We start from the raw sequence: 54927 nt of genomic DNA on the forward strand, positions 1-54927 counted from the left end.
CGGGTGCCATTGCGACGAGTGCAAGCAGTTCTACACCACCCCGCAGCCCACCCAGGCGCAGGCCGGGGCAATCACACCCCCACCAATTGAGTGCAACACCGAAGAGTTGAAAAAGGCGTATGCATTCGGCTGGTGGAGTGCGCTGGAGAAGCAGCGCGAGACAGCGCAGGCCGGGGCGGTGCCGCTGGATGAGGCCCGCCGCCTGTTTGATGCCGGGTGGAAGGCCGCAGCCCTGTTCTGTGACCGTGAAGACGTTGTGGCAGACGGGATCACCGGATTCGGTGCATGCCCGCAGTTTGAGGCTGCGTTCGCCGCCGCCAACGGCATCAAAGGAGGCCAGCATGGCTAGCCGCCGCGCCCGAGAGCGCCAAGAAGCCAGCGACGCCAAGCACTACCTCGAGCGCTGGCAGGAACAGCGCGACGAGGACGAAGAAGAGCTACCGGAGCGGGACGACGAGCCAGAGCCGGTACACACATTGCAATGAGCCCCGCTAAGGGGCTTTTCTTTTTGGAGGTCAGGATGACCGAAGGCGAATTGCTTGAGCCGAAGGAGATTCGGAAGCTCGCGGGCGCCAGCAAAACCGACGAGCAAGAGGCCTTCTTGAAACAGGAGGGCATCCCCCACAGGCGTCTCGGCAGGCGTATCCTGTTGTCTCGCGCGCACGTTCGCGCCTGGCTGGCTGGGCAGGTGTTCACGCCATCCCGCGGCGTCAATTTGGGAGCAGTGAGATGACAGGCCAATACCCACGACTTCGCGCAAGGACGCGCCGACGCAAGAATGGCAAGGTCGTGGTGTACTACTTTTACGACGCCACCGCGGAGGGCGGCGGAGAGGTTCCGCTTGGCACGGACTACACCCAAGCCATTGCCAGATGGCAAGAAATCACCGACCGCGGCACCGCGGCGCCAACCATCACCGGGACTCTGGAAGAAGCGTTCGCGCGCTGGGAAACAGAGGTTCTGCCCGGGTACTCCAGTGCTGAGACAAAGCGCGGGTACACCAAGAGCCTGCGCATGATGCGCCCAGCGTTCGGAGAGGCAACCTGGGATCAGGTGGACATGCCGACGATCAAGGCCTACCTGAAGAAGCGCACCGCCAAAACCCAAGGCAATCGGGAAATGGCCCTGCTGTCCGTCATCTGGAACTGGGCTCGCGGCGAGGGCCTTGTGTCACAACCGTGGCCCGCGGCAGGGATGGAGCGTAGCCGCTGGAAGAACAAGGAGAAGGCGCGCCGCGTCAAGGTTCACGATGCGGTGTACTCAGCCATCTATGCGGAGGCCTCGCAACACATCAAGGACTGCATGGATTTGGGGTCTGTCACTGGAATGCGGTTGACCGACTGCATTTCAGTGTTGATGCCGCGGGGGCACATTCTGGAGCTAGAGGCCAGCAAGACTGGCAAAGAAGCGGAGTGGGACTTGAACCTGTCCGCGGTGTTGCCTGGACTGGTCGAGCGCAGGAAAGCTCTAGGAGCACCCCACCTGATGCTCCTATCCACCCCAAACGGGCGCCCCGTCACCCAGGCAGCATTGCGCTACGGCTGGGACACTGCCAGGGCCATTGCGGCACAGAAGGCAGATGAGCGGGGCGACAAGGAATTAGCCGCGGCAATCCGCGGTTTGTACTTGAGGGACATGCGCAAACGTGCAGCGCAAAAGGCTGGCAGCTTGGAGGACGCCGCGGAGCTTTTGCAGCACTCGGACAAGCGCACCACCGAGCGGCACTATGGGGGCGTGCGAAAGCTCAAACCCGCGGGCTAAAAAGCGTTCCGGTTTTGCGCGTCTCTACTGTGTAGAATCCCGCGGAGAAACCCGGAACACATTGCCTGCCAAGCCGCATGAATCCTAGATTCTTCGCGGGACTCAAAATCCCCCGCCGCAAGGCGTGCCGGTTCGATTCCGGCCCCGGGCACCACAGTCAACAAGGCCGGTAGCTTCCACGAGCTATCGGCCTTTTTGCTGGGCCAGCCGCTGTGGCGGCGGCATGTGATTTCTGCACACCTCCACACCCAGCCACCGCCATGACCGCCCAGGATCTGATCGCGCACGCCACCGTGCTGGCCTACCGGCTGGCGGGTTATGCCCTGCAGAACATGGCCGAGGATGCAGCCCTGCTGGCGATGATGTTCTGCTGACCTTCGCGTCGCGGCAGCGGCCTCTGCGCTTCGCCCCACCCTCGCGCTGCACCTCAGCGCGCAGCCAGCAACAGGAAGTCCTGCTCATAACCCTTGAGCGATTGCGCCGCACGCAGCCGATGCGCAGGCGTCATGGCGTTGTGCAGGCGCGCAAACCCCTCGCAGCCCTCGGCCACCAGCGCTTGTGCGTAGCGCTGGTAGGCGCCGTCCGGTGACGTCACCACGCGGTCCAGAAAGCCGAGCATCAGCGTGCGGGCCTGGGCGGTGTTGCCACGGTCGGCCTGGATGCTGCGCAGCACCTGCACCAGGTCTTTTTGCCGGCGCACGCGCTCGGCGTAGGTGCGCTGCGGGTCAAAAGCCGACTGGGCGATAAAGGCGCGCAGCACGGCCTTCTGGGGTTCGTCCAGCGCGCCATAAAAGGTTTCGAGCCGCGACGAGAGGTCCTTGAAGCGGCGCTCGCGCATCTTGTCGAGCGATGGGTCCAGCCATTCGGATTTCCAGTCAGCGTTGCTGTCGGCCTGCCTGCGCTCTAGATTGCGGATCTGCGCCTCGGTCAGCTGCGAGGCCAGCCACACCACCTTGGGCTCGGCCTGGGCTAGCACCTTGTCCAGCTGTGTACGTGCCTCGTCATAGATGCGGCAGGCCTGCTCGGGGGTGATGGTCGCGGGCAACTGCTGCTGCACCTTTTGCAACAGCTCGGCATGCTGGGGCAGCATGGTGTCGCGGTGCCAGCGGTGCAGGTCGCCCAGGTCGCCCCGCACGCGCTCCGTCTGCGCGTCCGACAGGTCAAGGTAACGGTTCAGTTGCCAGTACGCCAGGTGGGGCACCTGGTTGTACGCCAGCCGCACCGTGCTGCAGCCCGCCAGCAACGCACCGGCCAGGGCCAGGGCGGCAATGCACAGGGTGGTGCGCAGACGGGACAAAGCGGGCACAGCGGCTCCAGACAAAGGGAATTGCACAGGATAGGCCCAACGCTGCACACGGCAGGCACAGGGCCCAGATACCCCAGCCCGCGCACCAGGATTTAGCCAAAGGCTCCCAACCCGCACGGAGGTCCCACGCCACACCGCGCGACGGATGCGCACAAGGGGCCGGCTGACGCGCGGGCTCAGTTGTCCTGTCGCCGGATCAACTGGCGGCCACTGGCGGTGATGGCCAACTCACCCCCCGTCCCCTTGGTGATGAAGCCCCATTCGAGCAGTCGCCCCGACACATGGTCCTTGAGCGCGTGGGGCAGCGTGATGACTTCGCCCATCTCCAGTTGCTTGAGGGTCTCGATCTCGTCCACGGTGGGGTCGAAATGCGGAGCGTGGTAAGTGGTCATGGTGGTCGCTCTCCAACAAGGTTGCTGAATGAAAGACAGACTTCCGCGCAACCAGATTAGTTCACCGCCCAGGTGGACGCAAGCGCATCAACCCGCCACCGGGGCGCCCGCCGCCTCGGCCATCTGCTGCAGCCAGCGCGCAAACGTGGCCAGCACCGGCGGCTGTGCCTGCGTGGGGCTGATGAGGTAGTACGCCCGCTCGCCGCGCAGCGGGCGGTTGCAGGCCACCACCAGCTCGCCGCTGGCGAGTTCGGCCTCGATGAGCAGCGGCGGGATCAGCGCCACGCCCATGCCATGCGTGGCGGCCACAGCCAGCATGGAGAACAGCTCGTAGCGCGGGCCATCCAGCGCGTGCGGTGCCTCCACCCCCATGGCATCGAACCACTGGCGCCAGCCGTACGGGCGTGTGCTTTGCTGCAGCAGCGGCAGCTCGGCCAGAGCCTCGGCGGCCACGGGCTGGTGGGCGCGGCCCCGGCCCCGGGGCGCGGCCGATTCGAGCAGGCGCGGGCTGCACACGGGCACCACGTCTTCGTGCATCAGCAGCTGCGCCTGCACGCCAGGCCAGTTGGCGACCTGCTCGGGCGTGCCGGCATACAAGGCGGCATCGAAGGTGGTGTCGGCAAACAAGAAGGGCCGCGTCTGTGTGTCGATGTGCACCACGATATCGGGATGCGCCTGCGCCAGGTGCGGCAGGCGGGGGATGAGCCACCGCGTGGCAAAGGTGGGCACTGCCGCCAGCGTGAGGGTGCCGCCCTCGCCCTGGTGGGCCATCACGTCCAGCGTATCGCGCTCCAGCCCCTGCAGCCAGCGCGCCACCTGGCGGCCATAGTGCGCGCCCGCAAGCGTCAGCACCACGCCGTGGCGCGTGCGGCGAAACAGTGCCACGCCCAAAAACTCTTCCAGCGCCTGGATCTGGCGCGAGACGGCGCTTTGGGTGAGCGACAACTCCTGCGCGGCGCGGGTGTAGCTCTCGTGGCGGGCGGCCACTTCAAAACAGGCCAGGGCCTGGGTCGATGGAATGTTGCGGCGCATGATGAAGAGGAATTTTTAAGTGACCAGCCACGCCTTGGCTTAGCTGGCCGCCAGTATTCCATACATTCCATAAACGCATGTCTGGATGAAAAGAACTCGCTTGCGGGCCACCACCCCAAGGCCTACGATGCGCTCCAGATTCGTTTTTTCTTCCCCCTCTTTCCGACCTGGAGACACACATGGCCCACGCCGCTTTTCAATGGGATGACCCTTTCCTCCTGAGCCAGCAACTGACCGACGACGAGCGCGCGATCCGCGACGCCGCCGCCGCGTATTGCCAGGACAAGCTGGCGCCCCGCGTGCTCGATGCCTTCCGCCACGAAAAGATGGACGTGAGCATCTTCCGCGAGATGGGCGAAGTGGGCCTCTTGGGCCCCACCATCCCCGAGCAATACGGTGGCCCCGGCCTGAGCTATGTGGCCTACGGCCTGATCGCCCGCGAGGTGGAGCGTGTGGACTCGGGCTACCGCTCGATGGCCAGCGTGCAGTCGTCGCTGGTGATGGTGCCCATTTATGAATTCGGCAGCGAAGCCCAGCGCCAGAAGTACCTGCCCAAGCTCGCCAGCGGCGAGTGGATTGGCTGCTTTGGCCTGACCGAGCCCGACCACGGCTCCGACCCCGGCAGCATGGCCACGCGCGCCTACAAGGTCGATGGTGGCTACAAGCTCAAGGGCAGCAAGATGTGGATCACCAACAGCCCCGTGGCCGATGTGTTCGTGGTCTGGGCCAAGGAAGTGTCCGAAGGCGGCGCTGTGGGCCCCATCCGCGGCTTCGTGCTGGAAAAGGGCATGAAGGGCCTGACGGCCCCCGCCATCCACGGCAAGGTGGGCCTGCGCGCATCGATCACCGGCGAGATCGTGATGGACGATGTGTTCGTGCCCGAAGAAAACGCCTTCCCTGAAGTGCAGGGCTTGAAGGGCCCGTTCACCTGCCTGAACAGCGCGCGCTACGGCATCGCCTGGGGTGCGCTAGGTGCCGCCGAGTTCTGCTGGCACACCGCCCGCCAGTACACGCTGGACCGCAAGCAGTTCGGCCGCCCCCTGGCCGCCAACCAGCTCATCCAGAAGAAGCTGGCCGACATGCAGACCGAGATCGCCATCGGCCTGCAGGCCTGCCTGCAGTTTGGCCGCATGAAGGACGCGGGCACGGCCAGCGTGGAAGGCACCTCCATCATCAAACGCAACAGCTGCGGCAAGGCGCTGGACATTGCCCGCCTGGCGCGCGACATGATGGGCGGCAACGGCATCAGCGACGAGTTCGGCGTGGCCCGCCACCTGGTGAACCTGGAAGTGGTGAACACGTACGAAGGCACGCACGATGTGCACGCCCTCATCCTGGGCCGCGCACAGACGGGCATCGCCGCGTTCGCCAACTGATCGGCCTGCGCCCCGAGAACCCGCAAAAACACCGCCTTTGCGGTGTTTTTGCCTTGTAGCGCTAGTCCATCATGCGCTGACAGCTATTAATTTCATAGTAAACACCCCATGACCACCTCTTCTACCGCCCCAGGCGCCCTCGCAGGCATCAAGGTGCTCGACCTCTCCCGCGTGCTGGCCGGGCCGTGGTGCACGCAGATCCTGGCCGACCTGGGTGCGGATGTGGTGAAGGTGGAGCGCCCCGGCGTGGGCGACGACACGCGCCAGTGGGGCCCGCCCTTCTTGAAGGACGCGGACGGCAACGACACCAACCAGGCCAGCTACTACACCGCCTGCAACCGCAACAAGCGCTCGGTCACCATCGACATGGCCTCGCCCGAGGGGCAGGCGCTCATCAAGCAGATGGCGCTGGAGGCGGACATCGTGGTGGAGAACTTCAAGGTCGGCGGCCTCAAGCAGTACGGCCTGGACCATGAGAGCCTGCGCGCGCTCAACCCGCGCCTCATTTACTGCTCCGTCACCGGCTTTGGGCAAGACGGCCCGTATGCGGAACGCGCGGGCTACGACCTGATGGTGCAGGCCATGACGGGCTTGATGAGCATCACCGGCCAGGCCGACAACCAGCCCGGCGGCGGCCCCATGCGTGTGGGCGTGGCCGTCATCGACCTGTTCACCGGCCTGTACGCCAGCAACGCCATCCTGGCCGCGCTGCATGTGCGCGACAACGCCACCAATGGCACCGGCCAGGGCCAGCACATCGACATGGCCCTACTCGACGTGGGCATGGCCGTGCTGGCCAACCAGGCCTCGGGCTTTCTGGCCACGGGCAAGGCGCCCGGCCGCATGGGCAACAGCCACCCCAGCCTGGCGCCCTACCAGGACTTCCCCACGCAGGACGGCAACATGCTGCTGGCCATTGGCAACGACGGGCAGTTCCAGCGCTTTTGTGCAGCGGCCAACCAGCCGCAATGGGCCACGGACCCTCGCTTTGCCACCAACACGCTGCGCGTGCAAAACCGTGCCGCACTGATCCCCGCCATGGAGGCCGTGACCCGCACGCGCACCACGGCCGACTGGATCACGCTGCTGGAAGACAAGGCTGTGCCCTGCGGCCCCATCAACACCATCGCCCAGGCGTTTGACGACGCCCAGGTGCAGGCCCGTGGCCTGGCCGTGACGCTGCCGCGCTGGAAAGCTGGCGAGGCCGCCACCGACAAGGTGCAGCAGATCACCGGTGTGGCCAGCCCGCTGCGCCTGTCGGCCACGCCGCCCGTGCTGCGCAATGCGCCACCGGCACTGGGGCAGCACACCGACGAGGTGCTGCGCGAGATGGGCCTGGATGCGGCGCGCATTGCAGCGCTGCGGGCCAGCGGGGTTGTGTAATCGGCCCCTCGCGGCATCGGTCTGCGCGATGCCCTGACCACTGCACGGCCTTGCCCTCACCGGCAAGGCCGTTTTGTTTGGGCTGGCTGCATTCAATAAGTCACTGGCCCTATTCCGCGCACGCCTGCCCCACGGCAAAAAAGGCATGTACAAATATTTACATCCGTCTCCATAATCTCGAAGACACCCTGCCTGCTGCCCTGCCCCCTGCGCGCCGCTGAACCGGGATGGAGGGCCACTGGCCCCACTGCGACGTTTCTGGACCCTCAAGGAGTTCCTCATGAAGCTCAGCCTCAAGCTCCCCCTGGCCTTCACCGTGTCGCTGCTCTTGCTATTTGCAGCGGCCCTGTTTGGCATCAGCCGTCTGAATCAGGCGCTCGACACCTACCAGACCACCGTGGCCCAGAGCTTTGAGCACGAGCGCATGGCAGCGGGCATGCTCAACAACTTCAAGGTGCAGGTGCAGGAGTGGAAAAACGTGCTGCTGCGCGGCAAGGACCCGGCCCAGCTCACGCGCTACTGGGCCGCGTTTGAAAAGCAGGAACAGGCCATCAAGGACGAGGCGCAAAAGCTGGTGGCCGCCCTGCCCCCGGGCGAAGGCCGCGAACGCGTGTTGCAGTTTGCTCAGGCCCACGAACGCATGGGCACCGCCTACCGCAAGGGGTTGGAAGCCTTCAAGGCCGCCGACCACGACCCGCAGGCGGGTGACAAGGCCGTGGCCGGCATGGACCGCGAGCCCTCGCAACTGCTGGACCAGGCGGGCGACCTGATCGCAAAGGCCAGCAGCGCCGTGGCCGAACGTGCCGCCGCCACCGCACAGCGCGCCACCACCATCAGCCTGGTGGTGATGCTGGTGGTGTGCGCGCTGGGCATTGCCGGCGCCATTGCCTTCAGCCGCACGGTGGTGAACCCGCTGGACAACGCGGTGCGCGTGTCGCAGGCCGTGGCCAGCGGCGACCTGACGGTGGCGCGGCATGTGCAGGGCAAGGACGAGATCGCCCTGCTGCTGAACGCGCTGCACGACATGCAGAACAGCGTGTCGCAGGTGGTGAGCAACGTGCGCAACAACGCCGACAGCGTGGCCGCTGCCAGCACCGAGATCGCGCTGGGCAACAACGACCTGAGCGCGCGCACCGAACAGCAGGCCAGCGCGCTGGAGGAAACATCGGCATCGATGGAAGAGCTGAGTTCCACCGTGCAGGCCAATGCCGAAAACGCCCGCACCGCCAACCAGCTGGCCGTGAGCGCCAGCACCGTGGCCGTGCAAGGCGGCGACGTGGTGGCCGAGGTGGTGACCACCATGAAGGGCATCAACGACAGCAGCAAGAAGATCGCCGACATCATCTCGGTCATCGATGGCATCGCGTTCCAGACCAACATCCTCGCGCTGAACGCGGCCGTGGAGGCCGCCCGTGCAGGCGAACAGGGACGCGGCTTTGCCGTGGTGGCCAGCGAGGTACGGAGCCTCGCCCAGCGCAGCGCCGACGCCGCCAAGGAGATCAAGACCCTGATCCACGCCAGCGTGGAGCGTGTGGAGCTGGGTACCACGCTGGTGGACAAGGCCGGCGCGACGATGAACGAGGTGGTGAGCGCCATCCGCCGCGTGACCGACATCGTGGGCGAGATCAGCTCCGCCAGCAGCGAGCAAAGTGCGGGCGTGGCCCAGGTGGGCGAAGCGGTGATGCAGATGGACCAGGCCACGCAGCAGAACGCAGCGCTGGTCGAACAGAGCGCAGCGGCTGCCGACAGCCTGAAGGTGCAGGCGCAGCAGCTGGTGCAGGCGGTGGCAGTGTTCCGGCTGGCGGATGCGCAGACGAGCCCATCCCCAGCCTCCCGCATGCCCGCTGCGGGCCAACGCCAGCCGCGGTTGGCCGCAAGCTGACGTGGCGCGGCCATTTCAAACCCAATCAGCCTGAAGCGCTAGTGCATCATGCGCCAGTAGCTACATAAACAGTAGCAACTGGCGCCTTCTCAGGCTTCGGCCAGCGCAGGCGTTGCCTGCTGCACGGTGGCCAGCGTGGGCGAGGCCAGCTTGCGCAGGTAGGCCATGGTCTGCAGGCAGGCCTGGGCCACCTCGGTGCCCTTCTTCACGAAATGCTCGCGGAAGAAGCGCACATGGTCCTCATGGTCGTGGAAGTCGCGCGGCGTGAGCACGGCCGACATCACCGGCACCTCGGTGTCGAGCTGCACGCGCATCAGGCCGTCGATGACGGCGGTGGTGACGAACTCGTGGCGGTAGATGCCGCCGTTGACCACCAGCGCGCAGGCCACGATGGCGTCGTAGCGCCCGCTGCGCGCGAGCTTGCGGGCGAGCAGCGGAATCTCGAACGCACCGGGCACATCGAACAGCGCCACCTGCGCGGGCGGCAGGCCGTGGCGGTCGAACTCGGCCAGGGCCGCGTCGCGCGCCTGGTGCACGATGTCCTGGTGCCAGCTGGCACTGATGATGGCCACGCGGGCGCCACGGTGGGCGGCGACGGGGGCCAGGGGAGAGACGGAAGAAGTAGCAGAAGACTGATTCATGGGTTCCTCAAAACAGGTCGTACCAGAATCAGGGCGCGCGCGAGCACGGCACCTGCACAGGGCGGCGCAGGCCTCAGGCGCTGACCAGCGGGCAAAAAGCACGCAAGCAAACGCCAAAGGCCCAGCCACCCATGGCGGGTGCTGTGGGTTTCGCGATCTCTTTCATCCGGACTGTGACCGTCGGCTCTGGTTTCGCACCAGATCTGCTGACCCTGCAGGCCTGTTCCGAAGAACGGCTCCGCAGGCGCTCGCGGGCTCTTGCCAGCCTTTCAGCCCACAAATACCGCCGGTGGGGAATTCCGCCCCGCCCTGAGAACGCTGTCGGCCCCGAAGGTCATTCGGGGCCGACGGGCGAGATTTTAGGCGGCTGGGTGGCGCAATGCCGTCGCGCAGGCGATTGCCTGCACTGGCAGTGGCGGTTTCAGTGGCTGGGGGCTGTATTGAATGCCGAAGTCTGCTCAGCGCACGCGCTGAAACCCGCCTTCGGCCCAGGCCGCTGCGCTGGCGGGCGTGAGCTTGAAAGTGGGCGGCGCAGACGCACGGGCCAGTTCCTCACCCAGCTCGTCCTGCGCGCTCAGCGTGGCTGTGGCGCCTTCTTCATCGGGCACGATGGCCAGCGCCACGCGCAGGCGCTGGCCGTCGGCGGTGGTGATGTGCAGGCTCTTGTTCAGCTGCGCGTGCAGTTGCTGCTCATGGCGGCGCACCACCTCGCTCGCGGTCTTGACCAGGGTGTGAAAAGCCGACACATCCAGCGGCTTGGGGTTTTTCTTGTCGCGGCCCATGGTCCAGGGGCCCACCAGCGCGGGCTCGGCCTCGCCCCGCAACGTCATCGACACCGCCCAGCCGTCGTCGTCTTCGTTCTTGATGACCTGCGCCGTCCAGCGCCCATCGCTCCAGCAGCGGGGTTCCTGGATGGTGTCGGGCGTATCGGGTGCGTCGGTCATGGAGAAAAAGGCCTGGGTTGCGGGAAGGGGCGCAGAGCATAACGGCAGGGCTTGGTGGCCCAGATCTTCAATAACCGTTGGTTATCGAAAAAGGCCGTGCATAGCGCGGACCTTGTCACTCTGCCGAAGGGTCCAGCGCCACGCCCGCCGCCTCGCGCAGCACATCGATAAAGGCCTGTGCCGAAGGGGTGGGCGGCTCGCCCAGCCGGGTGATGAGGCCGTAGCTAGGCATGCGGTCGGGCAGCTCGACGGGGATGCGCGAGAGCAGGCCCCGGTCCACATATTTCTGGATCAGCGCGGCGGGCTGCAGCGACATCATGTGGGTGGTGTTCATCAGCTCCAGAGCAAACAAAAAGGACGGCGTCTCCACCACCCCCGCCGTCAGCGCCAGGCCCGCGCCGCCGAACAGGTCGTCCGACACCTTGCGCACCGCCGTGGAGGCGGGGTACAGAATCCACGGCCAGTGGGCCAGCTCGGTCAGCGACAGGTCGGTGGCGCCGCGCAGCGGGTGGTGCTGTCCGCCCACCACATGCAGCGGCTCGGCGGACAGGTGCTCGTAGTGGAACTGGCTGCGCTGGTCCTCGGTGGTGAAGCGGCCAATCATCAGGTCGATCTTGCGTTCGGCCAGCCAGGCGATGAGCTGGTCGCTGCTCTGCTCCAGGATCTTGATGACCAAGAGGGGCCGCAGGCGCTGGATTTCCACCACTGACGCCACCAGCACATGCGCGGCCGAGCCGGTGATGGCGCCCACCGTCACATGGCCGTGGCCGCCCTGCTTGAGGGCATTGAATTCATCGACAAACTTGCGCTGCACATCCAGCGCGGCGCTGGCGTAGCGCAGCGTAAAAAGCCCCAGCTCGTTGGGCCGCATGCCGCGCGAGAGGCGATCGAACAAACGCGCCTCCAGGATCTCCTCGATGTCCATCAGGATCTTGGTGGCCGCCGGCTGCGTGACATGCATCTGCTCGGCCGTCAGCCGCAGGTTGCGGGTGCGGCCCAGGATGTCCAGAAACTGCAGATGCCGAAAGCGCAGGCGCGCGCAGGCCTGCGCCAAAGACAAGGGTTTACCCGGAAATTCGTCTGGACTCATAAGCGTTTGGAATGGATTGTCGCAAAACATTCAGTAGACCCAGAGGTTCGCGAAACCTAACCTTCGCCTTGCGTTCATCACGGCTTGCCAAAAAGCTGAAAACGCCGACGGCCTCGCCAGCGGGGTCCCCGCCATTCCAACGGAGACAAGACACCATGCAATTCACTTCCCTCGCCAAATCCTTGGCACTCGGCGCCACGCTGCTGGCCGCCCTCTCCGCACCCGTCGCCGCACAAGTCAAGGAACACACCTTCAAGGTCGGCATCGGCCTGAGCGACGACCACCCGCAGGCCCAGGCCGTGCGCCACTTTGCCGAGCGCCTGCAGGCCAAGAGCGGCGGCAAGATGAACGCCAAGCTGTTTGCCAGCGGTGCCCTGGGCAATGACGTGAGCATGACCTCGGCCCTGCGCGGCGGCACGCTGGAGATGACGATTCCCGATTCGTCCACGCTGATGTCGCTGATCAAGCCCTTTGGCGTGCTGAACCTGCCGCTCACCTTCAACAACGAGGCAGAAGCCGATGCGGTGCTGGACGGCCCCTTCGGCCAGAAACTGCTGGCCATGCTGCCCGACAAGGGCCTGATCGGCCTGGGCTTCTGGGAAAACGGCTTCCGCCATGTGACCAACTCGCGCCGACCCATCAACACGGCCGACGACTTGGCAGGCCTGAAGCTGCGCGTGATCCAGAGCCCCTTGTTCCTGGACACCTTCAATGCCCTGGGCACCAACGCCACGCCCATGCCGTTCACCGAGCTGTACACCGCCATGGAACAAAAGGCCGTGGACGGCCAGGAGAACCCGCCCGCCACCATCCTGGCCAGCAAGTTCTATGAAGTGCAAAAGCACCTGGTGCTGTCGCGCCACATGTACAGCGCCTGGGTACTGCTCATTTCCAAGAAGACCTGGGACGGCCTCTCGGCCGACGAGAAGAAGATCGTGCAGGAAGCCGCGCGCGAAGCCACGGTGTTCGAGCGCAAGACCATCCGCGCCTTCAGCGAAACCGCCCTGGGCGAGCTGAAGAAGGCCGGCATGCAGATCACCGAGCTGCCCGCCGCCGAGCAGGCCAAGCTGCGCACCAAGCTGCAGCCCGTGCTGGCCAAGTACGGCAAGGAGTTTGGCGAAGAGACCACCAGCGAGCTGATGGGCGAACTGGCCAAGGCGCGGGGCGGCAAGTAACTTGCACGCTTCCCGGGGCGCAGCGTCCGGCTGCGCCCAGCCCCTCTTTTGCGACGCCCCGACCCCATGACAAAAACACCCCGCCGCCCCTTCCGCTCCCGCGAATGGTTTGCCGCGCCCGAGCGCTCGGACATGACCGCGCTGTACCTGGAGCGGTTCATGAACTACGGGCTCACGCCCGAAGAACTGCGCTCGGGCCGGCCCATCATCGGCATTGCGCAGACGGGCAGCGACCTGTCGCCCTGCAACCGCATCCACCTGGATCTGGCGCGCCGCGTGCGCGACGGCATCCGTGATGCGGGCGGCATTCCGATGGAGTTCCCCGTCCACCCCATCTTTGAGAACTGCCGCCGCCCCACGGCCGCGCTGGACCGCAACCTGGCCTACCTGGGCCTGGTGGAGATCCTGTACGGCTACCCCATCGACGCGGTGGTGCTGACCACGGGCTGCGACAAAACCACGCCGGCGGGCATCATGGCGGCATCCACGGTGGACATTCCCGCCATCGTGCTCTCGGGTGGGCCGATGCTGGACGGCTGGCATGAAGGCCAACTCGTGGGCTCCGGCACCGTGATCTGGCGCAGCCGCCGCCAGCTGGCTGCGGGCGAGATCGACGAAGAAGAATTCTTGCAGCGCGCCTGCAATAGCGCGCCCTCGGCCGGGCACTGCAACACCATGGGCACGGCATCAACCATGAACGCCGTGGCCGAGGCGCTGGGCCTGTCGCTGCCGGGCTGCGCGGCCATTCCAGCGCCCTACCGCGAGCGCGGCCAGATGGCGTACGAAACCGGGCGGCGCATCGTGGAGATGGCGTACGAAGACCTGCGCCCCTCGCGCATCCTGACGCGCGAGAGTTTCTTGAACGCGCTGTCGGTGGTGAGCGTGGCGGGCGGCAGCAGCAACGCGCAGGTGCACATCATGGCCATGGCGCGGCACGCGGGCGTGCAGCTCGATGCACAAGACTGGACCGACCACGCCTACGACCTGCCGCTCCTGCTGAACATGCAGCCTGCAGGCCAGTTTTTGGGCGAGCGCTTCTTCCGCGCCGGTGGCGTGCCCGCGCTGATGTGGGAGCTGCAGCAGGCGGGCAAATTGCATGCCGATTGCGCCAGCGTGACGGGCAAGACGGTGGGCGAAAACCTGCAAGGCCGCGAAACCCATGACCGCGAGGTGATCCGCCCGTTCAGCAACCCGCTGATGCACAAGGCGGGGTTCATGGTGCTCAGCGGCAACCTGTTCGACTTCGGGATCATGAAGACCTCGGTCATCTCCGAGGCCTTCCGCCAGCGCTACCTGACCCGCCCGGGGCAGGAGGGCATCTTCGAAGCCCGCGCCGTGGTGTTCGAGGGCGCAGACGACTACCACGCGCGCATCAACGATCCGGCGCTCGATATCGACGAAGGCTGCATCCTGGTCATGCGCGGCGCGGGCCCCATCGGCTGGCCCGGCTCGGCCGAAGTGGTGAACATGCAGCCGCCCGATGCACTGATCAAGCGCGGCATCAACACGCTGCCCACGCTGGGCGACGGACGCCAGTCGGGCACGGCAGACAGCCCGTCCATCCTCAACGCATCGCCCGAAAGCGCCGTGGGCGGGGGGCTGAGTTGGCTGCAAAGCGGCGACACGATCCGCATCGACCTGAACACCGGCCGCTGCGATGCGCTGGTCGCCCCCGAGGAAATCGAGCGCCGAAAGCGTGACCTGCCCACCCCACCCGTGCCCGCGAGCCAGTCGCCGTGGGAGGCGCTGTACCGCGAGAAAACGGGGCAGCTGGCCGATGGCGCCACGCTGGACTTTGCGCTGGGTTTTCAGCGCATTGCCGAAAAAACGCCACGCCACAACCACTGACAACGAACGGGCGGGCCACCGGTACCCACCCAGACTTTTTCGAAGGACTCTCCATGAACAACATGACGGCAGCAGCAGTTGCCGAACGGGCCCGTGCGCCCCACGCCGCATTGCAAGTGCTCCCCGACGACGGCCTGCAAGGCACGCTGGTCGGCCGTGTGTGGGCGCCCAGTGGTGCCGTTCCCGGCCCGGCCGTGGTGGCACTGCGACCCGAAGGTGTGTTTGACCTCAGCGCGCACTACCCCACCATGAGCACGCTGCTGGACACCCTGGCACCGGCAGAGGCTGCGCGCTTCGCCACGGGCCAGTACCTGTGCAGCGTGGACCACCTGCTGGGCAACAGCCAACCCGGCGCGCGCGATGCCACACGTCCCTGGCTGCTGGCCCCGTGCGACCTGCAGGTGGTGAAAGCTGCGGGCGTGACCTTTGCCGCCAGCCTCATCGAGCGCGTGATTGAAGAGCAGGCGCGCGGCGACGCCACCCGCGCGCAGGGCCTGCGCAGCCAGGTCATCGGCCTCATCGGCCAGAACCTGGCCGACATCCGCCCCGGCTCGCCCGAGGCCATGCGCCTAAAGGCGTTGCTGCAGGACAAAGGCCTGTGGTCGCAGTACCTGGAGGTGGGCATCGGCCCCGACGCCGAGGTGTTCACCAAGGCACCGGTGCTGGCCTCGGTGGGCTGCGGCGACGACATCGGCATCCGCTCCGATTCGGCCTGGAACAACCCCGAGCCCGAGGTGGTGCTGGCCGTGAACAGCCGGGGCCAGATCGTGGGCGCCACGCTGGGCAACGACGTGAACCTGCGCGACATCGAGGGCCGCAGCGCACTGCTGCTGGGCAAGGCCAAGGACAACAACGCATCGTGCGCGCTGGGCCCGTTCATCCGTCTGTTCGACGCCAGCTTCGGGCTGGAACAGGTGCGCAATGAGACGGTGCACCTGCGCGTGGCGGGCGCGGACGGCTTTGAGCTGCGCGGCATCAACACCATGGCCAGCATCAGCCGCGACCCCAGCGACCTGGTGGCGCAGGCCCTGGCCGCGCACCAGTACCCGGATGGATTCATGCTGTTTCTGGGCACGCTGTTCGCGCCCATTGAAGACCGCGACCAGCCGGGTGGCGGCTTCACCCACCACCTGGGCGACCTGGTGTCCATCCAGAGCGCGTGGCTGGGCGGCCTGCACAACCGCGTGGCACACAGCGAGGCCGCGCCGCCCTGGCGCTTTGGTCTGCGCGCCTTCATGGCCAACCTGGCGCAGCGCGGGCTGCTGCACGGCACCGCCCTCTGACTGAAAAAGATAACAGGAGACACCCATGCTCAATGCCTTCATCGACCGCTGCTGCCGTGCCATCAACCTGCTCATCGCCCTGGCGCTGGCCGTGATGGTGGCCATGGTGTTCGGCAACGTGGTGCTGCGCTATGCGTTCAACTCCGGCATTGCTATCAGCGAGGAGGTCTCGCGCTGGCTGTTTGTGTGGATCACCTTCCTGGGCGCCATCGTGGCGGTGCGCGAGCGGGGCCACCTGGGTACCGACTTTCTGCTGGCGCGCCTGCCACCGCTGGGCCAGCGCATTTGCTTGGGCCTGAGCTACGCGCTGATGATCTGGTGCACCTGGCTGCTGTTCAGCGGCGCACTGGCGCAGGCACGTATCAACTGGGATGTGGATGCGCCGGTCACCGGTGCATCCATGGCCATCTTCTATGCGTCCGGCGTGGTGTTTGCCGTGGCGGCGGGCCTGCTGCTGGCGCTGAACCTGTGGCGCATTGTGTCGGGGCAGATGCCGGACAGCGAACTGGTGCAGATCTCCGAGTCCGAAGAACTGGCCGCCGTGGGCAGCCAGCTGCCACACGCAGCCCCCGCGCCCACGGCCTCACGCCAGTGAGTCCCACACCGCAATGACCTGGAGCGCTCTTCCATGACCGTTTTTATCTTCCTCGGCTCCCTGCTGGCCGCCATGGCCATCGGCGTGCCGATTGCCTACGCGCTGCTGGTGTCCGGCGTCGCCCTCATGTGGCACCTGGACCTGTTTGACGCACAGATCCTGGCGCAGAACGTGATCAATGGCGCAGACAGCTTTCCGCTGCTGGCCGTGCCGTTCTTCATGCTGGCGGGCGAAATCATGAACGTGGGCGGGCTGTCGCAGCGCATCGTCAAGCTCGCGCTCACACTGGTGGGGCACAAGCGCGGGGGGCTGGGCTTTGTGGCCATCCTCGCGGCCTGCATGCTGGCGGCGCTGTCGGGCTCGGCCGTGGCCGACACGGCAGCGCTGGCGGCCCTGCTGCTGCCCATGATGGTGAAGGCGGGGCACGACAAGGCGCGCGCGGGCGGGCTGATTGCCTCGGCCGGCATCATCGCGCCGGTCATTCCGCCCTCCATCGGCTTTGTGGTGTTTGGCGTGGCGGCCAATGTGTCGATCAGCAAGCTGTTTTTGGCAGGTATCGTGCCGGGGTTGCTGATGGGGCTGGCGATTGCGGTCACCTGGTACTGGGTCTCGCAGCGTGAAAACGTCACTCCACCACCCAAGGTCTCCACGGCCGAGAAGCTGCAGGCGCTCAAGGAATCGACCTGGGCGCTGTTCCTGCCCGTCATCGTGATTGTGGGCTTGAAGATGGGCGTGTTCACGCCCACCGAGGCGGCGGCGGTGGCTGCGGTTTACGCCCTGTTCGTAGCCACTCTGGTCTACCGCGAGCTGCACTGGCGCCAGCTGACCGAGGTGTTCATCAGCGCGGCAAAGACCACGGCCGTGATCATGTTCCTGGTGGCCGCCGCCATGGTCAGCGCCTGGCTTATCACCGTGGCCGACATCCCGCGCCAGCTGGTGGGCCTGCTCAAGCCGCTGATGGAGCACCCCACGCTGCTGCTCATCGCCATCATGGTGCTGGTGATGGCCGTGGGCACCGCCATGGACATGACGCCCACCATCCTCATCCTCACGCCCGTGCTGATGCCGGTGGTGAAGGCCGCAGGCATCGACCCGGTCTACTTTGGCGTGCTGTTCATCATCAACAACGCCATCGGACTCATCACCCCGCCCGTGGGCACGGTGCTGAACGTGGTGGCGGGCGTGGGCAAGATGCGCATGGACGACGTGACGCGGGGCGTCATCCCGTTCATGGTGGCGCAGTTTGCGGTGATGTTCTTGATGGTGCTGTTTCCATCGCTCGTGCTGGTGCCGATGCGGTGGTTTACGGGGTGAACCTGGGGGTTTGAAGCAAAAAATGCCGCAAGCGCTATTGGATATTGCGCTTGCAGCTATCAAATCAGGAGTTAATCACTCCTAAACGCTGTTCAGTTCGCCACTGTGAACCGCTTTTGCACATGGCGCGGCGTTTCCAGTTCGTCCACCATCGCCACGGCCAGGTCGGCCACGCTGATGCTGCCGGGCTGGTCGCCGTTCATCAGCGGGGCCTCGTCGCCCAGTCGGTACTGGCCGCTGCGCTCGCCGGGCTGCAGCAGGATGGGGGGCGAGAGGAAGGTCCAGTCCAGCGTGTTTTCGGTGCGGATCCAGTTCAGCGCCTCGCGGGCGGCCAGGGCACCCTGCTTCCATTCCGCGGGGAACTGGGGCGTGTCCACCAGCTGTACGCCGGGCGCCACAAACAGGCTGCCTGCGCCGCCCACCACCAGCAGTCGGCGCACACCGGCGGCCTTGGTGCCGTCGATGATGGCGCGCGTGCCCTTGAGGAACTGGTCGTGAATGTCTGGCACCGTCCAGCCAGGGTTGTAGGCGCTGACCACGGCGTCGTGGCCAGCGACCGCCTTGGCCACCTGGGCAGCGTCCTGCGCGTCGGCGGCGACCACGGTCAGGCCTTCGCGGGGGGTGAGCTTGCCAGGGTTGCGGGCCAGCACGGTCACGCGGTGACCACGTTGCAGCAGTTCGTTCAGCACGGCCGAGCCGACAAAGCCGGTGGCACCAATCAGGGCGATGTTCATACGGTGTCTTTGGGGTCAAAGTTGCGATGTAGTGAGAATAGGAGCTTGTCAAAGCAGGCGGTAGAGGGCTAAAACAGCCTTCTTTTTGAAGCTCTACTTCACAATCAACTCCCTACCACTCTCGTTGACCCATGATGGAAGACCTCAAACGCATGGCCGTGTTTGCCGCTGTGGTGCAACACGGCTCGATGAGCGGCGCCGCGCGCGCCCTGGGCATGAGCACCTCGGCGGTGAGCCAGCAGGTGCGCAAGCTCGAAAGCGATGGCGGCGTGACGCTGCTGCACCGCTCCACACGCAAGCTGGCGCTCACCGAGGCGGGCCAGCGGTACCACGCGCGCTGCGCTGCCATGTGGGCGGCGGCGGAGCAGGCGCGGGCCGAGCTGGCGGCCTCGCGCGATGCGCCGAGCGGCGAGTTGCGGATGTCGGCCACCGTAGGTTTTGCGCGGCACATTGCGCCCGCCCTGGGAGAACTGCTGGCCGCGCACCCGGCGCTGCGCCTGCGGCTGCTGGTGGACGACTCCACCATCGACCTCATCAACGCCCGCATCGATCTGGCGGTGCGCTACGGGCGCCTGGCAGATTCGACCTGGGCCGCGCGGCGCCTGGGGGGCATGCACTGGTACCTGTGCGCGTCGCCCGACTGGGTGGCCGCACATGGCATGCCCCAGCACCTGGACGCGCTGCTGTCCCACAGCTGGCTGGGCTTTGCGCGGGAGGGGGGTGGGCTGCTCATCGACCTGCGCAGCCCCACCGGCGAACCCCGCGCGCTGCGCGTGGAGCCGCGCATTGCCAGCAACAACCAGCTCTCGATCCAGCAGATGTGCGAAGCCGGGCTGGGGTTGGCGCTGGTGGGCAGCATGGATTCGCACGATGCGCTGCAGGCCGGGCGGCTGGTGCGGCTGCTGCCGGAGTGGTCGTTTGGCACGCTGGATATCTGGGCCGTCACGCCCCAGCGCGATGCCCAGCCCGCAAAGGTGCGCCAGGCGATTGCAGCGCTGCACGCCTACCTGAAGCAGGTGCCGGGCATTTCGGACTGAGGCCCGGCGATACTGTGAAACCCTGCCAGCCCACTACTGCGCGGAAGCCCCACGGCAACGCCACGCCCCTGCGGCAGACCTTGCACAGTGGCTGATATCTTGACCAGACCGTTGCGGAGACATCCATGATTCTTGAAGTTGCCCACCTCACTGTCCGCACCGGTCAGAACAGCGCGTTTGAGCAGGCTTTTGCCCAGGCGCAGCGCATCATTGCGTCCATGCCCGGCTATTTGTCCCATGAGCTGGGTCATTGCATGGAGCGACCGCAGGACTATGTACTGCTGGTGCGCTGGGCCACCCTGACCGACCACGAGGTGGGGTTCCGCCAGTCCGCCCAGTACCAGGAATGGAAGCGGCTGCTGCACCATTTTTACGATCCGTTCCCCACGGTTGTGCACTTTGAGCCCGTCACGCCGGACAGGGTGTGACGGCGCCGCCACGCACGGATGCTGCAGCGCACTATTCGGGTATTGCCTGAAGATTTAGCGCACTGCGCATGCCGTTTGGGTCCTAGAATTTGTAAAAGCGCGTATCTTCGTATCTTCATTACCGCGCGAAGGATCCAACATGAAAGCCATCCAGCAGGACATCGACGAGCGGACCAACCTCACCAGCACCAACAAGTTCGAGCTGTTGCTGTTCCGCCTGGGCATCGACAGCGCCTTGGGCAAGTCCGAGCTGTTCGGCATCAACGTCTTCAAGATCCGCGAGATCGTGGCCATGCCCAGCATCACGCCGATCGCTGGCACCACGGCCCATTCGCTGGGAGTGGTCAACCTGCGCGGACAGGTGATTCCGGTGCTGGACCTGCCCTCCATCGTCGGCTGCAAGCCCCAGACGGGCCTGAACATCATGCTGGTGACCGAATACGCGCGCACCACCCAAGCGTTTGCAGTCGAGTCGGTGGAAGACATCGTGCGCCTGGACTGGAAACAGGTGCTGTCGGCAGAGACCAGCGGCGCAGCCGGCAAGCTGGTGACCAGCATCGCCCGCCTGGATGGCAACACCGACGAGTCCCGCCTGGCCCAGGTGCTGGACGTGGAGGCCATCCTGCAAATGATCTCGCCTTCTGACGGTCATGAGGTCACCGAAGAAAAGGTGGGCGCCAAGCTCAAACTCAAGCCCGGCTGCATCATCCTGGCGGCCGATGACTCGTTTGTCGCCCGCTCGCTAATCGAGCAAGAACTCAAGGTGCTCAACGCACCCTATGAAATGGTCAAGTCCGGCAAAGAGGCCTGGGACCGGCTCAACGCCATCGCCAAAAGTGCCGAGGCCGAAGGCAAGACCGTGCTGGACCGCGTGGCCATGGTGCTGACCGACCTGGAAATGCCCGAGATGGATGGCTTCACGCTGACGCGCAACATCAAGCAGGACGCTCGTTTTCACGGCCTGCCGGTGGTCATCCACTCCTCGCTGTCGGGCTCGGCCAACGAAGACCATGTGCGCAGCGTCGGGGCTGATGGCTACGTGGCCAAGTTCGTGGCGGAAGACCTGGCAGAAACCATCCGCCGCGTGCTCCCCAAGTAAACCGGCGGCCCATCCCGCCATCACGACGGCCCTGCGGGGCCGTCGTGTTTTGAAGGATGCCACACCGCGTCCAGTTAGCTCGTAGCGCCGATTGAATATGCCTCGGTAGCTATCATTTTTGTTGGTACCTATTGGCAGGGCGCGCAGGCTTTCACGGGTTGTTACAGCCTTTCTCTGCACCTGTGCTGACGGCGGGTCAACCAAACGCCCGCCCCACGCGCTAAAGTGGTTGGCACCTCTGTGCCAGGCTCCTGAAATTTGTAACGTTCCACCGGAGCGCTTTTCATGGGCTTTACGGACGGGGCGGAACGCGCCATTCCGGCCGGAGTCTGAACATCATGACCTACACCATCACACGCATCCTTTCGGCCACGGTTCTGGGGGCCCTGGTGACAGGGTGCGCCACCGTACCCGGTGACCCGTACTACGACGCTCCACGCTACCCCGTGTACGAACAGCCCGGCTACATCTACAGCGCGCCGCAGCCGGTGTACCAGGCCCCGCCCGTGTACCGCGCGCCCGGCGTGATCTATTCGGCCCCACCGCCTGCTGTGTACTACGGCGGACGTGACCGCGACGACAACCGCTGGGACAACGACCGCAATCGCGGTGACTGGCGCGAAAGGGAACGTGAGCGTGACCGCGCCGAACGCGACCGGGCCGCCCGCGAACGTGAGCGGCGCGACCAGCAAGCGCGCGAAGCCGACCGCCGCGCCCGTGAGCAAGACCAAGCCCGCCGGGAGCAGGCCGAACGGGACCGCCGCGCCGCAGAAGACCGCCGTAATCGCGAGAACCGCCCCGGCCGTCTGGCGCCTGACAGCTATACCCCGAGCCCGTACGACTGGCGCTCGCGCCAGCAGTCCAACAGCCAGGAAAAGCCTTGATGGCCTCTTACTGAACCCGCTGTCCCAGTCACTTTTTTCATCACCATGAAGCCACGCAAACACATCCTCATCACCGGTCTGTGCGTGGTCTTCCTGGGTGCCTGGGCTCCCTTGGGAGCCCAGGCGCAAGTGATACGCTGCACCGATGCCGCCACGGGCAAGGTCACCTACACCGACGGCAAGTGCGCCAGCGGCGCCACCGAGCGCGAGGTGGAGGCCCGCAAGACCCCACAAGAGATCCAGCAGGAGCGCGAAGAAGCAGCCGAAGCGCTGGCCCGCAAACAGCAGCGGCTGCAGGCCGAAGCAACGGCTGCGGACGCCGAATCACGGCGCAACGCACCGCGTGACCACGCGGCCCCGGCCAAGACGATCGACTATGCGCGCTCTCCGGAGTGCGCTCGCTCGCGGCGGAACCTGGATGTGGTGCTGAGCAGCGCCACGGGTGGCGGCTATGAACAAAACCTGCGGGTGGAGGCGGCACAGCGACAGGTCGACCTGGACTGCCTGGGCCCCCAGGGCTATGCAGAGGTGGAGAAATCCCGTCCCCGGTCCAACACCACGGCACCCGTGGTGGTCGTTCCCCCACCGTACTACCCGGTGCGGCCTACGCCCGTGCAGCCACCGCCGCCCACACCAGCTCCCAAAAAATTCACGCAGTGCAACGTGTTCCGCTGCTACGACGCTCAGGGCAACAGCTACCCCCGCTGATTGGGCGCCCGTTGCAGGCGGATTGAGCAACCTTCGAAGTTATTGCGCGGCTGCTCAGACCCGTAGCCCTTCGGCTACGCTGGGGTAACGCAACCGCAGCCCCAACTCGCGCAGCATGCGCTGGTTGTCCAGCCGGCGCGATTCGCTCATGAAGCTCAACAGCATCAGCGACAGCTGCTCCTGCGCCGTGCTGCGTGGCACACGCGGCGGGCGCGGCAGACCATACAGGTCGGCTGCCAAGTCAAAGTAGTCGCCCATCTTCATGTGGGTGGAGTCACTCACGTTGTAGGCGCGCTGCGGCCGGCCCTTCCACACCGCCGCCATGCAGGCGCGGGCCAGATCATCGGCATGGATGTGGTTGGTGAACACATCGTCCTCAGCCACCAGCACGGGCGTGCCCCGGCGCAAACGCGCCTCCGGGGTGCCCCCCTCCCGGTCAGGCGCATAGATGCCCGGAATGCGCAGCACCGTGGCCCGCACGCCGGCACGGCCCAGATGGCGCACGGCGCGCTCGGCATTCACCCGGCGCTGGGCGCGCGGTGTGCCAGGAGCCACGGCCCGCGTCTCCGGCACCAGGGCGCCCTGGCAGTCGCCATATACGCCGCTGGTGGACGCATACGCCAATGACGCTGGCAGGCTGCGCAGCCGCAACGCGCGGGCCAGCGCCACGGTGCGCGGGTCGCGCCACCAGGCATCACCCCCTGCGCCCTCGCCCGGCGGTGGCGCCAGATGCAGCACGCGCGTGGCCAGGCCAGACAGCCTGCGCAACGTCGCCGCATCGTCCAGATTGCCCACCAGCGGCCGGGCGCCCTGCGCGCGCAGCCCCGGCACCCGCCCTGCGCTGGAGGTCAGCGCCAGAACCTGCATGCGGCCAGCCCCAGGGCCCGTCTGCAGATTACGCAGCACCCGTTGACCTACATCACCACAGCCCACGATCAGCAGGCGTTCGCGGCGAAAGCGGGCTGGCAGGGCGCCGAGGGGGTTTTGGTTTGAAGGCAAAATCGGGACCGTCCGTTGACTACAAGAGCCCCCGAGGATACCCACTCCATGACCAGTGCTGAGTCCGTTTTCCAGATCACCGTGCAGCCCAGCGGCCGCGCTTTCAGTGCCAATGCGGGCGAAGCCATCCTGGCCGCCGCCATCCGCAGCGGCGTGGGCCTGCCCTATGGCTGCAAGGACGGCGCCTGCGGCTCGTGCAAATGCAAAAAAATCAGCGGCACCGTGCAGCACGGCGCCCACCAGTCCAAGGCCCTCTCGGCCGACGAAGAAGCCGCAGGCCTGGTGCTGACCTGCTGCGCGCAGCCGCTGTCCGACGTGGTGCTCGAATCACGCCAGGTCACCGACGAAAGTGCCTACCCCATCAAAAAGATGCCCGTGCGCGTGGCCTCGCTCGAAAAGAAGTCGCACGACGTGATGCAGGTGCGCCTGCAGTTGCCTGCGGCAGATACCTTCCGCTACCACGCGGGCCAGTATATTGAATTCATCCTGCGCGACGGTGCGCGCAGGGCCTACTCGATGGCCAACGCGCCGCACACCCAGGCCGAGGCGCCGGGCGTGGAACTGCACATCCGCCACATGCCGGGCGGCAAGTTCACCGACCATGTGTTCGGCGCGATGAAAGAGAAGGAAATCCTGCGTGTCGAGGGCCCGTTCGGCAGCTTCTTCCTGCGCGAAGAATCAGACAAGCCCATCGTGTTGCTGGCGTCCGGCACCGGCTTTGCCCCCATCAAGGCACTGATCGAGCACCTGCAGTTCAAGGGCATCAGCCGCCCCACCGTGTTGTACTGGGGCGGCCGTCGCCCGGGCGACCTGTATCTGGACGACTGGGTGCAGGCCCGCGTGGCAGAGCTACCGTGGCTGCGCTACGTTCCGGTCATTTCCAATGCGCTGCCCGAGGACGGCTGGACGGGCCGCACCGGCTTTGTGCACCAGGCGGTGCTGGATGATTTTGCAGACCTCTCGGGCCACCAGGTCTATGCCTGCGGTGCCCCCATCGTGGTCGAATCCGCCCGCGATGCCTATAGCGCCCAGCGCGGCCTGCCGCCCGAGGAATTCTTCGCCGACGCCTTCACCTCGGAAGCCGACAAGCACGGCGGCTGACCTAACCACCCCACGGCACCAGCCACCCCACTGACCGTGCGCCCAGCGCCCGCCCAGCCCACCCCGCAGGGCGCGCCGCAGCGCTGGCCCCAGGCCCGGCGCGCGGGCTTTATTGCCACGCTGCTGTGCCTGGCGGCGCTGCTGGTGTGGGGCGCAGGCGAATGGGCCGAGCAAAGCGAACGCGATGCCCAGTGGGACAACCTGCGCCGCTTGGGCGAGGTACAAGCCCTGGCGCTGCGCGGCGTGGCCACGCGGTACAACTACCTGCCCTTCACGACCGCGCAGCACCCGCTGGTGCGGCAGCTACTGCAGCGGCCCGCATCACAGGCCGTGCGGGACGCTGCCAACGCCTACCTGCAGGCGGTGAACCAGCACGCGGGCTCTGACATGTTGTACGTGATGGACCCGCAGGGTCTCACGCTCGCGTCCAGCAACTGGGACACCCCCAACAGCTTTGTGCACCAGAACTACGGCAATCGCCCGTACTTTCGCGATGCCCTGGCAGGCCAGACAGGCCGCTTTTATGGCGTGGGCAAAACCACGGGCGAGCCCGGCCTGTTTGTCTCCGCCCCTGTGGTCGAAGCGGGCCGGGTGATTGGCGTGGTAGCGGTCAAGGTGCGCATGGAGCCCATCTCAGACCCTTGGGCCCAGCTTCGTGACCCGGTGTTTGTGACGGACGAGCAGGGCATTGTGTTTCTGGGCTCCGTGCCCGACTGGCTCTACCGTACCAGCCGCCCCTTGCCCACACCGCTGGTACAGCAGCTGCAGCACAACGAACAGTACGGCACGGGCTGGGCACCACGCGCCGTGCCCTGGACCCTGCGCCCCCAGGACGACTCGCCCGGCGCCGAACTGCGCCTGGAAGGCCCTGGCGGCAAACGCTACCTCGCGTTCGAGGAAAAGCTGCCTGACCTGGGCTGGACCCTCACCGTCACCGCCGACAGCCGATTGGTGACTCTGGCCCGCCAGCAGGCCTGGGCACTGGCCACACTGGCCTCGGGTCTGCTGGTGCTGGGCGCGCTCTACTGGCAACTGCGCGAGCGGCGGCTGGCAGAGACACGACTGGCCCGTATCGAACTGGAGCAGCGCGTGCAGGAACGCACCCACGCGCTACAGCAAGCCCAGGCGTTCCGCCAATCGATGGAAGACTCACTGCTGGTGGGCATGCGCGCGCGCGACCTCGAAGGCCGCATCGTCTACGTCAACGCCGCCATGTGCGACATGGTGGGCTACCGGGCTGACGAACTCATCGGCCAGCTGCCGCCCTACCCCTACTGGCACCCCGATGACCTCGACCGGCACTGGAACGACAGCGACACCGTGCTGGCCGGCAACGCGTTTCCCCAAGGGCGGGAGAACCGCCTGCGGCACCGCGACGGGTCGGACGTTTACACCATGTTCTACACCACGCGCCTCATCGACGGCAGCGGCCAGCACATCGGCTGGATGAGTTCGGTGGTCAACATCACCGCGCAAAAGCGGGCCGAGGAACAGCAGCAGCAACGCGAGACCCAGCTGCAGCGGGTGCAGCGTGTGATTACGGTGGGCGAGATGGCCTCCACCCTGGCGCACGAACTGAACCAGCCGCTGGCAGCCCTGGTCAACTACGCGGCGGCTGCACGCGCGCTGGCCGCCCAGGGCAAGACCGGGCCACTGAACGACAGCCTCGAAGCCCTGTCGGCCCAGGCGCTCCGGGCAGCCGACATCGTGGGCCGCATCCGCCGCTGGGTGCGCCAGCACCCTGAAAGCCGCGAGCCCTGCGACCTGTCGGCCATCGTGGAGCAGTCGCTGGAGCTGCTGCTGCGCGCCGAGGCCCGGCGCCAGGGGATTGCGGTGCGCGTCGAGCAGGCCGCAGCCCCTTTGCAGGTGCATGCCGACCGCGTGCTGCTCGAACAGGTGGTGATCAACCTGGGCCTGAACGCCCTGCAGGCCATGCAGACGCACGAGCCCCCGCCCGAAGGGCACGAACTGCGGCTGCGTTTGGCCGCAGACCCGGGCCACGCGCTGGTGCAGGTGCTCGACCGGGGCCCGGGCCTGCCGCCCGGCATCGCCGAGCGCCTGTTCGAGCCTTTTTTCACCACCCGTTCCGACGGGCTAGGCCTGGGCCTCAACATCTGCCGCTCCATCATTGAGAGCATGGGCGGCCAGCTGCAGGCCCGCAACCGCGAGGGCGGTGGCGCCATTTTTGAAATCCGCCTGCCGCTCGCCAACGCACCTGAGTCCCCCCTGAGAACCCCTGGGGATGCCGACGCACCATGACCCACGACACCCTCCCCACCGCCGCCGAGCCGCCCGATGACACCGTGGTCTACATCGTGGACGACGACGAAGGCGTGCGCCAATCGCTGGCGGCCCTGCTGTTGGCGCGCGGGTACACGGTGCACACTTTTGGCGGCGGCGAGTCCTTCCTGGCAGAGGCAGCGCTGGACCACCCCGGCTGCGTGCTGCTAGACCTGCGCATGGAGGGCCTGAGCGGGCTGCAGGTATTCCACGAACTCGGCCAGCGCCACAGCGCGCTCAAGACCGTGTTCCTGTCGGCCCATGGCGAGCTCTCCTCCGCCGTGGCGGCCGTCAAGCAAGGGGCGGTGGACTGGCTCGAAAAGCCCTGCAACGAAGCCACCTTGCTGGCCGCCGTCGAAAAAGCTTCCGCGCTATCGCAAGCGCAGGCACGGCAGACGCAACGGCAGCAGCAACTGCGCGAGCGCTGGAACGCCCTGAGCCCTCGCCAGCAAGAGGTGGCCCAACTGCTGGGCACCGGCCTCAGCAGCAAGGAAGTCGCCCGCGCACTAGCTCAGCGTGACCCGGAGCGCCCCATCGACCCACGCACCGTGGACACGCACCGGTCCGCCATCTTTCTGAAGCTGGACATCCGCTCATCGCACGAACTGGGCATGCTGGTGGAAGACCTGGGCGTGGCCCTCAGCGCGCCTCGTACGGCATAAACGTCCTCGCCTGACCATCACCCCCTCAGGGCTTCATAAGCTTTCTTACGAATTTTTTGCACAATGGCACCCATGAACCGCAGAAACATCCTCCTCGCCAGCGCCGTTGCCGCCGCAACGGTTCTTTCTCCCGTTATCGCTTCGGCGCAGGACACGGGCCAGCCCATCCGCCTGATCGTGCCCTACGCCCCCGGCGGCCCCATCGATGTGACGGCCCGTGCACTGGCCGAACGCGTGCGCGATTCGCTGGGCACAGTGATCATCGACAACAAGGGCGGTGCGGGCGGCAACATCGGCGCCGACGCCATTGCCAAGGCCGCACCTGACGGGCTGACCATCGGCATAGCCGCCACCGCCACCCATGCAGTCAACCCCTGGCTGTATGCGCGCATGCCGTATGACGCGGGCAAGGACTTTGCCGGTATCACGCAGATGGTGCGTGTGCCCAACGTGCTGGTCATGAACGCCGCCAAGGCCGAGCAACTCAAGATCCACACCGTGGCCGACCTGATCGCCTACGCCAAAGCCAACCCCGCCAAGCTCAACTACGGCAGCGGCGGCAACGGCAGTGCGGGCCACCTGGCGGGCGAGATGTTCAAGCAACGCGCGGGCATCTTCGCGCTGCACATCCCCTACCGGGGCGCCAACCCGGCCCAGCTGGCGCTGCTGGCGGGCGAGGTGGACTTCAACATCGACAACCTGGCCGCCGCCGCGCCCAACATCCGCGCGGGCAAGCTGAAGGCCCTGGCCGTGACCTCGCTCGACGCCTCGACCTCGCTGCCGGGCGTGCCGCCGCTGTCCGCCACGTTCAAGGGCTTCTCCATCGACACCTGGTGGGGCCTGGTGGCGCCTGCGGCCACCCCCAAGCCCATCATCGATAAGCTGAACAAGGCCTTTGTGGCGGCACTGAACGCGCCCGAAACGAAGACCCGCTTTGCCGCCCTGCTGGCCGAACCCGTGGCCACCACGCCGCAGCAGTTCGATAGCTTCATGGCGGCCGAGCGTGCGAAGTACCAGCAGGTGGTGAAGGCGTCGGGCGCGAAGGTGGATTGACCCCCTGAGCCGCTGCGCGTCTTCCAACCAGGGAGACGCGACCCGTGGCCCGGCGGAGCCGGTTCCACGGTGGCGCTGGTGTGGGGCATCACCCGCATCACCCGGTATGGGTAAGCCCGGCGCAGGGCAAGCAGGTTTTTAAGATTTTTTGGCCTCTTGCGCCCGTCCATCAAGCGCAGGCAGCTCCTGATTCAGGAGCAAGTGCCACCCACAACACCCTCCGCCCAGCGCCCGTCGGCCAGCGGGTAGATGCTCTGCGTGGTCACCGCCTGCAGGGCTTCCGCTGCCACGCGCTCCGGCACCAGATCGGCCAAAGGACGCAGTACAAACGCGCGTTCGGCCATGCGGGGGTGGGGCACGGTGAGGGTGGGGGTGTCGATCATCTGGTCGCCAAACCACAGGATGTCCAGGTCCAGCGTGCGGGGTGCATTGCGGAAGGGGCGCTCGCGCCCGGCGGACTGTTCTATGGCCTGCAGCGCCTGCAGCAGGGCCTCTGGGGTGAGGGTGGTGGCCACTTCGGCCACGGCGTTCAGGTAGTCAGGCCCACCGGCATCCACGGGTGCGCTGCCATAGAGCGGCGACACCCGCAGCACGCGGGTGCCTGGGTATTGGCCCAGGGCAGCCAGGGCCTTGCGCAGGGCGGCTTCGCGCTCGCCCAGGTTGGCGCCCAGGCCGACGTAGACCAGGGTGGGCTGTGCACCCACATCCCCCAGAATCACTGGATCACTCACTCGCCTGCAGTGGCAGGCGCAGCGCCTTCACCACCACCCGCCCCACCACCGGGTTTACGGCGGCGGCGGCGGCGCTTTTTGGGGGCGCTGCCTTCGGTGGCAAATTCCGCGCCCTCTTCCGACACCTCCGCATCCCCCGCAGGGCCCGCAGCACGCGGGGCCGCCACGGGTGCATTGCGAGGCACGCGCTTGACGACTGGCTGCTGCGCCTTCTGGCGGGCCCGCTGTTCTTCCTTGGCCTGGTCCATCAGGTCGTCGCGGCGCTCATCGTCGGCTGCCTGGAAATCCTGCCACCACTCGGCCAGTGCTTCCTCGACCTCGCCCACATCCGCGCGCAGGCGCATGAAGTCGAACCCGGCACGGAAACGTGGCTGCATGACCATACCGAAGGGCGTGTTACCCACGCGCTTTTCAAAGCGGGGCTGCATGACCCAGATTTCGCGCATGTCGGCGGCCAACTTGCCCCGGCCCGAGACGTCACCGATGCGCTTGTCGAACACTTCGTCGATGGCCTCTTGCAACGCGGGCAGCGGGTGCTGGCGCTGGTTCAGGCGCTCCTGCCAGCCATTGCGCACGTCTTCCCACAGCACGCAGGCCAACAAGAAGCTGGGGGCCACGGGCTTGCCTTCGTTCACGCGGCGGTCGGTGTCCACCAGGGCCGCCTTCACAAACGGCGTGTCGGCGCGCTCCACGGCCACGTCCAGCAGCGGGTAGATGCCCTTGGCCATGCCCAGCTTCTTGAGCTGCTCGATGGTGGCGATGGCGTGGCCGGTTTGCAGCAGCTTGAGCATTTCGTCAAACATGCGGCTTTGGGGCACCTCGGCCAACAGAGCCTGCGACTGCACCAGGGGCGCGGCCGACTTGGCGTCGATGGTGAAGCCCAGCGGGCTGAGCTTGGCGGCAAAACGCACGGCGCGGATGATGCGCACCGGGTCTTCGCGGTAGCGCGTGGCGGGGTCGCCAATCATGCGCAGCGTCTTCTTCTTCGCGTCCTGGATGCCCTTGTGGTAGTCCACCACGATCTGGCTCACCGGGTCGTAGTACATGGCGTTGACGGTGAAGTCGCGGCGCGTGGCGTCTTCGTCCTGCGGGCCCCAGACGTTGTCGCGCAGCACGCGGCCGCTGGCGTCCACGGCGTGCTGCATGCCCGCAAGCTGCGCCTTGGAAGTTTTTTCGTTGCCGCTGACCTGGCCTGCGGCGCTGTTGTCTAGGTAGGCGCGGAAGGTGGAGACCTCGATCACCTCGTGCTCGCGGCCCCGGCCGTGCACCACGTGCACGATGCGAAAGCGCTTGCCGATGATGAAGGCGCGGCGGAACAGGCCCTTGACCTGCTCGGGTGTGGCGTTGGTGGCCACATCAAAGTCCTTGGGGCGCAGGCCCAGCAGCAGGTCACGCACGGCACCGCCCACGATGTAGGCCTCGAAGCCCGCGTCCTTGAGCGTCTGCACCACCTCGGCCGCGCGGCGGTCCACCAGTTCGGGGTTGATGCCATGCACGCTGGCAGGCACCTCTTCGCGCTTGCCGAAATGGGGCTTGCCGCCCGCGGTGCCGGGCGTCGATTTGCCCAGCAGTTTGTCGATGAACTTCTTGATCATGGGTAGGGAGGGTTCAGGAGGCTGCGCGCGCAGGGGTCAGGAGGCCGTCTGGCTGGCGGGCTCGGCGGAGGGTGCCGAGAACAGGTCCAGTATGCGCCAGCCGCGCTGCTGGGCCAGGGCGCGCAGGCGCGGGTCGGGGTTGGTGGCGACCGGGTGGTTCACCTTCTCCAGCAGGGGCACGTCGTTCATGGAGTCGCTGTAGAACGTGCTCTCCACGTCGGCCCAGCTGAGCTGCCGCTCGGCCAGCCATTGTTCCATGCGGCGCACCTTGCCTTCGCGCATGGTCGGGATGCCGTCGATCTCGCCGGTGTACCAGCCGCTGGCATCACGCACCAGCTGCACGGCCAGGAGCTGCGGCACGCCCAGGGCCTGGGCGATGGGGGTGGTCACGAACTCGTTGGTGGCGGTGACGATCAGCACCTCGTCACCCGCCGCCTGGTGCTGGCGGATCAGGTCGAGCGCCTGGGGCTTGATGGCGGGGGTGATGACCTCGCGCATGAACTGCTGGTGCGCCGCTGCTGCGGCCTCGGGCCCGCGCAGGCGCACGGCCTCGGTGGCAAAGCGCACGTAGTCGTGCACGTCGAGCGTGCCGGCCTGGTAGTGGGCATAGAACTCGTCGTTGCGGCGCGCGAACTCCACCGGGTCGTTCCAGCCGATGCGGATGGTGAACTCGCCCCACTCGTAGTCGGAGTCGAGCGGCAGCAGCGTGTGGTCCAGGTCAAACAGCGCAAGCCGCAGGCGGCGAGATTCAGTAGTCATTCAGTGTCACAAAGGGCAAAAAGAGGTGCGCGGCTTCATTCAGATTCGAGCATCGTCTTGAGCAGCGGAATCGTGATGGCGCGCTGGGTGCGCAGGGCAAACGCGTCGAGCTGGTCCAGCAACTGCATCAGGCTGCCCAAGTCGCGCGAAAAGCGGTTGAGCATGTAGTCCATGACTTCGTCGCCCAGGAACACGCCGCGGGCGTCGGCTTCCTGGCGCAGCACGGCTCGGCGCTCGGCCTCGCCCAGCAGTTGCAGCTGGAACACATGGCCCCAGCCCAGACGGCTGCGCAGGTCGTCGCGCAGCGGCAGGTCGGCGGGGGGCAGGTCGCCCGCCGCCAGCACCCAGCGCTGGCTGCCGCTGGCGGGACTGATGGCGTTGACGAACCAGTTGAAGGCGGTGGCCTGCTGGGCGGTGTCGTACAGATGCACGTCGTCCATGACAACGGCGGCCCAGCGCTCGTCAAAGTCTGGCGGCTCGCCCACCGTGGGGTCGAGCCAGCCCACGCTGGAGCCCTGCTCGCGCAGGGCCTGGCGCACGGCCTGCAGCAAATGGGTCTTGCCGCTGCCCGGCTCGCCCCACAGGTAGGTGGGCACCGGCGACCGCGTGGTTTCGCTGCTGCCTGCCCCGGCGGCCAGGCGCAGGTGCTGCAGCGCGGCCTCGTTGGGCCCGGCAAAAAACCGCTCCAGAGTGGGCCCGGTGGCCAGGCCGATGTCCAGCGCCAGTTGCTTCATCGTCATGCGCGGCACCCGCACAGCGCAGGCTGAACCGTGGCAGAAGGTGCGGAAGCGGCGGTCAGAAAGAGGGTCAGCAGCGGCATCACAAGTGGGTGGGAAGGCACCGGGCCGTCGATGGATCCGGCCAGGCGCGGCGACAAAGTGGCGTACGGCGCGTGGTCACCGACCGGCTCCGTGGCAGGGGCTGGGCGACAATGGCCGCGATTTTAGTCTGCTGCCAGCCCCCTGAGCCGCCGCTCGGCCCCCCCCCTCGCCTGCCTTGCACCATGACAGCTCCCGCCACCCCCGCCAAGCGCCTGCCCGCGAGCATCTGGGCACTGGGCTGCGTCAGCCTGCTGATGGACGTGTCGTCCGAGATGATCCACAGCCTGCTGCCGGTGTTCCTGGTCACCTCGCTGGGGGTCAGCATGCTCGCCGTGGGCCTTATCGAGGGCACGGCCGAGGCCACGGCGCTGGTTCTGAAAGTTTTCTCGGGCGTACTGAGCGACTGGTGGGGGCGGCGCAAGCCGCTGGCGGTGCTGGGCTACGGGCTCGGGGCGCTGTCCAAGCCGCTGTTTGCCATCGGGCCCACCGTGGGTCTGGTGGTCACCGCGCGCCTCATCGACCGGGTGGGCAAGGGCATCCGCGGCGCGCCGCGCGATGCGCTGGTGGCCGACCTGGCGCCACCCGGCATGCGGGGCGCAGCGTTCGGGCTGCGGCAGTCGCTGGACACCGTGGGCGCCTTTCTGGGCCCCTTGCTGGCCATGGGGCTGATGCTGCTGTGGGCCAATGACTTCCGCGCCGTGTTCTGGGTGGCGGTGATTCCGGCGGCCCTGTGCGTGGCTTTGCTGCTGGTGGGCGTGCAAGAGCCCGAGCGCGCCGCCAGCGCCATGCGCACCAACCCCATCCGCCGCGAGAACCTGCGCCGCCTGGGTGGCGCCTACTGGTGGGTGGTGGCGCTGGGCGCCGTGTTCACACTGGCCCGCTTCAGCGAGGCATTTTTGGTGCTGCGCGTGCAGCAGGGCGGCCTGCCCCTGGCCTGGACGCCCCTGGTGCTGGTGCTGATGAACGTGGTGTTTGCGCTGGGCGCCTACCCGCTGGGCAAACTGGCAGACAGCACCCGCCACACCACGCTGCTGGCCTGGGGGCTGGTGGTGCTGATCGCCGCCGATGCGCTGCTGGCCTTCAGCGACCGGGGCGCCGTTGCCTGGCTGGGCATTGCGCTGTGGGGCCTGCACATGGCCATGACACAGGGGCTGCTGGCCACCATGGTGGCCGACACCGCACCGGCCGACCTGCGGGGAACGGCGTTTGGCATGTTCAACCTGGTCAGCGGCGTGGCGCTGCTGGTGGCCAGCGGCATGGCAGGCCTGCTGTGGGACCGGCTGGGCGCCAGCGCCACATTTGGCGCCGGAATCCTGTTTGCCACGCTGGCGCTGGCGGGTGTGCTGGTGCAATCTGCCCGGCACGGCCGCGCCCCAAAGCCCCCTGCCACACAGGGCTGAGTGAGGGCGCCGAGGCGTGCCCCTTAAAATCCCCGGATTCCAGCCCGCCCGGCGGGCCTACCAGCACCACACCATCCATGAGCTCTTCTGCCCTCTCCACCCCCATCTCCTACAAAGACGCCGGCGTTGACATCGACGCGGGCGACGCCCTGGTCGAGCGCATCAAGCCGCTGGCCAAGAAGACCATGCGCGAAGGCGTGCTGGCGGGCATCGGCGGCTTTGGCGCACTGTTTGAAGTGCCCAAGCGGTACCAGGAGCCCGTGCTGGTCTCCGGCACCGATGGCGTGGGCACCAAGCTCAAGCTGGCGTTTGAATGGAACATGCACGACACCGTGGGCATCGACCTGGTGGCCATGAGCGTGAATGACGTGCTGGTGCAGGGCGCCGAGCCACTGTTCTTCCTGGACTACTTTGCCTGCGGCAAGCTCGATGTGGACACGGCCGCCGCCGTGGTCGGCGGCATTGCCAAGGGCTGCGAACTCTCCGGTTGCGCGCTGATCGGCGGCGAAACCGCTGAAATGCCCGGCATGTACCCTGCGGGCGAATACGACCTGGCCGGCTTTGCCGTAGGCGCGGTCGAAAAGTCCAAGATCCTGACCGGCAAGGATGTGAAGCCCGGTGACGTGGTGCTGGGCCTGGCCTCGGCCGGCGTGCACTCCAACGGTTTCAGCCTGGTGCGCAAGTGCATCGACCGCGCTGGCGACAGCGCCCCCGCCACGCTGGACGGCAAGCCCTTCAAGCAGGCCATCATGGAACCCACCCGCCTGTACGTGAAGAACGTGCTGGCCGCGCTGGCCGCCCACCCGATCAAGGCCCTCGCCCACATCACCGGCGGCGGCCTGCTCGAAAACATCCCCCGCGTACTGCCCGACGGCACCGCCGCCCACCTGAAGAAGGGCAGCTGGCCCCAGACCGAGCTGTTCGCCTGGCTGCAGAAGACGGCGGGCATCGACGACATCGAGATGAACCGCACCTTCAACAACGGCATCGGCATGGTGGTGGTGGTGGATGCGGCCCACGCTGAAGCCACGGCCGCCACGCTGCGTGCGGCTGGAGAACAGGTCTACGCGATTGGCACGATTGCAGCGCGTGGCGAAGGCGCTGCCGTAGTGGTGGCCTGATACCCCCCCAACCTGGAATACTGCCCCTCACCGCGCATGGCGCAGCGCCCCGCTCCAGCCCCCGCCCCCTCAGCGCCGACTGAGCCCACGCCCACCACCCTGCCGCCGCGCGCCCTGAACCAGGGCATCGTGGTGGCCAGCTACCTGCTGGTGGCCGCTGTGCTGCTGCTGGTGATGTGGCGCGGCCTGCTGCCCGGGCTGCTGTGCGTGTGCCTGGGCTTTCTGCTCACCCGCGCGCTCACGGGCTGGTTTGCTGCAGGGCTGGGCCGCATTCAGCGCCAAGCCACACCGTCCGCCACCCACCTGCGCGTGGCGCAGGTCACCGCTGCGGGCCTGGTGATGCTGCTACCGCTGGCCCTGCTGGCACTGGGCCTGACGCATTCGCGCGGCTACCTGGTCAGCGCACCGCAGCAGTACCAGGAACTGCTCACCTACATGGCCCGCACGGTGCTGGAGCTGCGCCTGAAGCTCCCCGCCGACATGGCCGCCCACCTGCCCGAGGGTGTGGCCGACATCCAGCGCATCATTGCCAGCTACCTGGGCGCCAAGGCCGGGGCGCTGGCCATGGCGGGGCGGGCCTGGCTCGCTGGCGTGCTGTTTGCCTACGTGGGCCTGCTGATTGGCGCTCTGGCTGCGGTGCGCCCGCCGGTGCTGGCGCGCGGCCCGCTGGCCCAGCAGCTCAAGCTGCGCATCACGCTGTTCGGCGAGGCGTTCCGCCAGATCGTGGCGGCGCAGTTCTGGATCGCGGCGTTCAACGCCCTGCTCACCGCCCTGTTCCTGCTGTTTGTGCTGCCGATCTGGGGGCTGCAACTTCCCTACACGCCGGTGCTGATCACCTTCACCTTCGTGGCCGGGCTGGTGCCCATCGTGGGCAATCTGGTGTGCAACGTGGTGATCACCATCGTGGGGCTGTCGGTGTCGCCGCTCGCTGCCGCCGCCTGCCTGGGGTTTTTGATCCTGATCCACAAGGCCGAATATGTGATCAACGCCAAGGTGGTGGGCCGCCGCACCCAGATGGGTGTGTGGGAGCTGCTCTCCGTGATGTTCGTGGCCGAGGCCGTGTTTGGCCCTGCGGGGCTGGTGGCGGCGCCGCTGTTCTACGCCTACCTCAAGAAGGAACTGGTGGCCGCACGGCTGGTGTGACCCCGGGGTTGCTCACCGTGCCCAGGAGGCAGCCCTAGGCTGTATCAGTCATTTTTTGATAGCAGCCAGCGCAATACGCACTAGCGCTTGCGGCCATTTTCTTGCTTATTTTCCGAATTGCCGGGCCACAAAGGCCCAGATGAGCGCTGACGCATCGGGCCCGGCCGGGTCGCTGTAGGGCCGCTGGGCAGCGCCGCCACTCCAGGCATGCGCCAGCCCGACCACCTCGCGCAGCGCCACCACGGTGCGGCCCCGGGCCTTGAACTCGGTCACCCGCATGGGGTAGCGCTGGCCGCGCTGCAAGGTACGCACAGCCCCCGCCCGCGCGCCCAGCGCACCGGCCCACAGCTGCGCGGTGGCTGCAGCGTTGCGCACCGACACCACGCCATCGGCATCGCCATGCACGATCAGCAGCGGAGGCAAGGCCGCAGGGGCGCCGACGGGCAGCGCCGGGGAGGCTGCAGCGGTAGACGCAGGGAGGTCGGGCAGATGGGCTTCACGGCGACCATGCATGGCCGCCAGGGCGGTGGCGGCCGATTCGGCCGTGCCGGGCGCCACGCCCGAATGCATGGCCACGGCGCAGAACCTGTCAGGGAACAGCGCCGCCATCAGCACCGCCATGCTGGCGCCCGCCGACAGCCCGGCCACCGCCACCCGCGCCAGGTCCACCGGCAGGCGGCGCGCCACCTTGTCCACGGCGGCCAGCAGCGTGGCGGCTTCAGCCTCGGCACGGCCGTTGCGGCGCTCAAACCAGTTCCAGCAGCCCTGGGCGTTGGCCACGCGCTCCTGCTCGGGGTACAGCACCACAAACCGATGGCGCGCTGCCAGCCGGTTCATGCGCGACACCGCGGCAATGTCCCGCCCCGTCTGGCCGCAGCCGTGCAGCATGACCAGCAGCGGCAGCTTTTCGTCCGGGCGCAGGCCCAGCCCGCTGGGCACATACGCATGGAACCGCCGCGCCCCTGCCGGGCCCGGGGCCACGCCAGAGATCCACTCACCCTGCAGCGGCACCGGCTTGGTGGCCGCGCGCGGCGTACGGCCGGTGGACGGCACGGGGGCCACCGCACTTTTGCGCGGTGCAGCGCGCAGCTTTGACACCGCCTTGGCCCGCACAGGCTTGCTGGCCGTCCCTGCCGCACGTGCAAAGGCCTTGAGATTGCGCTGGTAGGCCCGTGCCAGGGACGACAGGGAAAACAGGCGGGAGCGGCGGGGCATAGGCAGGAGGGCGTGCGGGCGATGTTTAAAACACAGGGAAAACCCTAGTCACCTTAACAGCTTCTTGCCATGCCTGGCGAATTGCTACGTTTTTTATAGCTATCAGGGCATGATTCACTAGCGCTTGAGGCTGCTTTTTCTTCAAACCACCCTCCAGCGGCAACCCAGGCCACCCCACCCGGCAAGCGGCGACAGCCAGGCCACTTCGCCAGCAGAATGCTAATGGCTGAAATTGATCGAATCCTGTCCTCGGCGGTTCGGACGTCGGCTCGCTGCGCACGGAAGATAAGCGCATCCCAACCACTGCCTCCGCGGGCCTTCCATGAAAACCTGTCTGATAGTGATTGATGCCCAGGAATCCTTCCGCCACCGCCCCTTCTTCACCGAACGCGACCTGCCCGCCTACCTGCAGGCGCAGAACGCGCTGATCGCCGGTTGCGTCGCCCAGGGCATCCCGGTGCTGCGCGTGTTCCACAGCGACGGCCCCGAAGTGGCCGAGAACCCGTTCTCGCAGGCCTCCGGCCAGGTGCGTGCGCTCGATGGCCTGGCGCCTTTCGAGGCGGCGGCCACCTTCACCAAGTCGCGCCACAGCGCGCTGGTGGGCACGGGGCTGGATGTGTGGCTCACGCGCCATGGCATTCAGCGCCTCATCATCAGCGGCATCCGCACCGAACAGTGCTGCGAAACCACCACGCGCCACGCGTCCGACCTGGGCTGGGACGTGGACTACGTGATCGACGCCACCCTGACCTGGGACATGGTGCAGCCCGACGGCCAGGTGCTGTCAGCCGCCGACATCAAGATCCGCACCGCCACTGTGCTGCAGGGCCGCTTTGCCACGCTGTGCACCGTGCAGCAGGCGCTGGACCGGGCGGCCGCATGAGCGCTCAATCGTTGCAGGTCGCCATCCTGGTGTTCGATGACGTGGAGGCCCTGGACCTGGGCGGGCCCTATGAGGTCTTCACCACCGCCAGCCGCATGCACCAGCGGCAACACCCGGAGGCCGTCGCACCGTTCGTGGTGCAGTGTGTAGCCCGCAGCCTGGACCCGGTGCGCGCCCGCGCGGGCCTGCGCGTGTTGCCCGATGCGGACTTTGCCAGCGCCGCCGCACCCGATGTGCTGATCGTGCCCGGCGGCGTGGTGGATGCCGCTGCCGCCTGCCCCGCCATCCGCGCCTGGGTGGCCCAGGCGGCTGGGGCCGCGCAGATCACGGCCTCGGTGTGCACGGGGGCCTTCATCCTGGCCGCAGCCGGGGTGCTGACCGAAGGCCCGGCGACCACGCACTGGGAGGACATTGCCGACCTGCGCACGCAGTACCCCGCGCTCGACGTGTTGGAGAATCTGCGCTGGGTGGACCGTGGCGCACTGGTCACGTCCGCAGGCATCAGCGCGGGCATCGACATGAGCCTGCATCTGGTCACCCGGCTGCTGGGCGCGGCGCTGTCCGAGCGCACGGCCCGCCAGATGGACACGCCCTGGAACCCTCAGCCATGAAACGCTTTTAGCCACTCAACGCCATCAATGCAGAACCCGGTCCCCTCCCCCATCCACGTCTATTTCGCCCTGCTGCCGGGCAGCCTGGTGCTGGACTGGGCCGGCCCGGCCGAGGCGCTGCGCATTGCCAACCAGACCTTGGCCAAGCAAGGCCAGCCTGAGCGGTTTGTGCAGCACTTTGTGAGCCCCACGCCCGAGTCTGTCTCGTCGGTCGGCGCCGTGCTGACCCAGCTGGAGCCACTGCCCGCCACCCTGCCCAGCCCCGCCTGGGTGGTGCTGGTGGGTTTGGCGGGACAACACATCGCAGTGGACGGTGACGAGGCCCGCGCGCTGCTGCACTGGCTGCGCGGGCTGCGCCCCGTGGCGGGGCAACTGGAGCTGATCACCGTGTGCGCGGGCTCGGTGCTGGCCGCCCACGCCGGCCTGCTGACGGGGCGCCGCGCCACCACGCACCACCAGCACCTGGACGAGCTGGCCGCCGTGGACCCGCGCTGCGACGTGGTTGCCAACCGCGTATTTGTGGCCGATGGTGCGGTGTACAGCAGTGCGGGCGTGACCACGGGCATCGACCTGCTGCTGTACCGCATCTCCGACACTTGCGGCCCCGCGCTGGCAGCCCAGGTGGCGCAGGCCATGGTGGTGGCGCTGCGCCGTGGGCCCAACGACCCGGAGTTTTCGCCCTTTCTGCACCACCGCAACCACCTGCACCCGGCCCTGCACCGCGTGCAGGACGCCGTGGGACAACAACCCCAGGCCGACTGGAGCGTGCCGCAGATGGCCGAGGTGGCGCACACCTCGCCACGCCATCTGACACGGCTGTTTCTGGAGCATGCGGGCATTGCCCCGCTGCAGTACCTGCGCCGCATCCGCCTGGCCACGGCCGAGGCCGCACTGCGCTCGGGCCAGAACGTGACGCAGGCCGCGCTGATGGCAGGCTTCAGCTCCGACACGCAGCTGCGCCGGGCCTGGCACCAGTTCGGACGTGGCGGCACGCCATCACAAGGCAGTGCGCGCAGCCACTGAGGGGCCCGCCCGGCGTGGTGCCGCGCGATGCACGCGACCCAGCACCCGCCGATAATCAAGTCCTTCGCCGCACCACCCGCCGGGTCGCCACCATGCAAGAACCACCCCGCCCCGCCAACGAGCCCGACCGCCTGCAGGCCCTGCGCGAGTTGCTGATTCTGGACACGCCCCCCGAGGAGCGGTTTGACCGCCTCACGGCCTTTGCCGCGCAGGAGTTCGATGTACCCACAGTTTTGCTGTCACTCATCGACGACGACCGCCAGTGGTTCAAATCACGGTTGGGCATGAACCAATGCGAGACCTCGCGGGGCATCTCGTTCTGCGGCCACGCCATCCTGCAGGACGACATCATGGTGGTGCCCGATGTGAACCAGGACGAGCGCTTCATCGACAACCCGCTGGTGACGGGCGAGCCCCACATTCAGTTCTATGCCGGCGCTCCGCTCAAGCTGCCGGGCGGGCAGAACGTGGGCACGCTGTGCCTGATCGATAACAAACCACGCACCCTGGACGACATCGATCTGGCCATCCTGGGCTCGCTGCGCGATCTGGCGGTGGAAGAGCTTGTGCGGCGCGAACAGGGAGCCCCAGCCCCATGAGCGACCGCAGCCCCCAGGACATTCTGCTGGTCGAACCCAGTTCGCTGACCGGCAGCATCATCGTGGCCACGGCCCGCCAGCTGAACCTCCCCGTGGTGCGGCAGGTGAACAGCGTGCGCATAGCCCAGCAGCGGCTGAGCCATGAGAGCTATGCGGGCGTGATCGTCTCGCTGGACGAGCAGGAGCAAGAGGCTGTCGCCCTGCTGGAGCAGGTGCGCAACGACGCCCTGGCTGTCAGCGCCGATGTGCCGGTGGCGGTGACCACCACGCAGGTGGATGCGTCCACCGCCGTGAAGATGAAGGCCTTGCAGGTGCGGCGGGTGCTGATCAAGCCCTTCAAGGTGCGGGACGTGATCGCCACCATTGGCCTGCTGAAGGACAGATAACCGCGCCCCCACCCCGCAGCCCGCCAGGTGCCTCCATCTCAATAGATCTCTGGCACGTACATGCTGGCCGGCACGGGCTGGCGCAGGTATTCGGGGTTGCGCACGCGGTCGGGCAGCACCACGGGCGGGTGCGGCACCTCCCGGTAAGGCAGCTGCGACAGCAGGTGCGCAATGCAGTTCAGGCGCGCCTTTTTCTTGTCCACCGCCTGCACCACCCACCAGGGTGCCTCAGGGATGTGGGCGCGCTCCAGCATGGTCTCCTTGGCCTTGGTGTAGGCCTCCCAGCGCACGCGGCTTTCCAGGTCCATGGGGCTGAGCTTCCACTGCTTGAGCGGGTCGTGGATGCGGCCCAGAAAGCGCAGGTGCTGCTCTTCGTCGGTGATGGAGAACCAGTATTTGACGAGCCTGATGCCCGAACGCACCAGCATCTTTTCAAACTCGGGCACGGTGCGGAAGAACTCCTCGTATTCGTCGTCGGTGCAAAAGCCCATTACCCGCTCAACGCCCGCGCGGTTGTACCAGCTGCGGTCAAACAGTACCATCTCGCCCGCCGCAGGCAGGTGCGCCACATAGCGCTGAAAGTACCACTGCGTGCGCTCGCGGTCGTTGGGTGCGGGCAGCGCGGCCACACGGGCCACGCGGGGGTTCAGGCGCTGCGTGATGCGCTTGATCACGCCACCCTTGCCTGCGGCATCGCGCCCCTCGAACAGGATCACCACCTTCTGGCGGCTGTGCTGTACCCAGTCCTGCAGCTTCACGAGCTCGCCTTGCAGGCGAAACAGGTCCTTGAAATATTGCTGGCGCGCCAGCTTGTCGCCGGGGCTGGGGGCGCCGATGTCATCGACCTCGCGGTCTTCGATCTCCAGCTCAATCTCTTCGTCGTAGCTGTCAATGAGGTCGTTGGCGATGCGTTGCATCAGCTCCTGTGTGTCGAGGGCGTTGTTGTGGAACATGAGCAACCATCCGGCGGTAGTGCAAAACAGATGCGCGATGGTGGACCGCTGCGGTGACAGCGCCGTGACACTGGCGTGATCCGTCACAACGCTGTCACAACCACAGGCCAGCATGCGAGGCCGTGCCGCCCGCAGACCACTCCCCGCCTTTGTCCAACCCTTTCCCCGCCAGTGCCAGCCAGAACTACGGCGCAGACGCCGCCGGGCTGATCTGCGGCTATCTGCTGGGCACCGATACCCCACCCCAGGAAGTGGATTCGGCCCAGGCCGCGCAGTGGCTGGCGAGTCTGCAGGCCGGTGCTGCGCCAGCGGATCAGTTTCTGTGGCTGCACTTCAACCTGAGCCACGCGCAGGCAGTGCGCTGGATGGAGCGGCATGCCCATCTGCCGGAAGCTTTTTTTGATGCGCTCAAGGACCGCTCGGTGTCCACGCGCATCGAACGCGACGATGACACGCTGATCGCGGTGCTCAACGACGCCCACTTTGATTTTGCGTTCGAGCCCTCGGACATCGCCACGCTGTGGACCAGCGTGGCGCCCCACCTGATGGTGACGGGCCGCACACGACCGCTGCGGTCGGTGGATGCGCTGCGCACCACGGTGCGCAGCGGCAATGCTCCGTGCTCCAGCGTGGCGCTGTTGGCCGAACTGATGCGCACGCAGGCATCAGGCCTCGTGGACATCGTGCGGGGTGTGACCCAGCGCATCGACGATGTGGAAGACGCGCTGCTGGCCGGCCGCCTGGACCACAAGCGCGCACGGCTGGGCGTGCTGCGGCGCCTGCTGGTGCGGCTGCAGCGGCTGCTGGCCCCCGAGCCTGCGGCGCTGTTCCGCCTGCTGCAGCACCCACCGGCCTGGATGGGCGCCGACGATGCGCAGGAGCTGCGCGATTCGACCGAAGAGTTCTCTGTGGTGCTGCGCGACATGCAGGGCCTGCAGGAGCGCATCAAGCTGCTGCAAGAAGAAATTGCGGCCAGCGTGCAGGAGGCCAACAGCCGCAGCCTGTTTGTGCTGACGGTGGTGACTGTGCTGGCCCTGCCCATCAACATCCTGGCCGGCCTGTTTGGCATGAATGTGGGCGGTGTGCCGCTGGCGGACAACGGCCACGGGTTCTGGATCATCGTGGCCGTGGTGGCGGCCTTCACGGCAGTGGCGGGCTGGCTGGCCCTGCGGGGCACGCGCGATCAGTAGGCGGGGCTGTTCGGCAGGTTCGATGCACGACATGCCCGGTGGCAAGCCCCACTACAATGCCGCCCCTTGCCCAGCTCCCCGGACCGCCTGCCACCATGAACATCGTCGTCAACGAAGAACTCAAAGCCTATATCGAACCCCTGACCCCCGACGAACACGACGCGCTGGAACGCAGCATCCTCACCGAAGGCTGCCGCGACGCCCTGGTGCTGTGGGGCGATGTGCTGGTGGACGGGCACAACCGCTATGGCATCTGCCAAAAGCATGGCCTGCCCTTCCAGACCGTGCAGAACCCGCGCTTTCAGTCGATGGAGGACGTGCACCTGTGGATGATCGACCAGCACCTGGGCCGCCGCAGCGTGTCCGACTTTCAGCGCGGCGTTCTGGCCCTGCGCAAGCGCGAGATCATGGCCGAGCGCAAGGCGCGCGCAGCCACCGCCACGGAGACCGCCGAAGCCCCCCCCGCGGCTGATGTGCCCGAGGCCGCAGCCGCCCTGCCCGCCCCCGACCCGTTGAACAGCCGCGAGGCCATTGCCAAGGCCGCGCGGCTGAGCAGCAGCCAGGTGGTAATGATCGAAAAAATCCAGAAACAGGCCGCGCCCGAGCTGGTGGCCGCCGTCAAGTCCGGCACCATCTCCATCAACGCCGCAGCCGCTGTGGCTACTCTGCCCGCCGAGGAACAGGTGGCAGCCGCAGTGGCCGGTAAGGACGAACTCAAGCAGGCAGCGAAGCGGGTGCGCGAACTCAACAAGCGCAAGCCACGCGAGGAGGCGCCATCAGACGACAAAGCCCATGCTGAGACAGCCGCCGGTGCCGAAGGGAACACCGACGAGTTGCACGCCCTTCGCCAGCGTGTGGCAGAGCTGACGGCGGAGAACACCGAGCTGCGCCGCCAGGTAGCGCAACTGCAGGCGGCGCTGCCTGCAGACAGCACGCCGTTCTAAAACTGTCTGGGGAGTCGGCCGCCGGGGTTCACCCGTTGGCGTTGCGCAGCGCGCTCAGCCGGTCGGCGATAAGGTCCAGGTCAAGCCCGTCTTCACTGTGGGCCAGATAGGCCTCCAGGTCAGCCACGGCCTCGGCCGTGTTGCCGCGCTCGGCATGCGCGAGGCCCCGGTCGCGCCGCTCGCCCCAGGCCTCGGGCAACAACACGATCAGCCGGTCCAGCACGGCAATCAGCCGCTGCCAGTCCTGCTGGGTGCGGTGCACTTCCTTGAGGTTGCGCAGCATGCGCGCAATGATGTCGCGCGGCGTGGCGGCTTGCAGGTACAGGCCCAGCGGCACATCGTAGTCGTCCACCAGGCCGTTGCGGCGCTTGTAGGGCTCCAGCCGCTCGGCCAGTTCCTCGCGGCTCAGGGACTGACCCGAAATCGGGTCCAGCACCACCTGGCCCTTGGGCAGCAGCACCTTGACCATGAAGTGCCCCGGGAACGCAATGCCCCGCGCGTGCAGGCCCAGCCCCTGGGCCAGTTCCATCCACAGCACGGCCAGGCTGATGGGAATGCCCCGGCGCGTGCGCAGCACGGCATTCAGGTAGCTGTTCTCGGGGTCGTAGTAGTTGTTGATGTTGCCGCCAAAGCCCAGATCGGCAAAAAAGAACTGGTTGAGCGTGCGCAGCCGCTGCAGCGCGGGTGCATCGGCAGGCAAGCGGCGCTTGATGCGGGCCTGCAGCTGGTCCACATCGCCCAGCAATTGCTGCACGTCGAACTCGGGGTACTCATCCTGCGCAAGGCTGGCGGCCGCTTCGAGCAAGGGAAAGTGGTCGTCGCTTTGCACCAGCGATGCAAAGTACTCCAGCGAGGTGGGCACGGAAAGGCTCAGGGACATGGCAGCTTTGTACGGGGCCGCTGCCATGGCGTCAAGCCACAGAAGCACGGGCTTTGCAGGGTATTTCGGAGGCCAAACGGGCAGCTGCCGGTCAGCGGCGCAGCAGCTGGCGCAGCTTCAGCCCGGCGGCCCACAGGGCGCCAAAGTACAGCACCGCAGCGGCCACCATCATCGCGGCCAGCAGGCCGATGCGCTGAAGGCGCTGCGCTTTCATTTCCACCCAGTCGAAATGCTGCGCACCCCACGCCAGCAGCACGGCCAGCAACGCGCTGGCCGCCACCACCTGCAGGGCAAACCGCCCCCAGCCAGGCAGCGGCCGGTAGCTGCCACGCCGCAGAAGACCCACCAGCAGCCAGGTGGCATTGATGACCGCCCCCACGCCGATGGACAGCGTCAGCGCGGCATGTTGCAAATAGGGCACCAGCACCAGGTTCATCATCTGCGTGAACACCAGCACCGCCACCGCAATCAGCATGGGGGTGCGCATGTCGTGCTTGGCAAAGTAGCCCGGCGCCAGCACCTTGATGGCCACAATGCCCACAATGCCCACCCCGTAGCCCGCCAGGGCCAGCGTGGTCTGCTGCACATCCCGGTCGGCAAAGGCGCCATAGTGGTACAGCACCGCCACCAGCGGCTTGGCAAACACCAGCAGCGCCACCATGCAGGGCACCGACAGCACCACCACCAGCCGAAGTCCCCAGTCGAGCATGGCCGAATAGCGTTCGTCGTCGTGCTTGGCTCGGGAACTGGCCAGCTGCGGCATCAGCACCACGCCCAACGCCACACCCAGCAGCGCGGTGGGCAGCTCCATCAGGCGATCGGCATAGGTGATCCAGCTCACGCTGCCGGTGGCCAGGTGCGAGGCAATCTGCGTATTGATGAGCAGCGAGACCTGCGCCACGCTCACCCCCAGCAAGGCGGGCAGCATCAGGCGCGCCACCTTGCGGGTGGTGGGGTCGGCCCAGGCCGCACGGATGGCCGCCCAGCGCACGCCAATACGCGGCAGCAGTCCCAGGCGCAGCAGCGCAGGCACCTGAATGCCCAGTTGCAGCAGGCCGCCCAGCATCACGCCCGCTGCCTGGGCATAGATGGGCTCAATGCCGTGGCGTGCAAACAAGGGAGCGCCCAGCGTGATGGACAGGATAAGGGCAATGTTGAGCAGCACCGGCGACGCGGCGGGCACCGCAAACTTCTTCCAGGTATTGAGAATGCCCCCCGCCAGCGCCACCAGCGACATGAAGCCGATGTAGGGGAACATCCAGCGCGTCATCGTGACGGCGGCATCAAAACCCTGGGGAGACTGCTTCATGCCGCTGGCCATGGCCCACACCATCCAGGGCGCGCCCAGCACACCGGCGATGCACAGCAGCACCAGCGTCCAGGCGAGCAAGGTGCCCACATGGTCGATCAGCGCCTTGGCGCCGTCGTCGCCCTCCTCGGCACGGGTGGCAGCCAGCACCGGCACAAAGGCCTGGCTGAAGGCGCCCTCGCCCAGCACGCGACGGAACAGGTTGGGAATGCGGAACGCCACATTGAAAGCGTCCGTCATGGCACTGACCCCGAAGACGGAGGCCATGAGCAACTCGCGCACCAGCCCCGTGATGCGGGAGACGAGGGTCAACAGGGAAACGGTGGAGGCGGCTTTGAACAGTGACACCGGCGGGAGTGTATGCGCTTGCAGGCACGCACTGGCAGCGGGCCGGGCGGCCCCATGAGGCGGCAGAAGCTTCAAGGGATGATCCTTCATGAGGAAGTGGATCACCCACTGTGAACGGTGCGTGTGAGGCGTGCAGGAAGTGGGTGAGGTGGGTGTGAAGCGTTGTCGCAGTGGCGCAACGAAAGGCTCTGGGCTATAATCGCGGGCTTTGCTGGCATCATCCACAGACCCAAGGAACTAAACAATGGCATCCGCAAAACCCAAGAAGAAGAACCCGCGCCTGGCGTCGGGCCGCAAGCGCGTCCGTCAGGACGTCAAGATCAACGCTGCAAACACCTCGCTGCGTTCCAAATACCGCACCGCTGTCAAGAACGTCGAAAAGGCTGTTCTGGCTGGCGACAAGACCAAGGCGACCGAACTGTTCGCCAAGATGCAAGCCGTGGTGGACACCGTGGCTGACAAGGGCATCTTCCACAAGAACAAGGCTGCTCGCGACAAGAGCCGTCTGTCTGCCAAGGTGAAAGCCCTGGCACCCGCAGCCGCTTAATCAATTCATCGCCTGCCCCGGCAGGCAAACAGCCCGAACGGCACCTGCCGTTCGCCGTTTGTAACGGGTGCGCTGCCAGCAAAAAACGAACAAACCGCCTTCGGGCGGTTTTTTCGTTGGGGGCGCACTTCCTCACGGCAACCGGCTACATTGCCAGGCAATACTCCCCACTCCACGAGGCCCCATGCTCCTGCGTCAGAAGTCAGCGTTGGATGGTTTTGCCTACGAGTTTCTGGATGGCGCCGAGAGCCTGGTGGTGGGTGGATTCCACTATGCGTGGTTTGCGCAGGCCAAAAATGCCCGGTTGCGCGTCTTCAGCGCCGAAGATGCCGTCAAGGGCGACATTCAGATGACCTTGCACGGCCAGTCCTGGAGGGTGCGGCATTGCTACCTGAGTCGGGGGTACGTCAGCGATATCCGCTATACGCTCGAAACCACCGACGAATCCATCCACGCCCAGGCAGACGTTCTGGGCCAAAGCGCTGGTCAGCGCCTGCCGCGCATCGTGATGACGCAGCCAGATGACATCGAGGTCGGAACGTCCGCCGGCTGGCTCACAAAGAACTTCCCCGTCACCCGCCTGTCCACCGGACAACCGCTGGGGTGCATCCGGGAAAGGTCGGCCATCACCTTCAAACGGGAGCTTGTGATCGACTTGCCCGGGATGGAACCAGCGGTGGCCGCGTTCCTTGGCATCGTTGCGCTCATCGTGCGCTATTGAGGGGTGCCAGGACCGCGCTAACTACCGTCGGCGCTCCGGTCCACACGCGCTCAGCGCTTCGGAAGCGGGGGAACGTCGGGCAGCAGGCAGGCCTCGGCCACCTGCAGGTTGTTGTCGCGGGCGAAATTGATCACGAAGTCCCAGGCCATGGGTTCGTGCCCCTGCAGGTCGCGGTGCACCACCACACATTTCACGCCATTGAGCGTGGTGGGAATGCACCAGGGCGAATAGCTCAAGTGGCTGCCCGGCCGGGCTCCACCGGGTCGAAAGCTGCTCATTACCCCGGCCAGCCGCTCGGCCCAGTCGCTGGGACGAAAGGTTTTCCCGTCGTGGGTGATGCCCTGGATGAAGACTTCTTTGGAGGAGGGGGAAACCATCGGGGATTGGAGTGGTAGTGAGGGTTCAGACGCAGGATCACTGCATGCTGCACCGCAGCGCGACATTCTAACTCTTATATAAGAGCTACCCCTCTAATCCCTATGCCAGGCTCCACCAAGCGGGCCAAAGTCGGCTAGCAAGGTGCATTGCAGTGATGCGCAATCGTCAACAGACCGTCGCCCTGCTCCCCCTAGAATCGTGACTCGTTTTTTCGCCACTGCACCGTCTGGAGATTTCCGCATGACCGCTTTCATTGAGGCAGCTTCGCCCCACGTGATGAACACCTATGGCCGCGTACCGATCGCGCTGGCCCGTGGACAAGGCAGCCGCGTGTGGGACGTGAACGGCAAGGAATACCTGGATGGCCTGGGCGGCATTGCCGTGAACACGCTGGGCCACAACCACGCCAAGCTAGTGCCCGCGCTGCAGGACCAGATCACCAAGCTGATCCACACCTCCAACTACTACCACTCGCCCCTGCAGGAGCAACTGGCCACCAAGCTGGTGGAACTGTCGGGCATGCAGAACGTGTTCTTCTGCAACTCGGGCCTGGAGGCCAATGAGGCGGCCCTGAAGATTGCACGCAAGTTCGGCGTGGACAAGGGCATCGCCAAGCCCGAGATTGTGGTGTACGAAAAGGCCTTCCACGGCCGCTCGATTGCCACCATGTCGGCCACCGGCAACCCCAAGATCTACAGCGGCTTCGGCCCGCTGGTCGAGGGCTTCATCCGCGTGCCGCTCAACGACATCGAAGCCATCAAGAAGGCCACCGAAGGCAACCCCAACGTGGTGGCCGTGTTCTTCGAGACCATCCAGGGCGAAGGCGGCATCAACCCCATGCGCGTGGAATACCTGCAGCAGTTGCGCAAGCTGTGCGATGAGCGCGGCTGGCTGATGATGATCGACGAAGTGCAGTGCGGCATGGGCCGCACCGGCAAGTGGTTTGCCCACCAGTGGGCCGGCATCGTGCCCGACGTGATGCCGCTGGCCAAAGGCCTGGGCTCAGGTGTGCCGATTGGCGCGGTGGTGGCGGGCCCCAAAGCCGCCAACGTGCTGCAGCCCGGCAACCACGGCACCACCTTTGGCGGCAACCCGCTGGCCATGCGCGCCGGGGTCGAAACCATTCGCATCATGGAAGAAGACGGCCTGCTGCAAAATGCCACCACGGTGGGTGAGCACCTCAGGGCGGCACTGCAGCGCGAGCTGGGCGGCCTGCCCGGTGTGAAGGAGATCCGGGGCCAGGGCCTGATGCTGGGCATCGAGCTGAACAAGCCCTGCGGCGCCCTGATCGGCCGCGCTGCCGAGGCAGGCCTCTTACTGTCGGTCACGGCCGACAGCGTGATCCGCCTGGTGCCGCCGCTGATCCTCACCACCGCCGAAGCCGACGAAATCGTCGCCAAGCTGACCCCGCTGGTCAAAGCCATCCTGGCTGAATGAAGAATAGCCCCACTGCCATGACGACGCTGAAACATTACCTGCAGTTCACCGACCTCACCGCCGACGAGTACGCCTACCTGTTCGAGCGCGCCGCGCTCATCAAGAAGAAGTTCAAGGCCTACGAAAAGCACCACCCGCTGGTGGACCGCACGCTGGCCATGATCTTTGAGAAGGCCAGCACCCGCACGCGTGTGAGCTTTGAGGCGGGCATGTACCAGCTCGGCGGCAGTGTGGTGCACCTGACCACGGGCGACAGCCAGCTGGGCCGCGCCGAGCCCATCGAGGACAGCGCCAAGGTCATCAGCCGCATGACCGACCTGGTGATGATCCGCACCTACGAGCAAAGCAAGATCGAGCGTTTTGCCGCCAACTCGCGCGTGCCCGTGATCAACGGCCTGACCAACGAGTACCACCCCTGCCAGATCCTGGCGGACATCTTCACCTTTATCGAGCATCGGGGCTCCATCCAAGGCAAGACGGTGGCCTGGGTGGGCGATGGCAACAACATGGCCAACACCTGGCTGCAGGCGGCGTCGCTGCTGGGCTTCAAGGTGCATGTGAGCACGCCACGCGGCTACGAAGTGGACGAGAAATTGGCCGCTGGCGCCCATGGAATCAGCGCTGACAGCTATCAATTCTTTAGCAACCCCATGGAAGCCTGCCGGGGCGCCGACCTGGTCACCACCGATGTGTGGACCAGCATGGGCTACGAAGCCGAGAACGAAGCGCGCAAGAAGGCCTTTGCCGACTGGTGCGTGGACACCGAAATGATGGCTGCGGCCCAACCCGACGCCCTCTTCATGCACTGCCTGCCTGCCCACCGGGGCGAAGAGGTCGAGGCCGACGTGATCGACGGGCCGCAGTCGGTGGTGTGGGACGAAGCGGAAAACAGGATGCACGTGCAGAAGGCACTCATGGAGTACCTTCTGCTCGGCCGTATTGCATGAAATGCAATGCGGTGGCGCGCCAGCGCCAGCAACCTGTTTCGGCGCAGGCTCATGTCCGCGCAGCGGACGTGAAGCAGCCGTAGGCTGCGGGCCGTAGCCATAACACCATGCACCTGCAGAAGGCACTGATGGAGTACCTGCTGCTGGGCAAACTGGCCTGACAGCCCCATGCCCTGGCGCCGCCAGCCCGCCCACAGCGCCGAATTGCTGGTGCACTGGCAGGCCCTGGGCCAAGCGCTGGGGCGCGATACACCCGCCTGGCGCGCCGAGGGCCGGCGCCTGCTGCGCAGCTGGGCCCGCTGGCCCCGCGCCTACCACGACACCACCCACCTTCGGGCCTGCCTGCGGCACCTGCAGGCGCTGCAGGGCCACCAACCCGGCGCGCTCCGCAACCCCCATGCTGTGGCCCTCGCCCTGTGGTACCACGACGCCATCTACTGGCCGTGGAGCGGACACAACGAAGAGCGCAGCGCCGACTGGGCGCGCCAGTTTCTGCTGAGCCAAGGGCAGCCCACCGCACTGGCCGATACCGTGCACAAGCATGTGATGGACACCCGCCACACCCCGGGCCCGCTCACCGGCGATGCGCTGTGGGTGGTGGATATCGACCTTGCCATCCTGGGCCAGAACGCCGCGGTGTACCGCCAGTTCGAACGCAACGTGCGGCGTGAATACTTATTTGTGCGCTGGCCGCGTTATGTGGCGGGGCGCAGTGCGGTGCTGCGAGGGTTTCTGGACCGCCCGCACATCTACGGCACGGACTACTTTGCGCAGCGCTACGAGGCCCAGGCGCGCGCCAACCTGCAACAGGCGCTGAGCGCGCTGGGCCAGGGCCAGCTGTACCAGTAGTTAATTGGAGCCAAAACGGCCTGCAGCGCTAGTGAATCATGCGCTAGCAGCTATACAAAAGATAGCAATCACTGAGAAGCAGATCCACGACGAACAGGCATGGCCACGGGCTTTTCAGCACCTGTATCGGATGGCGCCGCGCAACTGCCGCAGCTGCTGCACCCACCGTCGCTCGCGCCACAGCCCGGCGACTGGACCAGCCCCGGGTGGACCTTGCCCAACCCCTGGCGCCAGCGCCCGGGCAGGTACCGCCAGAGCACATAGAGCGCCGCAGCGAGCACGATCAGACCAACGATGAATTGTTGGGCCATCACAACGTTTCTCCTCAGCCCCCGCCCAGTGCCAAGGCCACGCGGTAGGTCACAAAGCTGGCGGCATACGCCATGGCAAACAGGTACCCCACCATGAGCAGCGGGTAGCGCCAGCCGTTGGTCTCACGCCGCACGGCGGCGATGGTGGAGATGCACTGGGGCGCAAACACATACCAGGCCATCAGCGACAGCGCGGTAGCCAGCGACCACGAGCCCGCGATCAGCGATCCCAGCTGGCTGGCCACCTCGTCACCCGTGGCAGACAGCGCGTACACCGTGCCAAGTGCGCTCACCGCCACCTCGCGCGCCGCCATGCCGGGCACCAGCGCAATGGCGATCTGCCAGTTGAAGCCAATCGGCGCGACGATGACCTCTAGCAGGCGACCCAGCTGGCCGGCCAGGCTGTAAGTGATAGCGGGCTGCGTGGCGCCTTCTGGCGCGCCGGGGTAGGTGGACAGGAACCACAACAACACGGTGACGGCCAGGATAATGCCGCCCACCCGCTTGATGAAAATCACCGCCCGCTCGTACAGCCCATAAGCCAGGCCCCGCACGCTGGGCCAGCGGTACGCGGGCAGCTCCATCATCAGCGGCGTGGCGCGCGTGTCGCTGCGCGCCAGCTTGGCCACTGCGGCCACGGCCATGGCGCTGACGATGCCCGCCACATACAGCGCAAACAGCACCACGCCCTGCAGGTTGAACACCCCCGCCACCGTGCGCTCTGGAATGAAGGCCGCAATCAGCAACGCATACACCGGCAGACGCGCCGAGCAGGTCATGAGCGGGGCGATCATGATGGTCACCAGCCGGTCGCGCCAGTGGGTGATGGAGCGCGTAGCCATCACGCCTGGCACGGCGCAGGCAAAACTCGACAGCAGCGGAATGAACGAGCGGCCCGACAGGCCTACCGTGCCCATCACGCGGTCTAGCAAGAACGCCGCGCGCGGCAGGTAGCCCGAGTCCTCCAGCGCCAGGATGAACAGGAACAGAAACAGGATTTGCGGCAAAAACACCAGCACCCCGCCCGCGCCCGCCAGCACCCCGTCGGTCAGCAGGCTGCGCAAGGGGCCGTCCGCCATGTGGGCGTTGACCAGGGCTGCCAGCCAGCCCACGCCCTCTTCGATCCACGACTTGGGCAGCTCGGCCCAGCTGAACACCGCCTGGAACATCAGGAACAACGTGGCCGCCAGGATCAACAGGCCCCACACCGGGTGCAGCACCACCGCATCGATGCGGTCGTCCGTGCGCAGGCTGACCACCGGCACGCGCACGGCCTGGTCCAGAATGCGCCGCACCTCCTGGTGGGTGCGGATGACGTCGTTTTGCGCCTCCAGATCGCTCGCGTCCAGGCGCGCCGCCGCATCCGGCGCCACCACGGGGCGCTGCAGCTGCTGCAGGTTGGCACCATCCAGCCACTGCACCAGCTCCTGGGCGCCGTTGCCGCGCACGCCCACGGTGGCCAGCACGGGCATGCCCAGCTCGCGCGACAGCGCCTCGCGGTCGATGGCAATGCCCTGGCGCTCGGCCACATCCATCATGTTGAGCACCAGCACCATGGGCAGGCCCAGGGCGCGCGCCTCCAGCACCAGACGCAGGTTCAGGCGCAGGTGGGTGGCATCCGTCACGCACACCAGCACATCAGGTACCGGCTCGCCCGCGCGGCGCCCGCGCACGATGTCGCGGGTGATGGCCTCGTCCACGCTGTGTGCATGCAGGCTGTAGGCGCCCGGCAGGTCCAGCACGCGCACGCGGCGGCCGGCGGCGGTCTGCAGCAGGCCTTCCTTGCGCTCCACCGTCACGCCCGCGTAGTTGGCCACCTTCTGGCGCGCGCCGGTGAGCAGGTTGAACAGCGCGGTCTTGCCGCAATTGGGGTTGCCCAGCAGCGCGATGCGCAGGGGCGCATCGGTTGCGGTGGGCTGCACAGTGGCCTGGGCGTTCATGCCAGCTCCTTGGCAGTCAGGGCGGCATCATCCAGCGGCTGCACCTGCACCATCGAGGCCTCCTGGCGACGCAGCGCAAACGTGGCCTGCCCTACCCGCACCGCGATGGGGTCGCCGCCCCAGCCGCCGCGCGCGACCACCTGCACGGTTTCACCGGGCAGAAAGCCGATCTCCAGCAAGCGCAGCAGCATGCTGTGCTCTTGCGCGTCCTGCGCGGGCAACAAGCCCGTGACCCGGCCCAAGGCGCGGCGCGGCAACTGGTCCAGCCGCAAGGACAGGTTCTGCTGCGTAGGAAGATGCAACCGCGCCGCAGCGCCATCGTCCATGGTTTTCATGGTGACTGGCCTCGATACAAATAATAGTGATTCTCATTCTATCAATATCTGTATCGCAGTGGTCGCCGTCGCAATCTCTCCTTGATGCAGCGCAAGCTGCAGTGGCCCTTGCCCTGCCGGGCAGTCAGTCACATGGCTCCAACCTCTTGCACTCCGCCGTAACGCGGATGGACGTGAGCGTGTTTTCGCCGTCGATGTGCCGGGCAGTGAACTGGACCCAGGCCCCCTGCGGAATGCTGTGCAGCAAGGCAGGGTTGGCCACCCGGAAGGTCTGTGTGGTGAACGGCAGCTTGGCGCGGGGCAGCAGCTTGAGCCGCACATGCGTGGCATTGCTGCCCGCATCCAACTCCACAGACACCAGCCGCGCACGGGTGTAGACCGGAGCCGCAGGGGCGGCACCCTCTACAGCAGCCGAGGCCGCGCCCGCTGGTGCAACGGGCTGGGCGCCTGCCGCACCACACGCGGCGGCCAAGACCAGTGCGGTGGCAACCCCGCAGCCGCGCTGCTCCCAACGGGCAAGCAACCAAGTGACGGCCTGCCCCAT

General features: G+C 66.6%; 57 protein-coding genes and 1 riboswitch (1 of these 58 only partly in view). Of the genes, 36 read left to right on the forward strand and 21 right to left on the reverse strand.

Annotated features, from left to right (window positions below; all coding sequences use genetic code 11):
* From ACODSU_RS21335 to ACODSU_RS21350, 4 genes are all read left to right on the forward strand, one after another.
* Positions 1-349: hypothetical protein (locus tag ACODSU_RS21335; protein ID WP_488844608.1), on the forward strand; the 349-nt coding region annotated here is incomplete at its 5' end.
* Entirely contained in the window at positions 342-485 is a 144-nt protein-coding gene (locus ACODSU_RS21340; protein WP_488844610.1) for a hypothetical protein, read from the forward strand. The genes ACODSU_RS21335 and ACODSU_RS21340, both read left to right, overlap by 8 nt.
* Before the next feature lie 35 nt (positions 486-520).
* A complete protein-coding gene (locus ACODSU_RS21345; protein WP_488844612.1) occupies positions 521-733 on the forward strand; it encodes a DUF4224 domain-containing protein in 213 nt (70 codons plus the stop codon).
* Entirely contained in the window at positions 730-1761 is a 1032-nt protein-coding gene (locus tag ACODSU_RS21350) for an integrase (protein ID WP_488844614.1), read from the forward strand. Before ACODSU_RS21345 ends, ACODSU_RS21350 begins: the two co-directional genes overlap by 4 nt.
* A gap of 427 nt (positions 1762-2188) precedes the next feature.
* On the opposite strand, the gene ACODSU_RS21355 is transcribed toward ACODSU_RS21350, so the two are convergent.
* The 3 genes from ACODSU_RS21355 to ACODSU_RS21365 all read right to left on the reverse strand — a co-directional run bounded on the left by ACODSU_RS21355 (position 2189) and on the right by ACODSU_RS21365 (position 4491).
* On the reverse strand, positions 2189-3067 hold the full coding sequence (locus ACODSU_RS21355; protein WP_260668213.1) for a DUF6279 family lipoprotein: 879 nt from the start codon (positions 3065-3067) through the stop codon (positions 2189-2191).
* Positions 3068-3243: 176 nt separating this feature from the next.
* Complete coding sequence (locus tag ACODSU_RS21360; RefSeq protein WP_015015343.1) at positions 3244-3459, reverse strand: hypothetical protein; 216 nt, start codon at positions 3457-3459, stop codon at positions 3244-3246.
* Positions 3460-3546: 87 nt separating this feature from the next.
* Positions 3547-4491 (reverse strand): LysR family transcriptional regulator, encoded by a 945-nt coding sequence (locus ACODSU_RS21365; protein ID WP_488844616.1) that lies wholly within the window; start codon positions 4489-4491, stop codon positions 3547-3549.
* Positions 4492-4670: 179 nt separating this feature from the next.
* Between ACODSU_RS21365 and ACODSU_RS21370 the strand changes: the two genes are divergently transcribed.
* The 3 genes from ACODSU_RS21370 (at position 4671) to ACODSU_RS21380 (ending at position 9132) form a co-directional block, all read left to right on the forward strand.
* Complete coding sequence (locus tag ACODSU_RS21370; RefSeq protein WP_015015345.1) at positions 4671-5867, forward strand: acyl-CoA dehydrogenase; 1197 nt, start codon at positions 4671-4673, stop codon at positions 5865-5867.
* A 108-nt stretch (positions 5868-5975) separates the two neighbouring features.
* Entirely contained in the window at positions 5976-7250 is a 1275-nt protein-coding gene (locus ACODSU_RS21375) for a CaiB/BaiF CoA transferase family protein (RefSeq protein ID WP_488844618.1), read from the forward strand.
* A 280-nt stretch (positions 7251-7530) separates the two neighbouring features.
* Positions 7531-9132 (forward strand): methyl-accepting chemotaxis protein, encoded by a 1602-nt coding sequence (locus tag ACODSU_RS21380; protein WP_488844620.1) that lies wholly within the window; start codon positions 7531-7533, stop codon positions 9130-9132.
* A gap of 89 nt (positions 9133-9221) precedes the next feature.
* Here ACODSU_RS21380 and ACODSU_RS21385 read toward each other — a convergent pair whose 3' ends face one another.
* The 3 genes from ACODSU_RS21385 to ACODSU_RS21395 all read right to left on the reverse strand — a co-directional run bounded on the left by ACODSU_RS21385 (position 9222) and on the right by ACODSU_RS21395 (position 11807).
* Positions 9222-9773, reverse strand: coding sequence for a 6,7-dimethyl-8-ribityllumazine synthase (locus ACODSU_RS21385; protein WP_043565627.1), 552 nt, complete (start codon positions 9771-9773; stop codon positions 9222-9224).
* Between the two features lie 150 nt (positions 9774-9923).
* Positions 9924-10094: riboswitch (FMN riboswitch) on the reverse strand.
* A 137-nt stretch (positions 10095-10231) separates the two neighbouring features.
* Positions 10232-10717, reverse strand: a complete 486-nt coding sequence (locus ACODSU_RS21390) for a hypothetical protein (RefSeq protein ID WP_488844622.1) — start codon at positions 10715-10717, stop codon at positions 10232-10234.
* 115 nt (positions 10718-10832) lie between these two features.
* Positions 10833-11807, reverse strand: a complete 975-nt coding sequence (locus tag ACODSU_RS21395) for a LysR family transcriptional regulator (RefSeq protein ID WP_488844624.1) — start codon at positions 11805-11807, stop codon at positions 10833-10835.
* A 155-nt stretch (positions 11808-11962) separates the two neighbouring features.
* On the opposite strand from ACODSU_RS21395, the gene ACODSU_RS21400 reads away from it, so the two are divergent.
* The 5 genes from ACODSU_RS21400 to ACODSU_RS21420 all read left to right on the forward strand — a co-directional run bounded on the left by ACODSU_RS21400 (position 11963) and on the right by ACODSU_RS21420 (position 18022).
* A complete protein-coding gene (locus ACODSU_RS21400) occupies positions 11963-12982 on the forward strand; it encodes a TRAP transporter substrate-binding protein (protein ID WP_488844626.1) in 1020 nt (339 codons plus the stop codon).
* A gap of 66 nt (positions 12983-13048) precedes the next feature.
* A complete protein-coding gene (locus ACODSU_RS21405; RefSeq protein WP_488844628.1) occupies positions 13049-14830 on the forward strand; it encodes an IlvD/Edd family dehydratase in 1782 nt (593 codons plus the stop codon).
* A 53-nt stretch (positions 14831-14883) separates the two neighbouring features.
* Positions 14884-16113 carry a fumarylacetoacetate hydrolase family protein gene (locus ACODSU_RS21410; protein WP_488844630.1) on the forward strand — a complete coding sequence of 410 codons (1230 nt, stop codon included), beginning with the start codon at positions 14884-14886 and terminating at the stop codon, positions 16111-16113.
* A gap of 25 nt (positions 16114-16138) precedes the next feature.
* Positions 16139-16708, forward strand: a complete 570-nt coding sequence (locus ACODSU_RS21415; protein ID WP_488844632.1) for a TRAP transporter small permease — start codon at positions 16139-16141, stop codon at positions 16706-16708.
* 33 nt (positions 16709-16741) lie between these two features.
* The gene (locus ACODSU_RS21420) at positions 16742-18022 is read left to right on the forward strand and encodes a TRAP transporter large permease subunit (protein ID WP_488844634.1); all 1281 of its coding nucleotides are present in this window, start codon (positions 16742-16744) and stop codon (positions 18020-18022) included.
* A 92-nt stretch (positions 18023-18114) separates the two neighbouring features.
* Here ACODSU_RS21420 and ACODSU_RS21425 read toward each other — a convergent pair whose 3' ends face one another.
* Entirely contained in the window at positions 18115-18756 is a 642-nt protein-coding gene (locus ACODSU_RS21425; RefSeq protein ID WP_488844636.1) for an NAD(P)-dependent oxidoreductase, read from the reverse strand.
* A gap of 134 nt (positions 18757-18890) precedes the next feature.
* Here ACODSU_RS21425 and ACODSU_RS21430 point away from each other — a divergent pair, with 134 nt between their 5' ends.
* From ACODSU_RS21430 to ACODSU_RS21450, 5 genes are all read left to right on the forward strand, one after another.
* Positions 18891-19793: a LysR family transcriptional regulator gene (locus tag ACODSU_RS21430; protein WP_488844718.1), complete on the forward strand. Its 903-nt coding sequence runs from the start codon at positions 18891-18893 to the stop codon at positions 19791-19793.
* 125 nt (positions 19794-19918) lie between these two features.
* Positions 19919-20221: an antibiotic biosynthesis monooxygenase family protein gene (locus tag ACODSU_RS21435; protein WP_015015358.1), complete on the forward strand. Its 303-nt coding sequence runs from the start codon at positions 19919-19921 to the stop codon at positions 20219-20221.
* Between the two features lie 139 nt (positions 20222-20360).
* Positions 20361-21320, forward strand: a complete 960-nt coding sequence (locus ACODSU_RS21440) for a chemotaxis protein (protein ID WP_015015359.1) — start codon at positions 20361-20363, stop codon at positions 21318-21320.
* Between the two features lie 338 nt (positions 21321-21658).
* Positions 21659-22204: a hypothetical protein gene (locus tag ACODSU_RS21445; protein WP_015015360.1), complete on the forward strand. Its 546-nt coding sequence runs from the start codon at positions 21659-21661 to the stop codon at positions 22202-22204.
* 45 nt (positions 22205-22249) lie between these two features.
* A complete protein-coding gene (locus ACODSU_RS21450; protein WP_488844639.1) occupies positions 22250-22912 on the forward strand; it encodes a DUF4124 domain-containing protein in 663 nt (220 codons plus the stop codon).
* 54 nt (positions 22913-22966) lie between these two features.
* Here ACODSU_RS21450 and ACODSU_RS21455 read toward each other — a convergent pair whose 3' ends face one another.
* Positions 22967-23911 carry an SDR family oxidoreductase gene (locus ACODSU_RS21455; RefSeq protein ID WP_488844641.1) on the reverse strand — a complete coding sequence of 315 codons (945 nt, stop codon included), beginning with the start codon at positions 23909-23911 and terminating at the stop codon, positions 22967-22969.
* 48 nt (positions 23912-23959) lie between these two features.
* On the opposite strand from ACODSU_RS21455, the gene ACODSU_RS21460 reads away from it, so the two are divergent.
* From ACODSU_RS21460 to ACODSU_RS21475, 4 genes are all read left to right on the forward strand, one after another.
* Positions 23960-25012, forward strand: a complete 1053-nt coding sequence (locus tag ACODSU_RS21460; RefSeq protein WP_488844643.1) for a CDP-6-deoxy-delta-3,4-glucoseen reductase — start codon at positions 23960-23962, stop codon at positions 25010-25012.
* A gap of 36 nt (positions 25013-25048) precedes the next feature.
* Positions 25049-27271 (forward strand): ATP-binding protein, encoded by a 2223-nt coding sequence (locus ACODSU_RS21465; protein WP_488844645.1) that lies wholly within the window; start codon positions 25049-25051, stop codon positions 27269-27271.
* Positions 27268-27954 carry a response regulator transcription factor gene (locus ACODSU_RS21470; protein ID WP_488844647.1) on the forward strand — a complete coding sequence of 229 codons (687 nt, stop codon included), beginning with the start codon at positions 27268-27270 and terminating at the stop codon, positions 27952-27954. The genes ACODSU_RS21465 and ACODSU_RS21470 overlap by 4 nt, the downstream gene beginning before the upstream one ends.
* A 72-nt stretch (positions 27955-28026) precedes the next feature.
* The gene (locus tag ACODSU_RS21475; protein ID WP_488844649.1) at positions 28027-29007 is read left to right on the forward strand and encodes a Bug family tripartite tricarboxylate transporter substrate binding protein; all 981 of its coding nucleotides are present in this window, start codon (positions 28027-28029) and stop codon (positions 29005-29007) included.
* A 191-nt stretch (positions 29008-29198) separates the two neighbouring features.
* On the opposite strand, the gene folK is transcribed toward ACODSU_RS21475, so the two are convergent.
* Genes folK through hda form a run of 4 tightly spaced genes read right to left on the reverse strand, consistent with a single transcriptional unit; the run spans position 29199 to position 32826 of the window.
* Positions 29199-29738, reverse strand: coding sequence for a 2-amino-4-hydroxy-6-hydroxymethyldihydropteridine diphosphokinase (gene folK / locus ACODSU_RS21480; protein ID WP_488844651.1), 540 nt, complete (start codon positions 29736-29738; stop codon positions 29199-29201).
* A complete protein-coding gene (gene pcnB, locus ACODSU_RS21485) occupies positions 29735-31333 on the reverse strand; it encodes a polynucleotide adenylyltransferase PcnB (protein WP_488844653.1) in 1599 nt (532 codons plus the stop codon). The genes folK and pcnB overlap by 4 nt, the downstream gene beginning before the upstream one ends.
* Positions 31334-31369: 36 nt before the next feature.
* Complete coding sequence (locus tag ACODSU_RS21490) at positions 31370-32092, reverse strand: histidinol-phosphatase (protein WP_488844655.1); 723 nt, start codon at positions 32090-32092, stop codon at positions 31370-31372.
* A gap of 35 nt (positions 32093-32127) precedes the next feature.
* Positions 32128-32826 carry a DnaA regulatory inactivator Hda gene (gene hda / locus ACODSU_RS21495; RefSeq protein WP_015015370.1) on the reverse strand — a complete coding sequence of 233 codons (699 nt, stop codon included), beginning with the start codon at positions 32824-32826 and terminating at the stop codon, positions 32128-32130.
* Positions 32827-33095: 269 nt separating this feature from the next.
* Here hda and ACODSU_RS21500 point away from each other — a divergent pair, with 269 nt between their 5' ends.
* The 3 genes from ACODSU_RS21500 (at position 33096) to ACODSU_RS21510 (ending at position 36577) form a co-directional block, all read left to right on the forward strand.
* Entirely contained in the window at positions 33096-34313 is a 1218-nt protein-coding gene (locus ACODSU_RS21500) for an MFS transporter (RefSeq protein WP_488844657.1), read from the forward strand.
* A gap of 77 nt (positions 34314-34390) precedes the next feature.
* The gene (gene purM / locus ACODSU_RS21505) at positions 34391-35434 is read left to right on the forward strand and encodes a phosphoribosylformylglycinamidine cyclo-ligase (protein ID WP_488844659.1); all 1044 of its coding nucleotides are present in this window, start codon (positions 34391-34393) and stop codon (positions 35432-35434) included.
* Positions 35435-35470: 36 nt separating this feature from the next.
* A complete protein-coding gene (locus ACODSU_RS21510; RefSeq protein ID WP_488844661.1) occupies positions 35471-36577 on the forward strand; it encodes an AI-2E family transporter in 1107 nt (368 codons plus the stop codon).
* A 105-nt stretch (positions 36578-36682) separates the two neighbouring features.
* Here ACODSU_RS21510 and ACODSU_RS21515 read toward each other — a convergent pair whose 3' ends face one another.
* The gene (locus tag ACODSU_RS21515; protein ID WP_488844663.1) at positions 36683-37792 is read right to left on the reverse strand and encodes an extracellular catalytic domain type 1 short-chain-length polyhydroxyalkanoate depolymerase; all 1110 of its coding nucleotides are present in this window, start codon (positions 37790-37792) and stop codon (positions 36683-36685) included.
* Positions 37793-38114: 322 nt separating this feature from the next.
* Here ACODSU_RS21515 and ACODSU_RS21520 point away from each other — a divergent pair, with 322 nt between their 5' ends.
* The 5 genes from ACODSU_RS21520 (at position 38115) to ACODSU_RS21540 (ending at position 41294) form a co-directional block, all read left to right on the forward strand.
* Positions 38115-38675 (forward strand): isochorismatase family protein, encoded by a 561-nt coding sequence (locus ACODSU_RS21520; RefSeq protein ID WP_488844665.1) that lies wholly within the window; start codon positions 38115-38117, stop codon positions 38673-38675.
* Positions 38672-39286: a DJ-1/PfpI family protein gene (locus ACODSU_RS21525; protein ID WP_110960037.1), complete on the forward strand. Its 615-nt coding sequence runs from the start codon at positions 38672-38674 to the stop codon at positions 39284-39286. Before ACODSU_RS21520 ends, ACODSU_RS21525 begins: the two co-directional genes overlap by 4 nt.
* Before the next feature lie 27 nt (positions 39287-39313).
* Positions 39314-40309, forward strand: a complete 996-nt coding sequence (locus ACODSU_RS21530) for a GlxA family transcriptional regulator (RefSeq protein WP_488844667.1) — start codon at positions 39314-39316, stop codon at positions 40307-40309.
* 92 nt (positions 40310-40401) lie between these two features.
* A complete protein-coding gene (locus ACODSU_RS21535; protein WP_488844669.1) occupies positions 40402-40908 on the forward strand; it encodes a GAF domain-containing protein in 507 nt (168 codons plus the stop codon).
* On the forward strand, positions 40905-41294 hold the full coding sequence (locus ACODSU_RS21540; RefSeq protein WP_488844671.1) for a histidine kinase: 390 nt from the start codon (positions 40905-40907) through the stop codon (positions 41292-41294). Before ACODSU_RS21535 ends, ACODSU_RS21540 begins: the two co-directional genes overlap by 4 nt.
* 38 nt (positions 41295-41332) lie before the next feature.
* On the opposite strand, the gene ppk2 is transcribed toward ACODSU_RS21540, so the two are convergent.
* Positions 41333-42247: a polyphosphate kinase 2 gene (gene ppk2 / locus ACODSU_RS21545; RefSeq protein ID WP_488844673.1), complete on the reverse strand. Its 915-nt coding sequence runs from the start codon at positions 42245-42247 to the stop codon at positions 41333-41335.
* A gap of 149 nt (positions 42248-42396) precedes the next feature.
* Here ppk2 and ACODSU_RS21550 point away from each other — a divergent pair, with 149 nt between their 5' ends.
* Positions 42397-43437: a transporter gene (locus ACODSU_RS21550; RefSeq protein ID WP_209818618.1), complete on the forward strand. Its 1041-nt coding sequence runs from the start codon at positions 42397-42399 to the stop codon at positions 43435-43437.
* A 95-nt stretch (positions 43438-43532) separates the two neighbouring features.
* Entirely contained in the window at positions 43533-44381 is an 849-nt protein-coding gene (locus tag ACODSU_RS21555) for a plasmid replication/partition related protein (protein ID WP_488844675.1), read from the forward strand.
* Positions 44382-44409: 28 nt separating this feature from the next.
* Here the strand turns inward: ACODSU_RS21555 and ACODSU_RS21560 are convergent, their stop codons facing one another.
* Together ACODSU_RS21560 and murJ are read right to left on the reverse strand one after the other, a co-directional pair.
* Positions 44410-45261, reverse strand: coding sequence for a SirB1 family protein (locus tag ACODSU_RS21560; protein WP_015015383.1), 852 nt, complete (start codon positions 45259-45261; stop codon positions 44410-44412).
* Positions 45262-45352: 91 nt separating this feature from the next.
* Positions 45353-46918 carry a murein biosynthesis integral membrane protein MurJ gene (gene murJ / locus ACODSU_RS21565; protein ID WP_488844677.1) on the reverse strand — a complete coding sequence of 522 codons (1566 nt, stop codon included), beginning with the start codon at positions 46916-46918 and terminating at the stop codon, positions 45353-45355.
* Positions 46919-47162: 244 nt separating this feature from the next.
* On the opposite strand from murJ, the gene rpsT reads away from it, so the two are divergent.
* Positions 47163-47465 carry a 30S ribosomal protein S20 gene (gene rpsT / locus ACODSU_RS21570; protein ID WP_015015385.1) on the forward strand — a complete coding sequence of 101 codons (303 nt, stop codon included), beginning with the start codon at positions 47163-47165 and terminating at the stop codon, positions 47463-47465.
* Between the two features lie 184 nt (positions 47466-47649).
* On the forward strand, positions 47650-48186 hold the full coding sequence (locus ACODSU_RS21575; RefSeq protein WP_488844679.1) for a hypothetical protein: 537 nt from the start codon (positions 47650-47652) through the stop codon (positions 48184-48186).
* A gap of 50 nt (positions 48187-48236) precedes the next feature.
* Here the strand turns inward: ACODSU_RS21575 and ACODSU_RS21580 are convergent, their stop codons facing one another.
* Positions 48237-48563 (reverse strand): DUF3579 domain-containing protein, encoded by a 327-nt coding sequence (locus ACODSU_RS21580; protein WP_110960043.1) that lies wholly within the window; start codon positions 48561-48563, stop codon positions 48237-48239.
* A gap of 241 nt (positions 48564-48804) precedes the next feature.
* Here ACODSU_RS21580 and ACODSU_RS21585 point away from each other — a divergent pair, with 241 nt between their 5' ends.
* The 3 genes from ACODSU_RS21585 to ACODSU_RS21595 all read left to right on the forward strand — a co-directional run bounded on the left by ACODSU_RS21585 (position 48805) and on the right by ACODSU_RS21595 (position 51797).
* Entirely contained in the window at positions 48805-50001 is a 1197-nt protein-coding gene (locus tag ACODSU_RS21585) for an aspartate aminotransferase family protein (RefSeq protein WP_488844681.1), read from the forward strand.
* A 17-nt stretch (positions 50002-50018) separates the two neighbouring features.
* Positions 50019-50948 carry an ornithine carbamoyltransferase gene (argF, locus tag ACODSU_RS21590; protein ID WP_488844683.1) on the forward strand — a complete coding sequence of 310 codons (930 nt, stop codon included), beginning with the start codon at positions 50019-50021 and terminating at the stop codon, positions 50946-50948.
* A 168-nt stretch (positions 50949-51116) separates the two neighbouring features.
* The gene (locus tag ACODSU_RS21595; protein ID WP_488844685.1) at positions 51117-51797 is read left to right on the forward strand and encodes an HD domain-containing protein; all 681 of its coding nucleotides are present in this window, start codon (positions 51117-51119) and stop codon (positions 51795-51797) included.
* 325 nt (positions 51798-52122) lie between these two features.
* Here the strand turns inward: ACODSU_RS21595 and feoB are convergent, their stop codons facing one another.
* The 4 genes from feoB to ACODSU_RS21615 form a co-directional block, all read right to left on the reverse strand.
* Positions 52123-54048 (reverse strand): ferrous iron transporter B, encoded by a 1926-nt coding sequence (gene feoB, locus ACODSU_RS21600; protein ID WP_488844687.1) that lies wholly within the window; start codon positions 54046-54048, stop codon positions 52123-52125.
* Entirely contained in the window at positions 54045-54374 is a 330-nt protein-coding gene (locus ACODSU_RS21605) for a FeoA family protein (RefSeq protein ID WP_488844719.1), read from the reverse strand. Before ACODSU_RS21605 ends, feoB begins: the two co-directional genes overlap by 4 nt.
* A gap of 133 nt (positions 54375-54507) precedes the next feature.
* On the reverse strand, positions 54508-54906 hold the full coding sequence (locus ACODSU_RS21610) for a hypothetical protein (protein ID WP_488844689.1): 399 nt from the start codon (positions 54904-54906) through the stop codon (positions 54508-54510).
* A gap of 20 nt (positions 54907-54926) precedes the next feature.
* Position 54927 carries a 1-nt sliver of a S9 family peptidase gene (locus ACODSU_RS21615; RefSeq protein WP_488844691.1) on the reverse strand. Its footprint extends 1844 nt past the window's final position, so just 1 of its 1845 coding nucleotides falls inside the window; its start codon lies beyond the right edge, outside the window; its stop codon straddles the right edge of the window (only 1 of its three bases is visible, at position 54927).

This window comes from Acidovorax sp. FG48, assembly GCF_057809085.1.

Bases quoted from the DNA above. Each gene is read 5' to 3' on its own strand.
- ACODSU_RS21340 (WP_488844610.1), top strand. From the start codon at position 342: ATGGCTAGCCGCCGCGCCCGAGAGCGCCAAGAAGCCAGCGACGCCAAG.
- ACODSU_RS21345 (WP_488844612.1), top strand. From the start codon at position 521: ATGACCGAAGGCGAATTGCTTGAGCCGAAGGAGATTCGGAAGCTCGCG.
- ACODSU_RS21350 (WP_488844614.1), top strand. From the start codon at position 730: ATGACAGGCCAATACCCACGACTTCGCGCAAGGACGCGCCGACGCAAG.
- ACODSU_RS21360 (WP_015015343.1), bottom strand. From the start codon at position 3,459: ATGACCACTTACCACGCTCCGCATTTCGACCCCACCGTGGACGAGATC.
- ACODSU_RS21365 (WP_488844616.1), bottom strand. From the start codon at position 4,491: ATGCGCCGCAACATTCCATCGACCCAGGCCCTGGCCTGTTTTGAAGTG.
- ACODSU_RS21370 (WP_015015345.1), top strand. From the start codon at position 4,671: ATGGCCCACGCCGCTTTTCAATGGGATGACCCTTTCCTCCTGAGCCAG.
- ACODSU_RS21375 (WP_488844618.1), top strand. From the start codon at position 5,976: ATGACCACCTCTTCTACCGCCCCAGGCGCCCTCGCAGGCATCAAGGTG.
- ACODSU_RS21380 (WP_488844620.1), top strand. From the start codon at position 7,531: ATGAAGCTCAGCCTCAAGCTCCCCCTGGCCTTCACCGTGTCGCTGCTC.
- ACODSU_RS21385 (WP_043565627.1), bottom strand. From the start codon at position 9,773: ATGAATCAGTCTTCTGCTACTTCTTCCGTCTCTCCCCTGGCCCCCGTC.
- ACODSU_RS21390 (WP_488844622.1), bottom strand. From the start codon at position 10,717: ATGACCGACGCACCCGATACGCCCGACACCATCCAGGAACCCCGCTGC.
- ACODSU_RS21395 (WP_488844624.1), bottom strand. From the start codon at position 11,807: ATGAGTCCAGACGAATTTCCGGGTAAACCCTTGTCTTTGGCGCAGGCC.
- ACODSU_RS21400 (WP_488844626.1), top strand. From the start codon at position 11,963: ATGCAATTCACTTCCCTCGCCAAATCCTTGGCACTCGGCGCCACGCTG.
- ACODSU_RS21405 (WP_488844628.1), top strand. From the start codon at position 13,049: ATGACAAAAACACCCCGCCGCCCCTTCCGCTCCCGCGAATGGTTTGCC.
- ACODSU_RS21410 (WP_488844630.1), top strand. From the start codon at position 14,884: ATGAACAACATGACGGCAGCAGCAGTTGCCGAACGGGCCCGTGCGCCC.
- ACODSU_RS21415 (WP_488844632.1), top strand. From the start codon at position 16,139: ATGCTCAATGCCTTCATCGACCGCTGCTGCCGTGCCATCAACCTGCTC.
- ACODSU_RS21420 (WP_488844634.1), top strand. From the start codon at position 16,742: ATGACCGTTTTTATCTTCCTCGGCTCCCTGCTGGCCGCCATGGCCATC.
- ACODSU_RS21425 (WP_488844636.1), bottom strand. From the start codon at position 18,756: ATGAACATCGCCCTGATTGGTGCCACCGGCTTTGTCGGCTCGGCCGTG.
- ACODSU_RS21430 (WP_488844718.1), top strand. From the start codon at position 18,891: ATGGAAGACCTCAAACGCATGGCCGTGTTTGCCGCTGTGGTGCAACAC.
- ACODSU_RS21435 (WP_015015358.1), top strand. From the start codon at position 19,919: ATGATTCTTGAAGTTGCCCACCTCACTGTCCGCACCGGTCAGAACAGC.
- ACODSU_RS21440 (WP_015015359.1), top strand. From the start codon at position 20,361: ATGAAAGCCATCCAGCAGGACATCGACGAGCGGACCAACCTCACCAGC.
- ACODSU_RS21445 (WP_015015360.1), top strand. From the start codon at position 21,659: ATGACCTACACCATCACACGCATCCTTTCGGCCACGGTTCTGGGGGCC.
- ACODSU_RS21450 (WP_488844639.1), top strand. From the start codon at position 22,250: ATGAAGCCACGCAAACACATCCTCATCACCGGTCTGTGCGTGGTCTTC.
- ACODSU_RS21460 (WP_488844643.1), top strand. From the start codon at position 23,960: ATGACCAGTGCTGAGTCCGTTTTCCAGATCACCGTGCAGCCCAGCGGC.
- ACODSU_RS21470 (WP_488844647.1), top strand. From the start codon at position 27,268: ATGACCCACGACACCCTCCCCACCGCCGCCGAGCCGCCCGATGACACC.
- ACODSU_RS21475 (WP_488844649.1), top strand. From the start codon at position 28,027: ATGAACCGCAGAAACATCCTCCTCGCCAGCGCCGTTGCCGCCGCAACG.
- pcnB (WP_488844653.1), bottom strand. From the start codon at position 31,333: ATGATCAAGAAGTTCATCGACAAACTGCTGGGCAAATCGACGCCCGGC.
- ACODSU_RS21490 (WP_488844655.1), bottom strand. From the start codon at position 32,092: ATGACTACTGAATCTCGCCGCCTGCGGCTTGCGCTGTTTGACCTGGAC.
- hda (WP_015015370.1), bottom strand. From the start codon at position 32,826: ATGAAGCAACTGGCGCTGGACATCGGCCTGGCCACCGGGCCCACTCTG.
- ACODSU_RS21500 (WP_488844657.1), top strand. From the start codon at position 33,096: ATGACAGCTCCCGCCACCCCCGCCAAGCGCCTGCCCGCGAGCATCTGG.
- purM (WP_488844659.1), top strand. From the start codon at position 34,391: ATGAGCTCTTCTGCCCTCTCCACCCCCATCTCCTACAAAGACGCCGGC.
- ACODSU_RS21510 (WP_488844661.1), top strand. From the start codon at position 35,471: ATGGCGCAGCGCCCCGCTCCAGCCCCCGCCCCCTCAGCGCCGACTGAG.
- ACODSU_RS21515 (WP_488844663.1), bottom strand. From the start codon at position 37,792: ATGCCCCGCCGCTCCCGCCTGTTTTCCCTGTCGTCCCTGGCACGGGCC.
- ACODSU_RS21520 (WP_488844665.1), top strand. From the start codon at position 38,115: ATGAAAACCTGTCTGATAGTGATTGATGCCCAGGAATCCTTCCGCCAC.
- ACODSU_RS21525 (WP_110960037.1), top strand. From the start codon at position 38,672: ATGAGCGCTCAATCGTTGCAGGTCGCCATCCTGGTGTTCGATGACGTG.
- ACODSU_RS21530 (WP_488844667.1), top strand. From the start codon at position 39,314: ATGCAGAACCCGGTCCCCTCCCCCATCCACGTCTATTTCGCCCTGCTG.
- ACODSU_RS21535 (WP_488844669.1), top strand. From the start codon at position 40,402: ATGCAAGAACCACCCCGCCCCGCCAACGAGCCCGACCGCCTGCAGGCC.
- ACODSU_RS21540 (WP_488844671.1), top strand. From the start codon at position 40,905: ATGAGCGACCGCAGCCCCCAGGACATTCTGCTGGTCGAACCCAGTTCG.
- ppk2 (WP_488844673.1), bottom strand. From the start codon at position 42,247: ATGTTCCACAACAACGCCCTCGACACACAGGAGCTGATGCAACGCATC.
- ACODSU_RS21555 (WP_488844675.1), top strand. From the start codon at position 43,533: ATGAACATCGTCGTCAACGAAGAACTCAAAGCCTATATCGAACCCCTG.
- ACODSU_RS21560 (WP_015015383.1), bottom strand. From the start codon at position 45,261: ATGTCCCTGAGCCTTTCCGTGCCCACCTCGCTGGAGTACTTTGCATCG.
- rpsT (WP_015015385.1), top strand. From the start codon at position 47,163: ATGGCATCCGCAAAACCCAAGAAGAAGAACCCGCGCCTGGCGTCGGGC.
- ACODSU_RS21575 (WP_488844679.1), top strand. From the start codon at position 47,650: ATGCTCCTGCGTCAGAAGTCAGCGTTGGATGGTTTTGCCTACGAGTTT.
- ACODSU_RS21580 (WP_110960043.1), bottom strand. From the start codon at position 48,563: ATGGTTTCCCCCTCCTCCAAAGAAGTCTTCATCCAGGGCATCACCCAC.
- ACODSU_RS21585 (WP_488844681.1), top strand. From the start codon at position 48,805: ATGACCGCTTTCATTGAGGCAGCTTCGCCCCACGTGATGAACACCTAT.
- argF (WP_488844683.1), top strand. From the start codon at position 50,019: ATGACGACGCTGAAACATTACCTGCAGTTCACCGACCTCACCGCCGAC.
- ACODSU_RS21595 (WP_488844685.1), top strand. From the start codon at position 51,117: ATGCCCTGGCGCCGCCAGCCCGCCCACAGCGCCGAATTGCTGGTGCAC.
- feoB (WP_488844687.1), bottom strand. From the start codon at position 54,048: ATGAACGCCCAGGCCACTGTGCAGCCCACCGCAACCGATGCGCCCCTG.
- ACODSU_RS21605 (WP_488844719.1), bottom strand. From the start codon at position 54,374: ATGGACGATGGCGCTGCGGCGCGGTTGCATCTTCCTACGCAGCAGAAC.